The organism is Nocardia sp. NPDC058633 (genome assembly GCF_042717045.1).
Taxonomy (GTDB): domain Bacteria; phylum Actinomycetota; class Actinomycetes; order Mycobacteriales; family Mycobacteriaceae; genus Nocardia.
Window position 1 is genome coordinate 1 of the sequence record NZ_JBHXRA010000001.1, and the last position, 57,671, is coordinate 57,671.

General features: G+C 67.8%; 46 protein-coding genes (1 of these 46 running past the window's edge). 30 read left to right on the forward strand and 16 right to left on the reverse strand.

The features are described 5' to 3' along the window. Positions 1-165: 165 nt before the first annotated feature. Complete coding sequence (locus ACFWUR_RS00005; RefSeq protein ID WP_378899343.1) at positions 166-1,860, reverse strand: DEAD/DEAH box helicase; 1,695 nt, start codon at positions 1,858-1,860, stop codon at positions 166-168. Between the two features lie 469 nt (positions 1,861-2,329). Between ACFWUR_RS00005 and ACFWUR_RS00010 the strand changes: the two genes are divergently transcribed. The 3 genes from ACFWUR_RS00010 (at position 2,330) to ACFWUR_RS00020 (ending at position 5,671) form a co-directional block, all read left to right on the forward strand. After that, entirely contained in the window at positions 2,330-3,382 is a 1,053-nt protein-coding gene (locus ACFWUR_RS00010) for an alpha/beta fold hydrolase (protein WP_378899346.1), read from the forward strand. Positions 3,383-3,478: 96 nt separating this feature from the next. Then, complete coding sequence (locus ACFWUR_RS00015) at positions 3,479-4,909, forward strand: RNA-guided endonuclease TnpB family protein (RefSeq protein WP_378899349.1); 1,431 nt, start codon at positions 3,479-3,481, stop codon at positions 4,907-4,909. 72 nt (positions 4,910-4,981) lie between these two features. After that, positions 4,982-5,671 (forward strand): ferritin-like fold-containing protein, encoded by a 690-nt coding sequence (locus ACFWUR_RS00020; protein ID WP_378899351.1) that lies wholly within the window; start codon positions 4,982-4,984, stop codon positions 5,669-5,671. A 19-nt stretch (positions 5,672-5,690) separates the two neighbouring features. On the opposite strand, the gene ACFWUR_RS00025 is transcribed toward ACFWUR_RS00020, so the two are convergent. Then, complete coding sequence (locus ACFWUR_RS00025) at positions 5,691-6,563, reverse strand: helix-turn-helix transcriptional regulator (protein ID WP_378899354.1); 873 nt, start codon at positions 6,561-6,563, stop codon at positions 5,691-5,693. A 100-nt stretch (positions 6,564-6,663) separates the two neighbouring features. On the opposite strand from ACFWUR_RS00025, the gene ACFWUR_RS00030 reads away from it, so the two are divergent. Further along, the gene (locus ACFWUR_RS00030) at positions 6,664-7,197 is read left to right on the forward strand and encodes a YceI family protein (protein WP_378899357.1); all 534 of its coding nucleotides are present in this window, start codon (positions 6,664-6,666) and stop codon (positions 7,195-7,197) included. A 117-nt stretch (positions 7,198-7,314) separates the two neighbouring features. Continuing rightward, complete coding sequence (locus ACFWUR_RS00035; RefSeq protein ID WP_266292485.1) at positions 7,315-7,542, forward strand: DUF3107 domain-containing protein; 228 nt, start codon at positions 7,315-7,317, stop codon at positions 7,540-7,542. Positions 7,543-7,615: 73 nt separating this feature from the next. On the opposite strand, the gene ACFWUR_RS00040 is transcribed toward ACFWUR_RS00035, so the two are convergent. Beyond that, positions 7,616-8,299 (reverse strand): TetR/AcrR family transcriptional regulator, encoded by a 684-nt coding sequence (locus ACFWUR_RS00040; RefSeq protein ID WP_378899360.1) that lies wholly within the window; start codon positions 8,297-8,299, stop codon positions 7,616-7,618. A gap of 205 nt (positions 8,300-8,504) precedes the next feature. Here ACFWUR_RS00040 and ACFWUR_RS00045 point away from each other — a divergent pair, with 205 nt between their 5' ends. The 3 genes from ACFWUR_RS00045 to ACFWUR_RS00055 all read left to right on the forward strand — a co-directional run bounded on the left by ACFWUR_RS00045 (position 8,505) and on the right by ACFWUR_RS00055 (position 11,845). Continuing rightward, entirely contained in the window at positions 8,505-9,581 is a 1,077-nt protein-coding gene (locus ACFWUR_RS00045; protein ID WP_378900517.1) for a DUF3152 domain-containing protein, read from the forward strand. A 119-nt stretch (positions 9,582-9,700) separates the two neighbouring features. Beyond that, positions 9,701-10,882 (forward strand): adenylyltransferase/sulfurtransferase MoeZ, encoded by a 1,182-nt coding sequence (gene moeZ / locus ACFWUR_RS00050; protein ID WP_378899362.1) that lies wholly within the window; start codon positions 9,701-9,703, stop codon positions 10,880-10,882. Positions 10,883-10,993: 111 nt separating this feature from the next. Then, positions 10,994-11,845: a TIGR02569 family protein gene (locus ACFWUR_RS00055; RefSeq protein ID WP_378899365.1), complete on the forward strand. Its 852-nt coding sequence runs from the start codon at positions 10,994-10,996 to the stop codon at positions 11,843-11,845. A 68-nt stretch (positions 11,846-11,913) separates the two neighbouring features. Here ACFWUR_RS00055 and ACFWUR_RS00060 read toward each other — a convergent pair whose 3' ends face one another. Together ACFWUR_RS00060 and ACFWUR_RS00065 are read right to left on the reverse strand one after the other, a co-directional pair. Further along, complete coding sequence (locus tag ACFWUR_RS00060; protein ID WP_378899368.1) at positions 11,914-13,395, reverse strand: MFS transporter; 1,482 nt, start codon at positions 13,393-13,395, stop codon at positions 11,914-11,916. A 170-nt stretch (positions 13,396-13,565) separates the two neighbouring features. Then, positions 13,566-14,237 carry a FadR/GntR family transcriptional regulator gene (locus ACFWUR_RS00065; protein WP_378899371.1) on the reverse strand — a complete coding sequence of 224 codons (672 nt, stop codon included), beginning with the start codon at positions 14,235-14,237 and terminating at the stop codon, positions 13,566-13,568. A 275-nt stretch (positions 14,238-14,512) separates the two neighbouring features. Between ACFWUR_RS00065 and ACFWUR_RS00070 the strand changes: the two genes are divergently transcribed. From ACFWUR_RS00070 to ACFWUR_RS00120, 11 genes are all read left to right on the forward strand, one after another. Then, on the forward strand, positions 14,513-15,658 hold the full coding sequence (locus ACFWUR_RS00070) for an MFS transporter (protein WP_378900520.1): 1,146 nt from the start codon (positions 14,513-14,515) through the stop codon (positions 15,656-15,658). 329 nt (positions 15,659-15,987) lie between these two features. Next, positions 15,988-17,457, forward strand: a complete 1,470-nt coding sequence (locus ACFWUR_RS00075; RefSeq protein ID WP_378900523.1) for a nitrate/nitrite transporter — start codon at positions 15,988-15,990, stop codon at positions 17,455-17,457. A 30-nt stretch (positions 17,458-17,487) separates the two neighbouring features. After that, a complete protein-coding gene (gene nirB, locus ACFWUR_RS00080; protein ID WP_378899374.1) occupies positions 17,488-20,028 on the forward strand; it encodes a nitrite reductase large subunit NirB in 2,541 nt (846 codons plus the stop codon). A 147-nt stretch (positions 20,029-20,175) separates the two neighbouring features. Beyond that, on the forward strand, positions 20,176-20,556 hold the full coding sequence (nirD, locus tag ACFWUR_RS00085; RefSeq protein WP_378899377.1) for a nitrite reductase small subunit NirD: 381 nt from the start codon (positions 20,176-20,178) through the stop codon (positions 20,554-20,556). Beyond that, positions 20,553-21,797, forward strand: a complete 1,245-nt coding sequence (locus tag ACFWUR_RS00090; RefSeq protein ID WP_378899380.1) for a uroporphyrinogen-III synthase — start codon at positions 20,553-20,555, stop codon at positions 21,795-21,797. Before nirD ends, ACFWUR_RS00090 begins: the two co-directional genes overlap by 4 nt. After that, entirely contained in the window at positions 21,791-22,528 is a 738-nt protein-coding gene (locus tag ACFWUR_RS00095; protein ID WP_378899383.1) for a sirohydrochlorin chelatase, read from the forward strand. Before ACFWUR_RS00090 ends, ACFWUR_RS00095 begins: the two co-directional genes overlap by 7 nt. Before the next feature lie 79 nt (positions 22,529-22,607). Next, the gene (locus ACFWUR_RS00100) at positions 22,608-23,402 is read left to right on the forward strand and encodes a hypothetical protein (RefSeq protein ID WP_378899386.1); all 795 of its coding nucleotides are present in this window, start codon (positions 22,608-22,610) and stop codon (positions 23,400-23,402) included. Between the two features lie 235 nt (positions 23,403-23,637). Then, positions 23,638-28,191 (forward strand): amino acid adenylation domain-containing protein, encoded by a 4,554-nt coding sequence (locus tag ACFWUR_RS00105; RefSeq protein WP_378899389.1) that lies wholly within the window; start codon positions 23,638-23,640, stop codon positions 28,189-28,191. Beyond that, a complete protein-coding gene (locus ACFWUR_RS00110; RefSeq protein ID WP_378899391.1) occupies positions 28,188-28,865 on the forward strand; it encodes a DUF6875 domain-containing protein in 678 nt (225 codons plus the stop codon). Before ACFWUR_RS00105 ends, ACFWUR_RS00110 begins: the two co-directional genes overlap by 4 nt. Before the next feature lie 56 nt (positions 28,866-28,921). Next, positions 28,922-29,887 carry an alpha/beta hydrolase gene (locus ACFWUR_RS00115; protein ID WP_378899394.1) on the forward strand — a complete coding sequence of 322 codons (966 nt, stop codon included), beginning with the start codon at positions 28,922-28,924 and terminating at the stop codon, positions 29,885-29,887. A 34-nt stretch (positions 29,888-29,921) separates the two neighbouring features. Next, positions 29,922-30,254 carry a TfoX/Sxy family protein gene (locus ACFWUR_RS00120; RefSeq protein WP_378899397.1) on the forward strand — a complete coding sequence of 111 codons (333 nt, stop codon included), beginning with the start codon at positions 29,922-29,924 and terminating at the stop codon, positions 30,252-30,254. A 103-nt stretch (positions 30,255-30,357) separates the two neighbouring features. Here the strand turns inward: ACFWUR_RS00120 and ACFWUR_RS00125 are convergent, their stop codons facing one another. Continuing rightward, positions 30,358-30,786: a hypothetical protein gene (locus ACFWUR_RS00125; RefSeq protein ID WP_378899400.1), complete on the reverse strand. Its 429-nt coding sequence runs from the start codon at positions 30,784-30,786 to the stop codon at positions 30,358-30,360. Positions 30,787-30,961: 175 nt separating this feature from the next. On the opposite strand from ACFWUR_RS00125, the gene ACFWUR_RS00130 reads away from it, so the two are divergent. Together ACFWUR_RS00130 and ACFWUR_RS00135 are read left to right on the forward strand one after the other, a co-directional pair. Further along, positions 30,962-31,183, forward strand: a complete 222-nt coding sequence (locus tag ACFWUR_RS00130; protein WP_378899403.1) for a hypothetical protein — start codon at positions 30,962-30,964, stop codon at positions 31,181-31,183. A gap of 145 nt (positions 31,184-31,328) precedes the next feature. Further along, positions 31,329-33,926: a LuxR C-terminal-related transcriptional regulator gene (locus ACFWUR_RS00135; RefSeq protein WP_378899406.1), complete on the forward strand. Its 2,598-nt coding sequence runs from the start codon at positions 31,329-31,331 to the stop codon at positions 33,924-33,926. A 2-nt stretch (positions 33,927-33,928) separates the two neighbouring features. On the opposite strand, the gene ACFWUR_RS00140 is transcribed toward ACFWUR_RS00135, so the two are convergent. Continuing rightward, complete coding sequence (locus ACFWUR_RS00140) at positions 33,929-34,546, reverse strand: TetR/AcrR family transcriptional regulator (RefSeq protein WP_378899409.1); 618 nt, start codon at positions 34,544-34,546, stop codon at positions 33,929-33,931. Between the two features lie 117 nt (positions 34,547-34,663). Between ACFWUR_RS00140 and ACFWUR_RS00145 the strand changes: the two genes are divergently transcribed. The 6 genes from ACFWUR_RS00145 to ACFWUR_RS00170 are packed head-to-tail and all read left to right on the forward strand — an operon-like array spanning position 34,664 to position 42,160. Further along, positions 34,664-36,034, forward strand: a complete 1,371-nt coding sequence (locus ACFWUR_RS00145; protein ID WP_378899412.1) for a flavin-containing monooxygenase — start codon at positions 34,664-34,666, stop codon at positions 36,032-36,034. Continuing rightward, on the forward strand, positions 36,034-37,182 hold the full coding sequence (locus ACFWUR_RS00150) for a serine hydrolase domain-containing protein (protein ID WP_378899415.1): 1,149 nt from the start codon (positions 36,034-36,036) through the stop codon (positions 37,180-37,182). Before ACFWUR_RS00145 ends, ACFWUR_RS00150 begins: the two co-directional genes overlap by 1 nt. A gap of 2 nt (positions 37,183-37,184) precedes the next feature. After that, complete coding sequence (locus tag ACFWUR_RS00155) at positions 37,185-38,228, forward strand: NAD(P)-dependent alcohol dehydrogenase (protein WP_378900526.1); 1,044 nt, start codon at positions 37,185-37,187, stop codon at positions 38,226-38,228. An 11-nt stretch (positions 38,229-38,239) separates the two neighbouring features. After that, positions 38,240-39,892: a class I adenylate-forming enzyme family protein gene (locus tag ACFWUR_RS00160; RefSeq protein ID WP_378899418.1), complete on the forward strand. Its 1,653-nt coding sequence runs from the start codon at positions 38,240-38,242 to the stop codon at positions 39,890-39,892. An 11-nt stretch (positions 39,893-39,903) separates the two neighbouring features. Continuing rightward, positions 39,904-41,643, forward strand: coding sequence for an amidohydrolase family protein (locus tag ACFWUR_RS00165; protein WP_378899421.1), 1,740 nt, complete (start codon positions 39,904-39,906; stop codon positions 41,641-41,643). Positions 41,644-41,671: 28 nt separating this feature from the next. After that, positions 41,672-42,160 (forward strand): hypothetical protein, encoded by a 489-nt coding sequence (locus tag ACFWUR_RS00170; RefSeq protein ID WP_378899424.1) that lies wholly within the window; start codon positions 41,672-41,674, stop codon positions 42,158-42,160. A gap of 42 nt (positions 42,161-42,202) precedes the next feature. Here ACFWUR_RS00170 and ACFWUR_RS00175 read toward each other — a convergent pair whose 3' ends face one another. The 5 genes from ACFWUR_RS00175 to ACFWUR_RS00195 form a co-directional block, all read right to left on the reverse strand. Beyond that, complete coding sequence (locus ACFWUR_RS00175; RefSeq protein WP_378899427.1) at positions 42,203-43,366, reverse strand: NADH:flavin oxidoreductase; 1,164 nt, start codon at positions 43,364-43,366, stop codon at positions 42,203-42,205. Positions 43,367-43,486: 120 nt separating this feature from the next. Continuing rightward, the gene (gene narI, locus ACFWUR_RS00180; protein WP_378899430.1) at positions 43,487-44,242 is read right to left on the reverse strand and encodes a respiratory nitrate reductase subunit gamma; all 756 of its coding nucleotides are present in this window, start codon (positions 44,240-44,242) and stop codon (positions 43,487-43,489) included. Continuing rightward, positions 44,239-44,919, reverse strand: coding sequence for a nitrate reductase molybdenum cofactor assembly chaperone (gene narJ, locus ACFWUR_RS00185; RefSeq protein ID WP_378899433.1), 681 nt, complete (start codon positions 44,917-44,919; stop codon positions 44,239-44,241). The genes narI and narJ overlap by 4 nt, the downstream gene beginning before the upstream one ends. Beyond that, on the reverse strand, positions 44,916-46,601 hold the full coding sequence (narH, locus tag ACFWUR_RS00190) for a nitrate reductase subunit beta (protein WP_378899436.1): 1,686 nt from the start codon (positions 46,599-46,601) through the stop codon (positions 44,916-44,918). The genes narJ and narH overlap by 4 nt, the downstream gene beginning before the upstream one ends. An 11-nt stretch (positions 46,602-46,612) precedes the next feature. Beyond that, positions 46,613-50,323 carry a nitrate reductase subunit alpha gene (locus ACFWUR_RS00195; RefSeq protein ID WP_378899439.1) on the reverse strand — a complete coding sequence of 1,237 codons (3,711 nt, stop codon included), beginning with the start codon at positions 50,321-50,323 and terminating at the stop codon, positions 46,613-46,615. Positions 50,324-51,093: 770 nt separating this feature from the next. Between ACFWUR_RS00195 and ACFWUR_RS00200 the strand changes: the two genes are divergently transcribed. After that, entirely contained in the window at positions 51,094-51,822 is a 729-nt protein-coding gene (locus tag ACFWUR_RS00200; RefSeq protein ID WP_378899442.1) for a helix-turn-helix transcriptional regulator, read from the forward strand. Here ACFWUR_RS00200 and ACFWUR_RS00205 read toward each other — a convergent pair. After that, positions 51,819-52,652: an alpha/beta fold hydrolase gene (locus tag ACFWUR_RS00205; RefSeq protein ID WP_378900529.1), complete on the reverse strand. Its 834-nt coding sequence runs from the start codon at positions 52,650-52,652 to the stop codon at positions 51,819-51,821. The two genes, ACFWUR_RS00200 and ACFWUR_RS00205, sit on opposite strands and share 4 nt — an antisense overlap. 216 nt (positions 52,653-52,868) lie before the next feature. Here ACFWUR_RS00205 and ACFWUR_RS00210 point away from each other — a divergent pair, with 216 nt between their 5' ends. Together ACFWUR_RS00210 and ACFWUR_RS00215 are read left to right on the forward strand one after the other, a co-directional pair. Continuing rightward, the gene (locus ACFWUR_RS00210) at positions 52,869-53,777 is read left to right on the forward strand and encodes a hypothetical protein (RefSeq protein WP_378899445.1); all 909 of its coding nucleotides are present in this window, start codon (positions 52,869-52,871) and stop codon (positions 53,775-53,777) included. A gap of 119 nt (positions 53,778-53,896) precedes the next feature. After that, positions 53,897-55,441 carry an alanine/glycine:cation symporter family protein gene (locus ACFWUR_RS00215; protein WP_378899447.1) on the forward strand — a complete coding sequence of 515 codons (1,545 nt, stop codon included), beginning with the start codon at positions 53,897-53,899 and terminating at the stop codon, positions 55,439-55,441. Positions 55,442-55,556: 115 nt separating this feature from the next. Here the strand turns inward: ACFWUR_RS00215 and mtnC are convergent, their stop codons facing one another. The 3 genes in view from mtnC to mtnA are tightly spaced (each overlapping or abutting the next) and all read right to left on the reverse strand, a layout consistent with a single transcriptional unit that may run on beyond the window. Continuing rightward, positions 55,557-56,252 carry an acireductone synthase gene (gene mtnC, locus ACFWUR_RS00220; protein WP_378899449.1) on the reverse strand — a complete coding sequence of 232 codons (696 nt, stop codon included), beginning with the start codon at positions 56,250-56,252 and terminating at the stop codon, positions 55,557-55,559. Further along, entirely contained in the window at positions 56,249-56,818 is a 570-nt protein-coding gene (locus tag ACFWUR_RS00225; protein ID WP_378899453.1) for an acireductone dioxygenase, read from the reverse strand. Before ACFWUR_RS00225 ends, mtnC begins: the two co-directional genes overlap by 4 nt. Further along, positions 56,815-57,671 carry the 3' portion of an S-methyl-5-thioribose-1-phosphate isomerase gene (mtnA, locus tag ACFWUR_RS00230; RefSeq protein ID WP_378899456.1) on the reverse strand. Its footprint extends 1,153 nt past the window's final position, so the window shows 857 of its 2,010 coding nt (coding positions 1,154-2,010); its start codon lies beyond the right edge, outside the window — the gene reads right to left on this strand; the stop codon is at positions 56,815-56,817. The genes ACFWUR_RS00225 and mtnA overlap by 4 nt, the downstream gene beginning before the upstream one ends.

Consider the following 57,671-nt stretch of genomic DNA (forward strand, 5'->3'; position numbering starts at 1 on the left):
GGACCGGCGACCCGGCCGCGACCGGCCACTGCGTGGCCGCCGCTCCCTCGGGGTCGCGGGTGCGGGGTCGGCACCGCGGGGAGGTGCTGGTTTGCGTCCGCGGTGGCCGCTGCGTCGGATGTGCTGGTCAGGCGTCCGCGGTGGCCGCTGCGTCGGATGTGCTGGTCAGGCGTCCACGGTGGCCGCTGCGTCGGATGCGGTGGCTTCCGCGGGCTTGCGGCGGCGCCTGCGGCGGGCGGGCTTGGCGGCGTCGTCGCCCTCGGCGGGGGCCGATTCGGGGGCGTCGGCGGCTTGGCTGGTGCTCGACTCGGTGGTCGCTGCTTCGCCTGCCTCGGCGGGCTTGCGGCGGCGGCGCCTGCGGCGGGCCGGCTTGTCGCCGTCGGCCGCGTCGTCGGCGTTGCCCGCCGACTCGGTGGTCGTGGTCGACTCGGTGCCCTCGGTGATGGGGGTGCCCGCGCGGGTACGGCGACGGCTGCGCGAGGACTTGGGGCGCTCGGTGCGCTCCTCGACTACGGCGTCGTCGTCACGGGTGGGGGCCGCGGACTTGCGGATCACGCCGGTGATGCCCTCGGGGATGCCGAGTTCGCTGTAGAGGTGAGGGGAGCGGGAGTAGGTTTCGGCGGGGTCGGCCATGTTCAGGCCGAGCGCCTTGTTGATCGACTCCCAGCGGTGCAGCTCGTCCCAGTCGATGAGGGTGATCGCGACGCCGGTGCGGCCCGCGCGGCCGGTGCGGCCGATCCGGTGCACGTAGGTCTTCTCGTCCTCGGGGCACTGGTAGTTGATGACGTGGGTGACGTCGTCGATGTCGATACCGCGCGCGGCCACATCGGTGGCGACGAGCACGTCGATGCCACCCTTGCGGAACTTGGTCAGCGCCTTCTCCCGGGCGATCTGGCCGAGATCACCGTGGACGGCGCCGACACTGAACCCACGCTCGGCGAGATCGTCGGCCACCTTCTGCGCGGTGCGCTTGGTGCGGGTGAAGATCATCGTCGCGCCGCGGGATTCCGCCTGCAGCACGCGCGCGACCAGCTCGGCCTTGTCCATCGCATGGGCGCGGTAGACGAACTGCGCGGTGCGGTCGTGCACCGCGGAATCGTTGGCCAGCTCGGCGCGGATGTGCGTCGGCTTGGTCAGGAAGGTGCGGGCCAGGGTGATGATCGGGCCCGGCATGGTGGCCGAGAACAGCATCGTCTGACGCTTGTCGGGCACCATCGACAGGATGCGCTCGATATCGGGCAGGAAGCCCAGGTCGAGCATCTCGTCGGCCTCGTCGAGGACGAGCACGCCGATCTTGCCGAGGATCAGATGGTTCTGGTTCGCCAGATCCAGCAGGCGGCCGGGGGTGCCGACGACCACGTCGACGCCGTCACGCAGGGCGGCGATCTGGGTGTCGTAGGGGCGGCCACCGTAGATGGCGGCGACCTTGAGCGACCCCTGGTGGTTGGTCAGGTACTTGCTCGCGTTCTCCAGGTCCTTGGTGACCTGGATGCACAGCTCACGCGTCGGCACGATGATCAGCGCGCGCGGGGTGCCGTCGAGCGGGGTGGTGCCGTTGTCGGCGGTGGCGATGCGGTGCAGCAGCGGCACACCGAAGCCGAAGGTCTTGCCCATGCCGGTGCGGGCCTGGCCGATGAGGTCGTCGCCGGCCAGGGCCAGCGGCAGGGTGAGTTCCTGAATCGCGAAGGTGCGTTCGATCCCGATCTCACCGAGTGCGCGCACGATTTCCTCGCGCACGCCCAATTCGGCGAAACTCGGCGGGATGTGAGTGGTGTCCAGTTCGGCCGTCAGGAGCGTCTCGGCGACACCGGGTTCCTGTTCGACAGTGATCTTGCTCAGTGTTCGTGCCTTCCTCGTCATTGCATCTCGCACGCACGAGGTGGGGCGGGCCGGTCGGCCCGCGACGACCACATATCCGCCTGTGATACTCACCGGGGCCTGCGCCGGATAACCATCGCCGACCAGGCGTTACGCGTGGTCTGCTTCGACGGTGTCATCGGCGCGGCGCTGCGGTGATGCGGATTCGTTGCGCGCACATTTTCTCGGACGACGCCCGTCCGCCCGCGCGCTGCGCCGGTGGAGTGCTTCGCCCGCGGAGTATGTGCTCCGGCGTCGAAACTAGCGTTGTCCACGGAGATTGTAGCGTGATATTCTGCGCAATCCGAATTTCGACGTGGCCGAATGTTGCGCGAAATCGGGCTCGCCACAGTTCGCGTGCGCACGAGTGGTGTGTCGCAGCGCAATTCATGGGATACGGATTTTCGCACGGATCCAGAGGTGTAATCGAGCTCACTGGTACCGCCGGTACCACGTGTGAGACATTTTAGGCGTGAGTATCACCGACACCGTCACCACTGCCGCGCGCAACGCGTGGGCGCTGAGCTTCGGCGCAGGCATCGAGCCCGTCGAACCGGCGCCATCGACCGTGCTGTGGGACGAGCCGCATCGCCTGCTGCGTCGCTACGATACCGAATTCCAGTCCGCGGCAAGCGATTCCGCTGTGCTGTTGGTGCCGCCGCTGGCCGCGCCCGCCACCTGTTTCGACCTGCGCCGCGATCAGAGCCTGGCCCGCTATCTGGTGGAGACCGGCCGCGCGCCCTACCTGATCGACTACGGCGACATCTCCTTCGCCGACCGCCGGATGGGCTTCGAGGACTGGGTCACCGACATCCTGCCCGAGGCGATCCTGCGGGTGAGCGCCGATCGCGGCGGTGCGCCCGTCGACCTCATCGGGTGGTCCATCGGTGGCATGTTCTCGCTGCTCACCGCCGCCGCGAATCCGGAACTGCCGATCCGTTCGGTCACCGGGGTCGGCCCCCCACTGGACTACGACAAGATGCTCGGCATTCCGCAATTGCGCGCCGCCGCGAGCCTCACCGGCGGCTGGGGTGCCACCGCCCTGGTTCGGGCCGCGGGCGGCATTCCCGCCCCGCTCACCAAGTTCGCCTACCGCGTCGCCGCCTACGACCGTGAACTGGCGCGTCCCGGGTTCATCGCACGGAATATCACCAACACCGAAACCCTCGCCAAAATGGAGTCGATCGACCGATTCCAGGCCGCCATGCCCGGCTACCCCGGCCGCTTCTACAACCAGCTGTGGGGCCGGATGATGCTGGCCAACGACATCGGCAACGGCAAACTCGAACTGGCCGCCCGCACCATCGAACTCGCCGAGGTGCGCGTGCCGGTGCTGCTGATCGGCGGCGAGTCCGACGTGATCACCCCCAAGGCGGCCGTCGAGGCCGGATTGCGCACGCTGACGGGTTCGCCATCGGTGACCTACGAGGTCGTGCCGGGCAGCCACCTCGGCATTCTCACCGGCCCACAGGCCCGCGAAACCACCTGGGCGCACCTGGACAAATTCCTGGCCGAACGCGACTGATCCCCGATCGGACCAAGCTCGGAGGGAACCTGAGAACGCTGTCGGGTCGGTCCGCCGCCGATTCAGTGTCGGTGGTCTGTGTCACGCTTTCCGACGATGAGCCGCCATACGAGCTTCCGGTATCAACTCGACCCTACGGTCGAGCAAACCGTGGTGCTCGCTCGTCATGCTGGAGCTGCTCGGTTCGCGTTCAACTACAGCCTCGGTGTTGTCACAACTGCCCTCCGCTTCCGTAAGAGCTCACCGGACCATCGGGTGCCGTGGACTGGCTTCGATCTGATCAACGCGTTCAACACCTGGAAGAAGTCCGAAGCCGCCGGACGGGTGATCGCCGTCGACCGAGACGGAACAGCCGAGGTGGTGGTGACCGGTCTGGCGTGGCGGGCCGAGGTCTGTCAGCAGGTGTTCGAGGAAGCCGCTGTCGACTGCGGACATGCCCTGAAAGCGTTCTCGGACTCCAGGACCGGGAAACGTGCGGGTGTGCGGGTCGGGTTTCCTCGTTTCAAGAAAAAGGACAAGACCATCCCGTCGTTCCGGATTCGGAACAAGCACTCCAAGACCGGGCGAACGAAGATCCGGGTCGGCGACAACGGCAGTCCCAGGTCGGTGACATTGTCTGGAATCGGCGCGATCCGGGTGCGGGCAGATACTCGCCGGTTGCGGCGTCTGCTTAACAAAGATCGGGCAAGAATCCTGTACGCCACCGTGTCTTATCGGGCTGCGCGGTGGTGGATCAGCCTGACCTGCGAAGCGTCCGATCTACACCCGGCTCACCGTCATCAGCCGCGAGAACTGGGCGATCATGGTGGTTGGGTCGGGATAGACCGCGGGTTATGTGCGTTCGCTGTTGCCGCGACCGCCGATGGGGCCGAAGTCGCCCGCATCATCGCGCCCAAACCCTTGATCGCCGCCCTGGACAGGCAACGCCACCTGGCGAAGTCGGTGTCACGCAAACAGAAAGGTTCACATAACCACCGGCAAGCGACCGCCAGGCTGGCCCGCCATCATCACGGGGTTGCCAACATTCGTCGTCACTTCGCCCATCAGGTCGCCAACACGCTGGTCAAAACCCAAGACCGGCTCGTAATCGAAGACCTGTATGTGGCGGGGATGGTGCGAAACCGTCGTCTGGCGCGGGCGATCAGTGATGCCGGATGGGCGGATTTCGCCCGCTTGTTGACCTATAAACAGGCATGGCGTGGTGGCGTGGTCGCTATCGCCGATCGTTGGTTCCCATCGAGTAAACGATGCTCGGTCTGCACGACGATCAACTCGACCCTGACATTGGCGGATCGGGCGTTCGACTGCGAGTGCGGGTTTCGCGGCGATCGTGATCTCAACGCGGCGGTCAACCTCGCGCAATGGCCGATGATTCACCAAGACTTCTCACGATCCCCGGACCCCCGAGCAGGGGGCCGGGTCACCAAAGTCCGCCGACAGATCGGCTCTGACCGACGCTCTGTGAGTGTTGGTGAAACCAGCCTGGTTGACGCGGAAACCGCACCTCAAACCACGTCGGTGGCATGAGGTGAGGATGCCCGGGAAGGGCGGTGTCCGGACGCGATCAGAGCATTCGGACACGCTGTATTGTTGGTAGTCATGGGAGCCCAGATCTCTGCCGCGCCGGAATTCTTCTCGTCCTCACCGCTCGCCGCGGACCACGCGGGGGTGACGGAGCTGTTCGCGGTCCTCGCCTACGGTGAGCTGTCCGCGTTCTACCGGCTCGCCGAGGAAGCCGAGCAGGCGCCGTCGCTGCGTGGGCGCATCGGTGTCGCCAAGATGGCTGCCGCCGAACTCGCCCACTTCGAGACCCTCGAGGCGGCGCTCACCGCGCGCGGTGCCGACGCCGAGGCCGCGATGGCGCAGTACCAGGGCGCGCTGGACTCCTACCACGCCTCCACCGACCCCTCGACGTGGCTCGAGTCGATGGTGAAGTTCTACGTGGCCGACGGCTTGGCCGCCGACTTCTACACCGAGATCGCGGGGGCGCTGCCCGCCGAGGTCTCCGATGTGGTGCGCGATGTGCTCGCCGAGACCGGACACTCGCAGTTCGTGGTCGACGAGGTCCGCAGCGCGGTGGCGGCCAGCCGCTCCGAGCGCGACCGCCTCACCCTGTGGGGGCGCAGGCTGCTCGGCGAGGCGATCACGCAGGCGCAGTTCGTGATGGCCCAGCGCGACGAACTGGCCGAACTGGTCCTCGCCGCCACCGGCGACCTCAACGGCATCGCGACGTTGTTCGATCGCATGCAAGAACGTCATTCGGCTCGTATGGCCGAACTCGGCCTGTAGTTCTCGGTTCCGCGGGTCCTCACCCGCCTGCCGCGCGGACTTGCACCAAGCGGAGTTCCGGTGCGCGGGCGGCGGTTTCACGCGGCAGCCAGATGACGACCTGCTGGTCGTTGTCGGCGGACAGCGTTTGCACGGTGTAGGTGAGGGTTCCCCGGGTGGGGTGTTCGAAGCCGAGCAGGGTGGGGATGTCCTCGGCCAGTCGGTGGGGTTGCCAGCGGCGGGCGAATTCGAATTCTTCGCACAGGGTGGTGATGACGCCCGCGATGCGTTCGTCGTCGGGGCGTCGTAGGCGCGTTCTGGCGAGCTGGTCGGCGAGGTGATCGGCGAACTGGGGCCAGTCGGTGACCGTGGTGCGGGCCAGGGGATGACGGAAGGCCCACACGGCGAGGTTGACCATGTCCGGGTTGTCGAGCAGGCCGAGCGGGGTGGCCAGATCGGCCCATGCGCTGTTCCAGGCGAGCACATTGGCTCGGGGGCCGAGAGTGAATGCCGGGGTGGGGGCGAGTGCGTCGAGGACGCTGCGAAGCGCGGCGGGCACCTGGTCGAGGGCTGGATCGAAAGTGGTACTCGGGCACCGTGATTCGCTGCCCGTGGTCAAGGCCAGCCAGCCGAAATGGGCCCGCTCGGTGTCGTTGAACCGCAGCGCGGTGGCGAGGGCGTCGACGACAGCCATCGAGGGGTTGGTGTCGCGGCCCTGCTCGATGCGGGCCAGATAGTCCGCGCTGACACCGGCCAGTACCGCGACCTCTTCCCGGCGAAGGCCAGGGGTGCGGCGCCGACCGCCGCCGGGCAGGCCGACGTCTTCCGGTCGCAGCTCGGCCCGACGGGCGATGAGAAGTTGCGCGAAGGCCGACCGGCCGCCGGGGTGCTCGGTGGAACCTGCGCCTGTCATGTCTCGATCCTGCCTGGTCACGGAACTTTCAGCCACGCCCTACGGGGACCAGGATAACGGCGGTCTGGTTAGCGGACCGCAGTCCGGTCAGGGTGGAGCCATGACCTCCTCGACACAGACACAACCGCTGAAGACCGGATCCTGGGCCCTCGACGCCGCCCACTCGTCGGTCGCGTTCACCATCCGCCACCTCGGGATCGCCAAGGTTCGCGGCGGGTTCACCCGCTTCGAGACCGAGTTCGTCGTCGACGACACCGGCGCGGCCACTCTCGGCGCCACCATCGAACTCGACTCCTTCGACACCGGCAACGCCGACCGCGACGCCCACATCCGGCAGGCCGACTTCCTCGACGTCGCCAACCGCCCGACCCTGAGTTTCCGTGCCACCCAGCCGGTTCGGGTCGGCGAGACATTCACCGTCACCGGCGAGGCCACCCTGGGCGCGATCACCCGGCCGCTCACCCTCGACGTCGAATGGGGCGGCATCGCCGACTTCCCCGACGGCACCCGCCACGCGGGCTTCTCCGCCACCGGCGCCATCAAGCGCACCGACTTCGGCGTCGGCGTCGCCATGCCGGGCATGCTCTCCGACACGGTCAAGGTCGAACTCGAAATCGAACTGATCGAACCCTGATCGCCTGATTTCGCACGAGCCGTTCGCTCACAGCGCAGGCGGCTCCGACACCGCTGTCGGGCCGCTGCACTAGCCTGGAAGCTGACAACACAGGACTCTTACGTTCGGAGGTTGGCCGTGGAGGTCAAGATCGGTATCTCGGATAGCCCGCGAGAGCTCGTCATCAACAGTGCGCAGAGCCCTGACGAGATCGAGGCGCTGGTGTCCGATGCGCTGAGCGGCTCCGCCGGCGTCGTGTCGCTCACCGACGAGAAGGGCCGCAAGTTCCTGATCCAGGCCGCGAAGGTCGCCTACGTGGAAATCGGTTCCCCGGCCACCGGCCGCGTCGGCTTCGCCACCGTCTAGCTGTTCCGCTTCGGAAAAAATTACGGCCTGCCACCCTCTCGGATGGCAGGCCGTAATTCGTCTGGGGCGCTTGTCAGAGGTCCTGGGCGTGCGCGCGCTGGGCGGCGGTCAGGGGGACGTGCTTGAGGCCGCCCCAGGCGAGGGACACCGTGGTGTCGACTGCCTCGTCCTTGGGGACAGGACGATCGGCTTCGAGCCAGTAGCGCGCCGAGAACTGGCTCGCCCCCACGAGGCCGACGGCCAGGATTCGTGCCCGATACGGATCGAGACCCGAGTCGTGGGCGACCAGGTCGAACACCGCGTCGACGCAGGCCTCGGTGGCCTGCTCGACCCGACGCTGCACCTGCGGTTCGCTGGTGAGGTCGGATTCGAAGACGAGGCGGAAGCCCTGCATCTCGTTGTCGACGAAATCGAAGTACGCGGCGACCGCGGCCCGCACGCGCTGCTTGTTGTCGGTGGTGGAACGCAGCGCCTGACGCACGCTCGACACCAGGATGTCGACGTAGTTCTGCAGCACCGCCAGGTACAGCTCCAGCTTGCTGGCGAAGTGCTGGTACAGCACCGGCTTGCTGACCCCGGCCACCTGAGAGATCTCGTCCATGCCCGCCGCGTGGTAGCCGCGCTGGACGAAGACTTCGCTGGCGGCGAGCAGCAACTGCTGGCGGCGCTCGTCGCGAGGCAAGCGGGTGCCGCGTTTGGCCGGGACCGTCTCCGGCACCGATCGGCGCGAGGGCATGCGGTCCACGAGGTCAGTCATCTCGGCTCTCTTAGTAGTTTCCCCCGGCCGAGGTGTGCGGTCCGGGTATCCCACGAACGATACTCGCACGGTGTTCCCCCTGCGTCTCGCCCTGGAAATGTAGTACCAGTCCACACAGTTCGCCGGGCCGTAACCGCGCGATCTCCTCCGGCCGCCCGCACGGCGGATTTGCGCACTGTGAGAATCTGATGGGGTGACCGACCGGATGGATGACCGTGCCGACGGCGGGCGCGATGCCGCTCGCTCCACGCAACCCGCCGAGTCCGGTGCTGTCACGTCGGCGCCGGAGGGGCGGGAACTGCAGGTCTACGACCCGCTCGGGCTCTATCAGCCCGCCGACCGATCCCGCCAGCCCCTGCGGGCCCGCTGGAACCCCACCGACGGCGACAACGGCCGTCCGCGCAGCCCCCAGCGGGAAGCGAAGAAGCAGAGCGCGCTCGGCCGATTCGTCTCCGCCTATGGGTGGCGGGCCTACGCGTTGCCGGTGCTGCTGGCCATCACCGTGCTGGTCGTCGTCGACGCGGCCCGCACCGGCCCGATGCCGCCGCCCGACGATCCGGGCTTCGGCGCGCTGAGTCCCGCGGTGGCACAGTCCGGCATCATCGGCGCACCCCCCGGCGACGGTGAGTTCCCCGCCGATCTACCCCTGGGCGCGCTGCCGGAGGGCGGCGAGTACGCCGACCGCGCGGCAGGGACCTGGCATGTCGTGCCCGGCACCAGCGCCCAGGTCGGCGCGGGCACCGAGCGCGTGTTCCGCTACACCGTCGAAGTCGAGGACGGTATCGACACCACACCGTTCGGTGGCGACGCCGCCGTGGCGAAGATGGTGGAGACCACCCTGGCCAACCCGAAGAGCTGGACCCACGATCCCAAGTTCGGTTTCCAGCGCATCGACGCCGGTGACGCGGACTTCCGGCTTTCGCTCACCTCGCGCGAGAGCACCCGCGCCGCGTGCGGATTCGAGATCCCGATCGACTCGTCGTGCTACAACGCCGGCCTCGACCGCGTGGTGCTGTCGGAGGTTCGCTGGGTGCGCGGTGCCCTGGCCTTCGACGGTGACATCGGCTCCTACCGGCAGTACCTGATCAACCACGAGGTCGGCCACGCCATCGGCTATCACGGCCACCAGCCGTGCGAGACCGACGGCGGCCTCGCCCCGATCATGATGCAGCAGACCTTCGGTACCGAGAACAACGACATCGCCCTGCTCGACCCCCACGGCGTGGTGCCCGCCGACGGCAAGAGCTGCCGCTTCAACCCCTGGCCGTACCCGCGCGGGTAGCGACCTCGTCCATGCGGGAACATGAACGGGGAAGAACAGCGCGGCAGGTCTTGTTGTAGTCAGCAGAGCGGCCACCGGTTAACGGCCGCGCCCGCCGCCATAGATACAGGAGTTCTCACGTGTCTCTCCCTGGGACGTTGCCGCCGCTCGTCGAGCCGGCCGCGGAACTGACCAAAGACGAAATCGCTCGCTACAGCAGGCACCTGATCATTCCCGATCTCGGTGTCGACGGTCAGAAGCGGTTGAAGAACGCCAAGGTCCTGGTGATCGGTGCGGGCGGCCTCGGCTCGCCCGCCCTGTTGTACCTGGCCGCCGCCGGTGTCGGAACCCTGGGCATCGTCGAGTTCGACGAGGTCGACGCCTCCAACCTGCAGCGCCAGATCATCCACGGCGAATCCGATATCGGCCGGCCCAAGGCCGACAGCGCCCGTGATTCCATCCTCGAGATCAACTCCGGAATCGATGTGCGGCTGCACAAGATTCGCCTGGAGCCCGAGAACGCGGTCGAGCTGTTCGCCGAATACGACCTGATCGTCGACGGCACCGACAACTTCGCCACCCGCTACCTCGTCAACGACGCCGCCGTCCTCGCGGGCAAGCCCTATGTGTGGGGCTCGATCTACCGCTTCGAGGGCCAGGTCTCGGTGTTCTGGGAAGACGCACCGGACGGGCGCGGCATCAACTACCGCGATCTGTACCCGGAGGCCCCGCCGCCGGGAATGGTCCCGTCCTGCGCCGAGGGTGGCGTGCTCGGCGTGCTGTGCGCGTCGATCGGTTCGGTGATGGTGACCGAGGCGATCAAGCTGATCACCGGCATCGGTGAGACGCTGCTGGGCCGCCTGATGGTCTACGACGCGCTGGACATGAACTACCGCACCATCAAGCTGCGCCGCGACCCGCAACGCGAGCCGATCACCGAACTGATCGACTACGACGCGTTCTGCGGTGTGGTCTCGGAAGAGGGCACCGCCGCCGCGGCCGGGTCGACCATCACCGCCGCCGAACTCAAGGATCTTCTCGACGGCGACAAGGTCGAGTTGATCGACGTGCGCGAGCCGGTGGAGTGGGACATCGTCCACATCGCGGGGGCGACCCTGATCCCCAAGGACCGCATCCTGTCCGGTGAGGCGCTCGCCGAACTGCCGCAGAACAAGCCGATCGTGCTGCACTGCAAGACCGGCATCCGTTCGGCGGAGGCGCTGGCCGCGTTGAAGCGCGCCGGGTTCGCCGACGCGACGCATCTGCAGGGCGGCGTGGTGGCCTGGGCCAAGCAGGTCGATCCGTCACTTCCGGTCTACTGACCCGATAGCTACCGGTTCGCGACCTCGCCGTGTATTGCGGTGAGGTCGCGAAGTGGAGTATCACAGCGTGCCTTGGGACGACTCCGGTCATCGCGGGGTTACCGTACGGCCGTGACCTCAGTCGAACCTCCCGAGCATGTGCGAGCCACATTCGGGCTTCGCGAAGTGACACCGGTTTCCCTCGGAGACTGGGACGGTGGTTGGCGCCTGGGCGATGTGGTACTCAGCCCCGTCGCCGATCACGCGCGGGCCGCGTGGTCGGCGAAAGTGCGTGAACACCTCGCGGTCGACGGATTGCGGGTGGCTCGTCCCGTTCGCGCCACCGACGGCCGCTATGTCGTTTCCGGGTGGCGTGCCGACACCTACGTCGACGGCGCGCCCGAGCCCCGCCACGACGAGGTCGTGTCGGTTTCGCTGCGCCTGCACAAGGCGACCGCGGAACTGGAACGCCCCCGCTTCCTGGTTCAGCCTCCGGTCGCCCCGTGGGTCGACGTGGACGTGTTCGTCGCCGCCGACCGTGCCGCCTGGGAGTCGGTCCCGCTGCGCACCCTGCGCGCGGGCGGGGTGCCCGTCGCCACGACTCCGGACGGCCAGCGGTCCCTGGAGCTGATCGGCCAGCTCTCCACGCTGCGCAAACCGGTTCGTAGCCCGGACCAACTCGTGCACGGCGATCTCTTCGGCACGGTCCTGTTCACCGGCGCCCACACCCCCGCCCTCACCGACATCACCCCCTACTGGCGTCCCGCCACCTGGGCCGCCGGTGTCGTCGTCGTGGACGCACTGGCCTGGGGCGGTGGCGACGACGGTTTACTGGACCGCTGGGCGACCCTGCCCGAATGGCCCCAGATGTTGTTACGCGCCTTGATGTTCCGGCTGGCTGTCCATGCGCTCCACCCGCGCTCCACCCCCGAGGCCTTCCCCGGCCTGGCCCGCACCGCGGACATGGTCCGTCTGGCGCTCTAGGGCGTTGGTCGCACAGCGCAGAGCCACGCTCGGAAGAATCTCCGAGCGTGGCTTCGCGCAGACGGGTTTCACACGTTGGCGTAGGCCAGCGAGGGCATCTTCTCGGTGGCGAAGGAAGCACGCAGGTAGAACCACCAGGTGACCCCGGCCATCACCAGGAAGGCGCCGGCGTAGGCCCAGAAGGCGGGGGCCATGGAGCCGAAGTTGATGTTGGACAGGCGAAGTGCCTGCTGGAGGATGAACCCTCCGAAGGCGCCGACCGCACCGATCACCCCGATGGCGGCACCGGCTTGGCGGCGGGCCGAGGCCTGCGCCTCGGTGATCTCCATGCCGTGTTCGGCGGCGTACTTCTTGGCGGTGGCACCGAAGATCGAGGGGATCATGCGGTAGGTGGAGCCGTTGCCGAGGCCGGTCAGCACGAACAGCAGCAGGAACGCGGCGAGGTAGAGCGGGAAGCTCTTCATCGACAGCGCGGTCATGATCAGCGCGACGGCGATCGCCATTCCGCTGAAGACCGACACCGTGATGCGGGCCCCACCGACCTTGTCCGAGATCCACCCACCCACCGGACGGCTGAACGATCCCACGAACGCACCGAGGAAGGCGAGGTTACCGACCATGCTGATCCAGCCGATCTGGGCCAGATGCGGGAAATTGGCCTTGATCAGGGTCGGGAAGGCGAACGAGAAGCCGATGAACGAACCGAAGGTGCCGATGTAGAGAAACGACATGATCCAGGTGTGCGGATTGGTCAGCGCCAGCTTGTAGGACTTGCCGTCGGCCTTCGCGGAGACGATCGAGTCCATGTACCGCAGCGCGCCGAACGCGGCGACCAGGATGAACGGCACCCAGACCAGGATGGCCAGGGTGATGCCGAAGCGGTAGCCCGCGGCGTCCTTGGCCAGCAGATGCGTGCCAAGGGTGATGAGCAGGGGCGCGGCCAGTTGGGTTTGCGCGACTCCGAGGTTGCCGCCCGCGGCGTTGATGCCGAGCGCGGCGCCCTTCTTTCCCTCGGGGAAGAAGAACGAGATGTTGGCCATCGAGGACGAGAAGTTGCCACCGCCCACACCGGCGAGCGCGGCCAGCAGCACGAAGACCCACATCGGGGTGTCCGGCTGGTTGACGAACAACGCCATGCCAAGGGTCGGGATCAGCAGCATTCCCGCGCTGAAGACGGTGAAGGCCCGGCCACCGAACCGGGGGACCGCGAAGGTGTAGGGGATGCGCAAGGTCGCGCCGACCAGGGTGGGGACAGAGGTCAGCAGCAGTGCGTTGGCGACGGCGGTGGGGTTACCCTTGCCGAGTCCTTCCAGGAAGGTGAAGCCGGCGGCGCCCATCGCGGTGACGATCGAACCCCACAGCACCCAGACGCTGAAGCCCAGATTCTCGGCGAACACAGAGAACCACAGGTTCTTCTTGGCGGTCTTTTCCCCGCCCGATGCCCAGAACTTCGGATTGTCGGGTTCCCACTGGGTCAGCCAGCGACCCTTCTTCTGATATTCGAACGACGGAGATTCCGTCGCCTGGCCGGTGGCGGCGATTGCGGTCATCGGCTTCCTCTCGATCGTGCGCGTTGTGCGGTGTCGAGATAAAGCTAGGAGCCGGTTGTTGCGTGGCAATGGCCTCAGGTGACGTTCCGGCCAATTCGGGCTCACCGCCAGAATTCGGGGGAGGTGACAGCCTGGTTACCTGGATTCAGCAACGGCGACGACTCGGGAGTTCAGCGGTCCGGGTATTCCGCGATGAGCGACCCGAGGAAGCAGTTGGCCGCTCGCACGGCCCGTTCGGAGTCGCCGTCGATGACGGCCTGCACGAGCTCGGCGTGCTCGGTGTCGTAGGCGTCGTCGGATTTCGCGGTGCGCGCGTGGATCACCTGCTCGATGATCGGCAGCAGCGAATCGTAGAACTCCAGATACACCGCGTTGTGGCTGGCCACGACGATCGCGCGGTGCAGTTCGACGTCGGCGGCGATGGCCACCGGGTCGGCTTCGGCCCAGTTGCGGTTGCTGCGTTCGGCGAGCAAGCGCTGCAGGGAGGCGATGTCGGCGTCGTCGCGGCGGCGCGCGGCCAGGCCCGCGGCGGTGGTGTCGAGGGCTTGGCGTAGTTCGAGGATGTCGCGTTCGTGCGCGTCGGCGAAGTACTTGCCCAGGGTGCCGCCGACTTCGGAGGTGGCGATCACGTAGGTGCCCGAGCCTTGACGGCGTTCGAGCATGCCGGCGTGGACGAGCGCCTGGACGGCTTCGCGCACGGTATTTCGACCGGTCCCGGTGAGCTCGGTGAGCTCGGGTTCGGTGGGGATTCGTTGGCCTACGGGCCAACGGCCGGAACGGATCTCGGCCCGAAGCTGCTCGGTGACCTGAGCGATGAGGCTGGTTCGCCGGACGGGTTGCACGTGTGCAAGGGTACCGCCCATCACAAACCATTGCCCCTATCATCGGGTCATCCTATGATTTCTGCATGCCGCCCTTGCATCAAACCTTCACGCCGCTGCGCGAATCCGGGCCGAACTCGAGCGCCGGGTCGACTGGCGTGGGCGGCCGACCGGTGGCAGGCGACGCGGTGGGCTCGTCCTCGGTGAGTTATCCGAGTCCTCCCGAGACCGACGCTTCCGAGGTCGGTGTGCGGTCGCTGATCGAAGGCCGCCTGCTCGTGCTGGCGGCCATCGTCATGTCGGCGCTGACGCTGCGCGCCGCGGTGACCGCGTTCAGTCCGCTCGCCGAGCAGATCGGCGCCGAGGTGGGGTACGGGACGGGGATCGTCGGAGTCTTCGGCATGTTGCCGACCGCGATGTTCGGTCTCGCCGGGCTCATCACGCCGCTGATCGTGCGTCGCGTCGGCCTCGAACGAACCGTGTTCGTGGCGATGCTGCTGGCCGGCGCCGGGTCGCTGGCGCGAGTGTTCTCCACCGGGACCGGCGAACTGCTGGCGTTCTCCGGGGTGGCGCTGGTCGGCATGGGTATCGGCAATGTGGTGATTCCGCCGCTGGTGAAGCGCTATTTCGGCGATCACCTGGCCGCGATCAGCTCGCTCTACATCGTGATGGTGCAGCTCAGTACCGTGATCCCGGCCTTCGTCGCGGTGCCGGTGGCCGAGGCGCACGGGTGGCGGATCTCGATGGGGGTGTGGGCGCTGGTCGGCTTCGCGGCCGCGATCCCGTGGTTCGTCGTGCTGCGCGATCGGCGTGGTCGCGACACTGTCGACACCACCGCGCTGCCCACCGCGGCGCCCGAAACCGGCAAAGTCTGGCGTTCACCGGTGGCCTGGGGGATGGCGGGCATGTTCGGCATGACCTCGCTCACCACCTACGCGATGTTCGCGTGGCTGCCCAAGATCCTGTCCGACGCGGGCGCGAGCGCCGGCTTCGGCGGCAGCATGGTCGGCTTGTTCGCGCTGATGGGGCTGATTCCGGCGCTGGGTGCGCCGACCGTGGTCTCGCGGATGCGCAACCCGTTCCCGGTTGTCGTCGGCTGCATGGTCCTGTTCGTGACCGCTTTTCTCGGCCTGCTGGTGGCGCCGATGCATGCCCCGTTGCTGTGGGTCGTGCTGCTCGGACTCGGCCCGTCCACCTTCCCGATGGCGCTGACGCTGATCAACCTGCGCACCCGCACACCCCAGGGCTCGGCGGCGCTGTCCGGCTTCACCCAGGGCGTCGGCTACGCGGTCGCCTGCGTCGGCCCGCTGCTGTTCGGCATGCTGCACACCTGGACCGGCGGCTGGCTGGCACCGTTCGGCCTGCTGTTGGTCGCGATCGGGGTTCTGCTCGCGGGTGCCTGGCAGGCGTGCAAACCGCGCATGCTCGAGGACACCTGGTAGATGCCGACTGATTGACGAGTCGAACCCGCCGGGAACAGGCCGACGGATCGAATTTCTCACCGTCGGTCACCCGCCGAAGTGCGGTGCGCGTGACTCTGCCCTAAAATCCCGGAAAGCGGCACAGATCACACCCTCACCAGGGTTTCCGAAGATTTCTTGCCGCTTCCTTACGCGCGGAAATCGTTGCGTCACATGCCCGAAACAAAAGGGCTGATCTCACCTCCCTGATCGGGTGAAGGTGAGAAACCGTTGATTCGCGCGACATTTCCCGCAGCATTTCGGCAATACCCATTTCCTACCGTTGGGCCATCGCACTTTAGGGAGGCCCAATCTTGAGCACGCTGAAGCGGAACCACGACATCGACAACTGGGATGCCGAGGACGTCGCGGCCTGGGAGGCCGGTGGCAAGGACGTCGCCAAGCGCAATCTGATCTGGTCGGTGATCGCCGAGCACATCGGATTCTCGGTGTGGTCGATCTGGTCGGTGATGGTGCTGTTCATGCCCACCGACAAGTACGGCATCGACGCGGCGGGCAAGTTCTTCCTGGTCGCCATGCCCACCCTGGTCGGCGCGTTCCTCCGCATCCCCTACACCGTCGCCACCGCCCGTTTCGGCGGCCGCAACTGGACGATCTTCTCCGCGTTCCTGCTGCTCATCCCGCTGCTGCTGACGCTGTACTTCGTCAACCAGCCCGGCACTTCCTACACCACCTTCCTGGTCGTGGCCGCGTTCGCCGGCTTCGGTGGCGGCAACTTCGCCTCCTCGATGACCAACATCAACGCCTTCTACCCGCAGCGCCTCAAAGGCTGGGCGCTGGGCATGAACGCCGGCGGCGGCAATATCGGTGTCCCGGTGATCCAGCTGCTCGGCCTGCTGGTGCTGGTCACCCTCGGCGCCGACTACGCCACGGTGATCTGCGCGATCTACCTGGTCCTGGTCGGTTTCACCGCCGTCGGCGCCGCGCTCTACATGGACAACCTGACCAACCAGCAGGCCGACCTGTCCTACATGGTCAAGGCCCTGCGGGTGCCGCAGTCCTGGGCGATCGCCTTCCTCTACATCGGCACCTTCGGTTCGTTCATCGGCTACAGCTTCGCCTTCGCCCAGATCCTGCAGATCAGCTTCAAGGCCGGTGGCGACACCGCCACCCAGGCCGCCGTCCACGCCGCGTCGATCGCTTTCATCGGCCCGCTGCTCGGTTCGCTGGCCCGCCCCTACGGCGGCAAGATGGCCGATCGCATCGGTGGCAGCAAGGTCACCATCGCCACCTTCGGCGCCATGATGGCCGCCGCGCTGCTCGTGGTCACCGCCTCGACGATGGCCGACCGCAACAACGGCATCGCCACCGGCTCCACCATGACCCTGCTGGTCGCGGGCTTCATCGCCCTGTTCGTGCTGTCCGGTTTCGGCAACGGTGCCGTCACCAAGATCATCCCGTCGGTGTTCGAGGCCAAGTCCAAGAGCCTGCCGGTCTCGCGGGTCGAGCAGGCGGCCTGGTCGCAGAACACCTCCGGTGCGCTGATCGGCTTCGTCGGCGCCATCGGTGCCCTCGGCGGGGTCGGCATCAACATGGTGCTGCGCAGCTCCTACGCCAGCACCGCTTCGGCCACCACCGCGTTCTGGGTGTTCCTCGCCTTCTACGTGGTCTGCGCGGCCGTGACCTGGACGGTGTTCCTGCGCCGTCCGCGCCTTTCCTCCGGCTCCGCTGTGGTGGTCGAGGCCGAGTCCCTGGTCCTCGCGGCCGAATCCAACGCTTCGTCGGCCGCTGGGTCGTCGTCAAACGTGTCGGCTCGCTGACAACCGACCACTACCAAGGAGGTCACTCTCATGAACAGCACTCGCAAAACAGTCGTCGTGGTCGGCCACGGCATGGTCGGACACCGTTTCGTCGAAGCCCTTCGCTCGCGCGACGAGGCAGGCGTGTGGCAGGTCGTCATCCTGTCGGAGGAGAAGCTGCCCGCCTACGACCGCGTCGGCCTGTCCTACTACGTCGGCAACTGGAACGCCGACGACCTGGCCCTGCCCGGCAACATGTACAGCGGCGACGAGCTGGTCGACCTGCGACTGGGCCAGCGCGGCGAGTCCATCGACCTCGAAGCCAAGACCGTCACCAGCACCACCGGTGACGTCATCGCCTACGACGCGCTGGTCATGGCGACCGGTTCCTACCCGTTCGTGCCGCCCGTTCCGGGCCACGACCTGCCCGAGTGCTTCGTCTACCGCACCATCGACGACCTCGACGGCATCCGCGCCGCCGCCGAAGCGGCCGGTCCCGGCGCGCACGGTGTGGTCGTCGGCGGCGGTCTGCTCGGACTGGAGGCGGCCAACGCGCTGCGCCTGCTCGGGATGACCCCGCACGTCATCGAGTACAACGGTCGCCTGATGCCGGCCCAGGTCGACGCCGGTGGTGGCGCGATCCTGGAGAAGCTCGTCACCGATATCGGCCTCAACGTGCACACCGGTGTCGGCACCGCGAAAATCATCTCCATCGAGGAGGAGGGCCCCGACAACGTCACCGTGCATCTGTCCGACGATGCCGAGATCAAGGCCTCGCTGGTGGTGTTCTCCGCCGGTGTCCGCCCGCAGGACGCCCTCGCCAAGGCCTCGGGCCTCGAGATCGGTGCCCGCGGCGGCATCCTGACCGACCTCGCTTTGCAGACCTCCGACCCGAGCGTCTACGCGATCGGTGAGTGCGCCGCGATCGAGGGCATCTGCTACGGCCTCGTGGCCCCCGGTTACACCACCGCCGAGATCGTCGCCGACCGCCTGCTCGGCGGCGCGGGCGAGTTCCCCGGCGCCGATATGTCCACCAAGCTGAAGCTGATGGGCGTCGACGTGGCGTCCTTCGGTGACGCGCACGCCACCACCGAGGGTGCGCTCGAGGTCGTGCTGCACGACGCGGCCAAGGGCACCTACGCCAAGTTGGTCGTCTCCGACGACGCCCAGACCCTGCTCGGCGGCATCCTGGTCGGCGACGCCAGCCAGTACGCGGCCCTTCGCCCGCTGGTCGGACGTCCGCTGCCCGCCGACGCCGCCGCGCTGATCTCCCCGGCCGGCGCCGAACTCGGTGCCGACGCGCTGCCCGACGACGCCCAGATCTGCTCCTGCAACAACGTCAGCAAGGGCGACATCTGCGGCGCGATCGCCGAGGGCGCCTGCGACATCCCGGCCGTCAAGAGCTGCACCAACGCGGGCACCTCCTGCGGTGGTTGTGTGCCGATGATCAAGAAGCTGCTCGAGCAGTCCGGTGTCGCGGTGTCGAAGTCGCTGTGTGAGCACTTCTCGCAGTCGCGCGCCGAGCTGTACGACGTGGTCGCCGTCACCGGCATCCGCACCTTCTCCGAGCTGATCGCCAAGCACGGCAAGGGTTCCGGCTGCGACATCTGCAAGCCGACCGTCGCCTCCATCCTGGCCTCGACCTCGAGCGAGCACATCCTCGAGGGTGAGCAGGCCGCGCTGCAGGACACCAACGACCACTTCCTGGCCAACCTGCAGAAGAACGGCACCTACTCGGTCGTCCCGCGCATGCCCGGTGGTGAGGTCACCGCCGACCAGCTGATCACGATCGGCGAGGTCGCCAAGGAGTTCGGCCTCTACGTCAAGGTCACCGGTGGTCAGCGCATCGATTTGTTCGGTGCCCGCGTGGAGCAGCTGCCGCTGATCTGGAAGCGCCTGGTCGACGTCGGCATGGAGTCCGGTCACGCCTACGGCAAGTCGCTGCGCACCGTGAAGAGCTGCGTCGGTTCCACCTGGTGCCGCTACGGCCAGCAGGACTCGGTCGGCATGGCCGTGTTGCTGGAGAAGCGCTACCGCGGCCTGCGTTCGCCGCACAAGATCAAGCTGGCCGTGTCGGGTTGCGCGCGCGAGTGCGCCGAGGCCCGTGGCAAGGACGTCGGCGTGATCGCCACCGAGAACGGCTGGAACCTCTACGTCGGCGGCAACGGCGGCCTGACCCCCAAGCACGCGGTGCTGCTGGCCGGTGAGCTCGACGACGAAACCCTGATCAGCTACATCGACCGCTATCTGATGTTCTACATCCGCACCGCCGACCGCCTGCAGCGCACCGCGCCCTGGCAGGAGGCACTCGAGGGCGGTTTCGACTACCTCAAGGCCGTCGTCATCGACGACAGCCTCGGCATCGCCGGCGACCTCGAGGCCGCCATGGCCAAGCACGTCGACGGCTACAAGGACGAGTGGGCGGCGGTCCTCGAGGACGAGAACAAGCTCTCGCGCTTCGTCTCCTTCGTCAATGCCCCTGACGAGGCCGACCCGACGATCTCGTTCGACGACAGCGGCGAACGCAAGGTACCGGTGCTCCTCGGCGTTCCGGGAATGCCCGCAGGCGGCAGCGGACGCGCAACCACGTAGGGCCTGCCCGGAACGCCCGATGCGCGCAGCCTTCCCGGCATGCCCGTCGGTGTTGGTTCGGACACAGCACCGGCCGGGAAATAAGTACTTAACGCTGCGGAAACAGGGCGCCTGTACCAATAGGTAAGGCGTTCGGAGGAGGAACCGATGACCGTTATCGACACACCCACCATCACCACTGAGACCGCGACCTGGACCCAGGCTTGCCGGCTCGACTTCCTGATCCCGGGGCGCGGCGTAGCTGTCCTGTTGAAGGGCGGCCGTCAGGCGGCTCTGTTCCTACTCGCCGACGGCACGCTCGCCGCCGTCGGCAATATCGATCCGTTCGGCCGGGCCGCGGTGATGTCACGCGGCATCATCGGCGATCGTGGCGGCGTACCTGTCGTGGCTTCCCCGCTGCTCAAGCAAGCTTTCTCGCTGATCGACGGCCGCTGTCTCGACGACGACACCCAGTCCCTGCCGGTGTACGCGGTCCAACTCGACGGCGGCGTCGTCGCGGTCTCGAACGAGCCGGTGCAGACCCCATGACCTCTCCCACCGACAGTGGCCCTTGCCTTGCCGGCTTCACCATCGGCGTCACCGCGGCTCGCCGCGCCGAGGAATTCAGCACCCTGCTCACCCGCAGGGGCGCGACCGTCGCGTCCGCCCCGGCGATTCGCATCATCCCGCTGGCCGATGACACCGAGCTCGAACGTGTCACCGAACTGCTGATCGCCGATCCGCCGCAGATCACCGTCGCCACCACCGGCATCGGTTTCCGCGGCTGGATGGAAGCGGCCGAAGGCTGGGGTCTGGCCGAGGTCCTGCGTGACACCTTCGCCACCACCCGGATGCTGGCCCGCGGGCCCAAGGCCAAGGGCGCCATCCGGGCGGCCGAACTGCGTGAGGAATGGTCGCCCGCCTCGGAGTCCTCGGCCGAGGTGCTCGATCATCTGCTGGCCGAGGGCGTCGAAGGCGTGCGCATCGCGGTGCAGCTGCACGGCGCGACCACTGAATGGGAGCCGGTTCCCGACTTCTGCGAGGTGCTGCGCTGCGCGGGCGCCGACGTGGTCCCCGTTCCGGTGTACCGGTGGGAACCGCCGACCGACCGTGGGCCGATGGACACGATGATCGAGTCGATCATCTCCGGCAGCCTGGACTGCGTCACCTTCACCAGCGCGCCCGCCGTGGCATCGCTGCTGATGCGCGCCAAGGAAACCGGGCTCTTGGAGTCGGTGCTGCACGCGTTCCGTGGACGGGTGCTCGCCGCCTGTGTCGGGCCGATCACCGCGGCTCCGCTCGAAGAGCTCGGCGTGCCGACGACGATGCCGGGCCGGGCCCGGTTGGGTGCGCTGGCTCGCCATGTGGCCGAAGAACTTCCGCGTCGCGCCAGCCGGATCTACGCGGCCGGGCATCTGATCAGCGTGCGTGGTGGATGTGTGGTCGTCGACGGTGAGGTGCGTCAGCTCGCGCCCGCGCCGATGGCGTTGATGCGGTCGCTGGCCCGTCAGCCCGGTCGGGTTGTCTCGCGCGAAGACCTGCTGGCCGCGCTGCCGGGCGGTGGCGACGACACCCACGCGGTGGAGACGGCGATCGCGCGACTGCGGGCCGGTCTGGGGACACCCAAGGCGATTCAGACTGTGGTGAAGCGTGGGTACCGGCTCGCGTTGGACGCGGCCGACTGCTCCGATACTCCTCCCGCGCGAGCGGCTGTTCGCACACCGCATGCCGCGGGCATCGGCACGCCCGCTCGGTCGCCTCGGCCCGCCCAAGCGATCGGGGTGTGGTGAGCGCCGGGCAGCCGGGTGATCCGGCGCTGGTGTTGGTCGCACACGGGACTCGCAGTGCTCGTGGCGTGGAGATGATCGCCGCGCTGGCCGATGCGGTGGCCGCCGAACTCGGCGTCGCGGTGTCGTCGGCGCCGAATGCCTCGCTGCGGACCGCTTTCGTCGATGTGCTCGGGCCGTCGCCGTCGGAGGTTCTGCGCGATCTCGACGGACCCGCTGTGGTGGTCCCGGCGTTCCTCGCATCGGGTTATCACGTATATCAAGACGTTCCGCGTGAGGTGTCCGAGAGTGGGCATTGCGCGGTCGCCGTGACGGCGGCGATGGGGCCGGATCCGGCGTTGACGAGAATCATGGCGGTGCGCTTGCGTGCTGCCGGATGGAAGCCCGGCGACGCGGTGGTTTTCGCGGCTGCCGGTTCCTCGGATGCGCGTGCGCGCCAGGATGTTCGGCGGTCCGCGGGGATGCTCGCCGAGCAATTGGGTGCCCCGGTGAAGATCGCCTACGTGGCGACCGGCACGCCTCGGGTGCCCGAAGTTGTCGCCTCGCTTCGTGAGTCGGGATCGGAGCGGGTGTTCATCGCGTCCTATCTGTTGGCGCACGGTCTCTTTCATCAGCGGTTGCACGACGCGGGCGCCGATGGGGTGGCCGAGCCGATCGGTGTGCATCCCGGGGTTGTCCGGTTGATCGTCGATCGGTATCGGACCGCGGCTCGGGAGCTGGTCGGCGTTCGCTGACGCCGACTGCGCGCGGGCAGCCGGTGTCGGCGGCTGCGGCTAGAGTTGGCCCGACTTCACAACAAGGGGGCACAGCTCGATGTCAGATTCGTCCGCAGGCCAGGGTTATCCATCGCAGGACGACGGGCTGACGGCGTATCCGGATGAGGCGGCGGCGCGCGGGACCGCGAATCCGGCGGTTCCCGGGTCCTATCCGCAGGCGCCGAGCCAGGCCGTACCGCAGCCGCCGTATGGACCGGTGCCGGGTGCGATGGGGTCGCCGCCTCCCTATGGGTCGCCGCCTCAGCCCTATGGGCAGACGCCTCAGCCCTATGGGCAGAGCGCTCCGTATCCCGTGCCGAACAGCCCTTATCCGCCGGTGGACGCCGCGCCGCGGGTGGTGCCGCAGAGCGTGCAGATCGCGTTCTATGTGATGCTGGCCGGCGCGGTGGTCACGCTGCTCGCCATGGCCTACTCGCTCACCCAGCTCGACGCGGCGCGAAGTAACGCTCTCGACGCCTCGGGTGGGGTACTGCGGGGCGACGACCTCGATCTTGTCCTGTACGCGAGTATCGGTGGGGGCATCGCGAGTTCGCTGGTCACGGCGGGGCTGTGGGTGTGGATGGCCTTCGTCTGCCGGGCGGGCAAGAACTGGGGGCGGATCACGGGGACGGTGTTCTTCGGGCTCAACGCACTGTTCTATGCGTTCGGCACGGTGATGGCCCTTGTCACCTCGACGGCCGGTCTCGCGCTGGTGTTCAGCACGGTCACGCTGGGTATCGGACTCGCCGCGGTGATCCTGTTGTGGAACGGCATGTCCAGGCCCTTCTTCGCCCCGCGGGTGCCCCAGGGCTATCAGCCCTACCCCGGCTATCCGCCCAACGCGCCGTACTGAAGTTCGCGCGAGAGACACTGGCGCCGAACCGATCTCGATCTTGCTCCGGCTCGTTCGGTCCGCAGTTGCGGGAACTGACCCAGCCGGGAGCGTCGCGCAGAATCGACCGCGCGCCTTCCCGTATCGCGATACGCCGCCGACGCGGCCGACGCGGCCAACCGTGCCCGACGCGGGGTAGATGCCGTAGGTTTGCCGGGGAACCAGTCAACGGTTGTTCCGAATCTCGGGAGGCCCGGTGCGGCAAGGTGCGGGTGGTATCGGCACGGTAGATGCCGTGATGGCGGCCGGTGCTGCGCCGATTCCCTTGTCTCCCGGTCAATTGCGCTGGTGGGTAGCTCATCAACTCGCCCCCGACGTGCCCGGCACCATCGCCCTGTACCTGGATCTGCGTGGGCCACTGGACCTCGCGCGCCTCGACACGGCGATGCGAGCGGCGGCAGCGCGACTGCAATCACCCCATGTGCGGGTACGACTCGTCGACGGCAGACCCCACCAGTTCCTCGACCCGACCGCATTCGGCGAACTCACCGAGATCGACCTCACCAGCGCCACGGCGGAACCGGGCGTCGACGCTGATCGTTCGGCCGCCGGATCGCCGTCCGACGCGGGATCCGAGTGCCCCGATGCGCTCGCCGCGGAAGTGGGACTGGATCGATGCGCCGCGGTGGCCGAAGCGCTGTCGCGCATGGACGCCGATCGCCGGGCTCGGCTGGATCTGTGCGAAGACGCGATCACCGTCGCTGTGCTGTACCGAGTCGGTCCCGAACGACACTTTCTCTACCTGCGCAGCCATCACCTGGTGCTCGACGGTGTGGGTGCGGCGGCGCTGCTACGGCTCGCGGCCGACAACTACTCGCAGGCAACAGCTCTCGACCAGGGGGCGGTGCTGTCGATCGCGGACCTGGTGGATGCGGATCAACGCTATCGCCACTCCTCCCGTGCGGTCGCCGATCGGCAATTCTGGGCGAAAGAGGTGGCGGGGCTGCCTGATCCGATCGGCCTCGCCGGAATCGCGGCGCCCGCGTCGGCCGAACCGCATCGGGTGTCGGCCCGCCTCGACGAGCGGACCGCGAACCTGCTGGCCGCCGCTCGGCAGCGCTATGCGGCCAGCTTTCCGGAACTGACCGCGGCGGCCTTCGCCGCCTTCCTCGCGAGAATGTCGGGCGCCGACGAGGTCGTCCTGTCGCTGCCCGTGGCCGCGCGGCCCACCGCGGCCCTGCGCCGTTCGGCCGGGTCGGTCTCCAACGTCGTGCCCCTGCGCCTGCGCGAGCTCACCGCGTCGACAGTCGAAGACCTGATCGGCCAGGTGCGGCTGCGGGTGATCGGCGCGCTGCGCCACCAGTGCTACCGCTACGAGGACATCCAACGCGATCGCGGTGAAACCCACTTGGCCCGAGGCGGATTCGGCCCCGTGCTCAACCTGCTCGGCTTCACCGCGCCCCTCACCCTCGGCCCCACGACGGGCCACGCCCACCTCCTGAGCCTGGGCCCCGTCGAAGACCTGCTCGTCAACGGCTACCAACTCGGCCCCGACGACACCTCCGCGACCATCGACTTCCAAGCGAACCCGGCCCGCTACGACGCCGCCACCCTGGCCTGGTACCACCGCCTGTTCCTCGACTGGTTCGCCGCCTTCCTGGCCGCCGAACCAACCCACCCGATCCACGACCTGACCCCCGAAGCGACAGCACCCCACCCCCCGCGACCGACCACCGCCGACGTGGATGACGCCGCCGACGTGGATGACGCCGCCGACGTGGACGACGCCGCCGACGCGGACGACGCCGCCGACGTGGATGGCGCCGCCGACGCGGACGACGCCGCCGACGCGGACGACACCAGCGAGAACGCTGAGTCGGCCGACCGGAACGACGCCCGTGCGAGGCGCGCCATCACTGGCGCCCGCGACGGCCAGGCGCGCCGGGTGCGTGACTCTCCCGCGACACCTTCGACGTTGGGGGAGCTGTTCGGCCGATTCGACGACTCGGACAGGATCGCGCTGGTCGACGGCGGGCGCTCGATGACCTATCGGGAGCTGGGGGAGTCGGCGGCGCGGTGGGCCCGGATGCTCATCGCGCACGGAGCCGGAGCTGGGAGCCCGGTGTTGACCGCGATCCCCAGGTCGCTCGAGTCGGTGCTGGCGGTGCGTGCCGTCGCGGCGGCCGGTGCTTGTCTGACGCCGATCGATGTGGGTGACCCGAGCGAGCGGGTCGCCCGGATCGTCGACGGATCCGGTGCGGTGCTGGGGTTGACGACGCGGGCGGTGCACCCCGGGGGGTCCGATGCTGCTTCCGGGGTCACCTGGTTGATGCTCGACGACGCGAAAACCTTGGCGGGCGTCGCCGATCGGCCCTCGGGCCCGGTCACCGACGCGGACCGCGGCGGCGTGCTGACACCGGCGCACCCCGCCTACCTGATCCATACTTCGGGGACAACGGGGGCGCCCAAAGGCGTCGCGGTCACGCACCGCGGCCTCGCGCCGTTGACCGGCCACTTACTCGACAGGTATCGCACCACCCCGGAATCGGTGGTGCTGCACGCTCATTCACCAGCCTTCGACGCACATCTGCTCGAACTCCTCGCCGCGTTCGCGGCGGGTGCCCGACTGGTGGTCGAACCGCCCTCGGTCGTCTCGGGGGCCGAACTCACCGGTCTGATCACCGAGCATCGAGTCACCCATCTGCTCACCACGCCCGCCGTGTTGGCAACCCTGCGTCCCGAACAGGTGCCGAGTCTGGCGGTGGTGGTCGTCGGTGGTGAAGCCTGCCCGCCGGAACTGGTCGCCACCTGGGCCTCCCGAGTCCACTTGCACAACGGCTACGGCCCGACCGAGACCACGGTGATGGCCACCCAGTCGGCGCCGTTGAGAGCGGGGGAGCCCGTCACCATCGGCGCGCCGCTGCCGGAGGTGTCCGCGCTGCTGCTGGATTCACGACTCCGCCCGGTCCCGTCCGGTGCACGCGCCGAGCTGTATCTCGGTGGGCCCTGCGTGGCACAGGGCTACATCGGCGACCCCGCCGGTACCGCAACACGTTTCGTGGCGCACCCCGGCGGCGACCGTGTCTACCGCACCGGCGATCTCGTCGGCCCGCGCGCCGACGGCGGTTACGAGTTCCTCGGCCGTAGCGATGCCCAACTCGCCGTGCGAGGCCGCCGCATCGAACCGGCCGAGGTGGCGACAGCCCTCCTCGCCGACCCCACCATCGCCCACGCGGCCGTCGACATCGCCGACCCGGGCACCCCCGCCGCACGTCTCATCGGCTACATCGTCCCCGCCGGCGCCCGCCCCGCCACGGAACAGTCCTCCGGGCCGAACATGTCAGTCGATGACGCCGCTGCCGTTGCCCGCCCGGATTCGGCGCATCCCTACACGCCGAACACCCCCTTCGACAGCACCGCGTCCCTCGCCCGCCTGCGCACGATCCTGCCCGCGGCCCTGGTCCCCGCGGCATTGGTCACCCTCGACCGCCTCCCGCTGACCCCCAACGGAAAACTCGACCGCGCGGCACTTCCCGCCCCGCCTGTCGCCCCTTACCGCCCACCGCGGACCCCGCTCGAACGCCTGATCGCCACCGCCTTCGCCACCGCATGCCACCTCGACGCTGTCGGCGCCGACGACGACTTCTTCGCCATCGGCGGCAATTCCCTGACAGGCGTGAGCGTTTCGGCGGAACTGGCCGAGTCGACCAACCTCCCGATCACGGTGCGCTGGCTCTACACCGCTCCGACAGTCACCGCCATGGCCCATCGCATCGAGACCTTCCGCGCCGATGCCGACCCGGGCGCCGACGCCTTGGCCACGGTGCTGCCCTTGCGTACCGGCGGGACCCACCCACCGCTGTTCTGCGTCCACTCCGCAGTACCACTGGCCTGGTGTTACACCGGCCTGGCTCGTCATGTCACCGACCGCCCTGTGTACGGGCTGCAAGCACCGACCCTGTCGGCGGCACGTCCGGAGGGGGCAGGTCGGCACGCGTCTGCGCATCCCACCGGACCGGCAGACGGCACGCCGGCGAACGGTGCCGACCGGTCCGATGCGGCGAGGACCGATCTGCCGGTGCCCCCGGCAGCCCACCGATCCGGCGACGCGGGCGAGGCCGCAGCCCTCGGTAACGGGCTGCCCGACAACACATTCGGCGCTGTCTCGCAGGGCGACGCGCTGACCATCGACTTCCTCGCCGACACCTATGCCACCGAGATCGCCCGCCTCCAACCGGACGGCCCCATCCACCTGCTCGGTTGGTCCCTCGGCGGCCAGCTCGCCCACGCCACCGCGGTCCGGCTGCGAGCCGCGGGGCGCGATGTAGCCACCCTGGCCATGCTCGACAGCGTGGTCGTTCCCGATCACGCCGACCCACCCCCGCGTCCCCGCATGCGCGACCTCCTCACCCACCTGCTCGGCGACGAACCCGACGACGCCGATACCCTTCCCGAGCTGTCGGCCGACCAAGCTGCGGCCGAATTGGCGAGAGCCGGAGCGACTCTCGGCGCCGGCCTCGACGCCGAGCAACTGACAAGGCTGCACGAGGCCTACGCCGACGGAGTTCGCCTCTCCCACGGCTACCGCCCCGAACGGTTCGACGGCGACCTCCTGTACTTCTGCGCGACCCAGGGCATGACGGCTTTCCTCGACGCCCAGATGTGGCGCCCCTTCATCACGGGCCGCCTGATCGAATACCCCGTCGACACCACCCACGCTCAACTCACCAACGCCGACGTCGTCGCCCACATCGGCCCGATCCTCGACCGTCACCTGCGTGCAGTCGAAACCGCGACGGCCACCTCATGACCGTGCTGCGCTCGGCGAGAGGCCATCGCACCGCCGCCACCTGGTGGTGCGTCTACGACGACCCCGCCCGCTGGACCGCCGAACATCCTCGATCAGCCCCCCTGATCGACTGGTTCGCCGACACGCTGATGCGTCCTGACCCCGCCCAGGGCCGACCCGGACCCGTGTGTCCCTTCGTGAAACCCGCTGCCGCGCAACACGCCCTGTGGATCGCCGAAGTGACCGACACCGGTGCGATCGCCCGAGCCGTCGACGATGCCTTCGAGCTCTACCGAACCCTCGATCACACCCCGGCGGTGCTCACTGTCTTCCCCGATCTCGAGGACACCACGCTCATCGACGCCGCCCACGCCGCCCGCAAGACCGACATCGTCCGCGCGGGTGCCATGCTCGGCCAGTTCTATCCCGGCTGTCCGGTCGCGGGCCTGTGGAATCGCGACTACCGCCCGCTGCACGCGCCGCTGCCGATGTTGGTGATCCGGCCGATGATGAACACCGATTTCCCGTTCCTCGTCGGCGAACCGGCGTGGCTGTCGGCCTATCTCGCCCGGCACGCGCCCGGGCTGCCGCGCAAGCTGCGCGCCATGATTGCGGAGCGGATGCACGACTGCGACGCCGGGCCCGACTCGATCACCGATCTGCGCGCGCATTTTCTGGATGAACACGCACAATAGGGACACGTACCGCCCAATGCCGGACATTAGCGGGGTGATGCGGCACACTACCTCGCATGCGTCGGCTTGTGTGCTGCCTGCTCGTCCTGCTCGGCTGTGGTTTCGTCGTCTCGCCTGTGGCGTCGGCGCAATCAGGGATCCTCGATGTCCGCCCGCTCGGCGGCAGGCAATTCGAGGTGGTCGTGTATTCCGCGGCGATGAATCGCCCGATCACCCTCTGGATGTCGCATCCCGGGTCCGGCGCGCCCGCGCTGTATCTGCTGAACGCGGTCGATGGCGGCGAGAGCGGCGGGCCGTGGATGCGCCGCACCGATGTCGTCGACTTCTTCGCCGACAAGCCGGTGAACGTGATCGTCCCGATCGGCGGCCGCGCCAGCATGTACACCGACTGGCAGCGCGATGACGGTGCCCTCGGCCGCAACAAGTGGACCACCTTCCTGACCAACGAGCTTCCCCCGCTGCTCAACGATCGATTCGGCATGACCGGCGCCAACGGCATCGCGGGCCTGTCGATGTCGGCGACCTCGGCCTTGAACCTGGCGATCGCGGCGCCCGGGCTGTATCGCGCGGTCGGCGCCTTCAGCGGATGCACCCAGACCAGCAACCCGCTCGCCGAGACTCTGGTCCGATCCCAGCTGGCCACGTTCGGAGCCGACGCGACCAACATGTGGGGCGCCCCCGGCGACCCGGCGTGGGCGGCCAACGACCCGACCATGCACGCGGAACGGCTGCGCGGCACCGCCATCTACCTGTCCTCGGGCAATGGCGCCCCCGGCCCCCACGAGGCCTTGAACGACCCGAGTATCGGCGGAAATGTCGGCGTCCTGCTGGACCGCCTGCTGGTCGGCGGCACCATGGAAGCCGTCGTGGGCAGCTGCTCGAGTCCGCTCGCGGGTCGCCTGGCCCAGCTCGGCATTCCCGCCGACGTCCGTTTCCGCGCCGCGGGCACCCACGCCTGGCCCTACTGGCAGGACGACCTGCACGATTCCTGGCCCATGTTCGCCGCGGCCTTCGGCATCTGAGTGTGTTGTCGGTGGCCCGGCGCACACTGAGCCGATGGCATACGACGAGGAGCTCGCCGAGCGGATCCGGGAGATCGTCTACCCACGGTCCGATCTCGCCGAGCAGAAGATGTTCGGCGGTCTGGCCTTCCTGATCGGCGGGAATATGGCCGTGGCCGCCAGCGGCAAGGGCGGGTTGCTGGTGCGAGTCGCCCCGGCCGAAGGCGATGCGCTGCTCGACGGATCGACGATCACGCCGATGGTGATGGGCGGGCGCGAGCTGCACGGCTGGCTGCGGGTGGCCCCCGAAACGGTCGACGACGACACCGCATTGCGGGAGTGGGTCGAACGCGGGGTGCGGTTCGCCGAGACCTTGCCACGAAAATGAGTACGCGAGTCGGGCCGTGCGGGCTGTGGGTGGTGAGGTCGAGCGACGACACGAAACGGCCGCCGCGGGGAGAGGTTCGCGGCGGCCGTCGTGCGGGTGGGGGCTAGCCGGCCGAGCCCGACAGCAGCCCGCCCAGATCGGCGGAGCCGGTGCTCGTCCCACCACCGGGCGTGGTCGGCTTCGGCGCGACGGTGATCGTGACGGTCTTGGAGCTGATGAGCTCCTGCACTGCCTTGATCTCGTGCGTGCCGGTGGTCGTCGGCGTCCAGGTGATGGTGGCCTTGCCGTTCGACACCGAGACCGGCTCGCCGATCTTGACGCCGTTGTCGGTGAAGGTCACCTTGAACAGGAACGAGGTGGCCGTGACGTCGGCGGTCACGGTGTAGCTGGTATCCACGTAGTGCGTGCTGCCGCTGACCGCGATGCCCTGCACGAGCGCGGATGCCTGCGGTGCTGCCAGTACGGCGGCCGCGGCCACCGCGGTGAATGCCGTGAGTCCGAAACCGGCACGCCTGGCCTGGTAGATCTTCATGATGTTCTCCTGTTCGCGCTGTTGATGTGCGCGACATTAGCCAGCGGATCCGGCCCGCGTCCCGGAAACTGAAATAACTGTGTTTAAAAATATTGATCGGTTGCGTCGCAGGTGGCGAGCGAATTCACCCGGAGCGGATGAGGCAGTCGTGGCGACCGTCGGCGACACTGGGAGCATGTCGAGGTCCGGTCCGCTGCGCTACCAATTCGTCATCGAGGGCGAGCTGTCCGAGCGTGTCCTCGCGGCCTTTCCCGAACTGCGGCCCAGTTCGCATTCGCCGACCGGAACCACCACCCTCTTCGGCCTCGTCGCCGACAGCACGGCCATGCGCGGAGTGATGGCCCGGATCGACACGCTCGGTCTCACGTTGCTGAGTATGTCCCAGTTGCCCGACTGAGCGTTCGCCGACGAGTCGACGTCGATCTGATAACGAGCGGCCTCACTTCACCTCGCCGGCAACCGTACAGCCCTCGCTTCGCCTACCGTCGATCTCGGCGGAGGTCGGCCGCCACGCGGTGAACAGCGTGTTCAGGAGGGTGAAGATGGCTTCATCGTCGGGTTCTCTTGACTTCCACAGCGACGGCTCGTCGATAGCTGTAGCTGGTCCGTGTGCCGGCCTGCCGGAGTTGTCCTTCGCGCCTGTTCGCTGCGACGAGGCGTTCGCTCGTCTGGATCACGCGCAGGCGGCCGGCGGGCACACGGTGCTGCTGTGCGGCCCGGCGGGCAGCGGGAAGACCGTCGTGCTCGTCGATTGGGTGCGCCGCCGGTGCCCGGCTCGCCTGGCCTGGTTGACCGTGACCGAACACAGTGGGGCCGATCTGCTGGCCGTGGTCGCCCGGAATCTCGACCCCGCATCGGAGTTCGTGCCGACCGGCGTGCTGCACACGCCGATGGATCGCGCCGTGGATCTGCTCGCCGCGCTGGTCGATGTCGAACCGACCGTACTCGTGATCGACGACGCCCACCTGCTCACCGATCCGTTGCAACTCGCCGGGCTCGAATACCTGCTCACGCACCTGCCCGCCCAGGTCACCGTGCTGATCGCGAGCCGCTTCGATCCGCCGCTGCGCTGGCACGCGCTGGATCTGGCAGGCCGACTCGTCCGGATCGGCGTGCCCGAACTGGCGCTCCCCGCGCACCGGGTCGCCCAGGTGTTCGCCCAGCACGGGTGCCGTCTCGACGACGCCGAGCTCACCGTGGTGCAGAACCTGACCTGTGGCTGGTCCGCGCTGGTCCGCATCGCGGCGATCTGCCTGTCGGCCAACGCGACCGACCGCGGCACCGCCCTCGCCGCGTTGGCTCGCCCCTCGCACGCGGTCGCCGACTTCCTGGTCGCCGAACTGCTCGCCTCGCTTCCCGCGCCCACGCTCGAATTCCTGCTCGCCACAGCGGTGCCCACGCGATTCTGCCTGCCGATGGCCGAAGACCTGGTCGGTGACGACGCCGCCCGCATCCTCGACGAGCTGCTGCGCGCCAACTTCCCCTTGCACACGGTCGCCCATGCGGGCGAGCTCTGGCACACCTATCACCCGCTCTTGCGCGCGTATCTGCTCGCCGAGGCCGCCTACACCAGGCCGGACCGGCTCCCCGACTGTCATCGGCGGGTGGCGGCGTGGTTCATCGCGGCCGCGATGCCGAGGCCCGCGCTCGATCATGTCCTGGCCGAGCCCGGCGCACCCGGGCTGGCGCCGTTCCTGCGGGACTGGGGATTGCGCATGGTTCTGGAAGGAACGGGCCATGAACTCGTCGCCGCCGTCGAGAACCTGTCCGAACAAGACACATTCGTGCGCCTGCTGCGTGCGGCCGTCGCGGTGGAGTCGGGCGACATCGCCGCCGCCGAGGTGTATCTCGAAGCCGCTCACGTCGGAACGGATTCGGCGCCATCGTTGGTGCCCGCCGAATGGGTGGCCGCGCTCGATCACGCCGTGAGCGCGGGAGTCGCTGTGCTGGTGGGTGATTCGTCCTCGATGCGGTGGCCGCTGCCCCCGGCGACGGGACAGCCCGACCTCGACTGCTACGCCGCCCTGAACTGCGGAATCGCGGAGATCTGCGGTGGCGATATCGACAGCGGCGCGGCATCTGTGCGCCACGCGATCGTGCACTCCGAGCAGAGCGGGCTCGGCCGCGTCGCGGTCCGCGCCAGGACCGCGTCGGCCGTGGCGGCCGCGATGACCGACCGGATCGGCGAGCTGCGGGCGTTGGCGGCCCAGGCGATCGATCGCGCCGAAGGCTACGGATTGGCCGGTTCGGCCGATGCGGCGTCGGCCAGGTTGCTGGCCGCCTATGGCGCCTACCAGCAGGGCATGGATTTCGAGCGGCCGGTGCCGCGGCTGTCCCCGGCCACCGCCGATGAGACCGTGGTGCCCGCACCGGTGCGTCAGGCGGCGATCGTGACCGGGGTGCTGATGTTCGCCGACGCCGCTGATCGCTCGGCCGCCGCGGCCGCGCTGAGCAAGCAACTCCATCGCCTGCTCGACGACTCGCCGACGCTCCACGGCACGGGTGAACTGGTCACCGATGTGCTGTGGCTGTTGCTGCGCGTGCAGGGCAGGGCAGACGCGCAGCAGTTGATCGAGCACGCGACGCGAGTTCTCGGGCGAACCTCGGAGATGGCCGTCGCCGAAGCGGGACTCGCCCTGTACGCGCACCGTCCCGCCGTCGTGCTGACAGTGCTGGAACCGCTGCTCGCCGACCCGCGGTTGTCGGCGCGATCACTGGTGACGGGGTGGTTGCTGGTCGCGGTCGCCGCCGATCGACTCGCTCGCCCCCGCAAGGTCGACGAGGCGTGCGAGCAGGCACTGGCGCACGCGGCGAGCGAACAGCTGACCCGTCCGTTCCTCGACGTGCCGGGCGCGGCCGATCTGTTCGCCCGGATCGGCGCCCGCTTCGGGCACTACGCGGCGTTCGTCGACCGGATTCGCGACTACCGTGGCGCCACCGCTGGGGCACCGCAACTCACCGACACCGAACTGGTTGTGCTTCGCCAACTTCCGTCCGGGATGACCGCGGGCAACATCGCCGCCGACCTGGGTGTCTCGGTGAACACCGTCAAGACGCACCTGCGCGGCATCTATCAAAAACTCGCCGTCAACGCCCGCGCCGAGGCGATCGCCCAGGCCCGCGTGCTCGGCCTGCTCTGAGCTCAGTCCGGCGGTTGGAGGGCGGGAAACCAGACATCGGTGAGCACCGCCGCGGCCTGTGCGGCCGAGACATCGATGGTGCCCTGCATCGCCCAGCGGGTGAAGAAGCGCTCGAGCTGGGCCACGAGCAGTTCGATCCGCAGCCGGGCCTCGTCGCGGCGGGATGCGGGCCAGCGGGCGAGGTAGGCGGGCATGGAGTCGGCCAGGGTCATGATGCCCTCGCGCGCCACCGCACGGAATTCCGGTTCCAGTGCGGTGGCCTCGTCCCAGGCCGGGAGCATGTCCTTGTTGGTGAAGAACCAGTCGATCGCGCGAGACATCCAGTCCGCGAACGACTCCCGGGATCCGATGGTGAGCACCCGGTCGAGGTCGGCGTAGAAGTCGCGGACGCTGGCGAGGGTGCCTTCCTGCGCGATGGCCCGCAGGACCTCGCCTTTGCTCGCGAAGTGCAGGTAGAAGGTCGCCCGGCTGCAGCCGACGGCGGCGGCGATGTCGTCGACGCGGACATCGGAGTAGCCCTGCGTCTCGAAAAGAGTGCGCGCGGTCTCGACGATCCTGGCCTTCGTCAGGCGCTTCTGTTCCTCGCGTAACGATCCACGGCGGGCGGGTTCGGTCGTCATCGGCTCATCTTAGACGATCCGCTCATTCACTGGACATGATGTCCAGTGAGCCGCTATCCTGTGGTCCACGTCACCCGGCACGGTCGTCGATGACCGAGGCCGCTGGAGGAGTTGTGCATGGATACAGGTCAATTACCCAAGGTGTGCGTCATCGGCGCCGGACCGTCGGGGATCACCGTCGCCAAAAGGCTGGCCGAGAACGGGATTCCGTTCGACTGCTATGAAGCGTCCGACGAGGTCGGTGGCAACTGGTACTTCAAGAACCCCAACGGCATGTCGGCCTGCTATCAGAGCCTGCACATCGACACCTCGAAGTACCGCCTGCAATTCGAGGACTTCCCGGCACCGGCGGATTGGCCGCACTTCCCCCACCACTCCCAATTGCTGCAGTACTTCAAGGACTACGTCGATCACTTCGGGCTGCGGGACCGGATCCGGTTCAACAGCCTGGTCACCGCCGCCGAGCGTGACGACGCGGGGCTGTGGCGGGTCACCACGGCGACGGGCGAGACCGAGATCTACGACGCCCTGATCGTCTGCAACGGGCACCACTGGAACCCTCGATTCCCCGACTACCCGGGCGAATTCGACGGCGTGCTCATGCACAGCCACGCCTACAACGATCCGTTCGACCCGATCGACATGCGCGGCAAGCGGGTGGTGGTGGTCGGCATGGGTAACTCGGGCCTCGACATCGCCTCGGAGTTGTCGCAGCGCTTCCTCGCCTCGAAGCTGTTCGTCTCCGCCCGGCGCGGCGTGTGGGTGCTGCCCAAGTACGTGAACGGCCGAGTGGGCGACCGCGCGTCGATGCCGGCGTGGATCCCCGACAGGATCGCGCTCAAGCTCAAGCAGCGCTTCGTTCGCAAGAACCGAGGCGAGATGTCGACCTACGGGCTGCCGACACCCGACCACGAGCCGTTCGAGGCGCATCCGTCGGCGAGCGAGGAGTTCCTGCACCGGGCAGGCTGCGGTGACGTGGAGTGCAAGCCCGCGATCACCCGATTGGACGGCAAAACAGTGCATTTCGCTGATGGCAGCAGCGAACAGGTCGATGTGATCGTGTGTGCCACCGGCTACCACATCAGTTTCCCGTTCTTCACCGACGCACAGCTGATCCCCGACGCGGCCAACCGCTTGCCCCTGTTCCAGATGATGATGAAGCCCGGCGTGGACAATCTGTTCTATCTCGGTCTCGCGCAGCCGATGCCGACGCTGGTCAACTTCGCCGAGCAGCAGAGCAAGCTGGTCGTCGCCTATCTGACCGGGCGCTACCACCTGCCCCCACGCGCCCAGATCGACGAGGTGCTCGGTGCGCAGGAGACCAAACGCAGTGGGCGCTATTACGATTCGCCCCGCCACACCATCCAGACCGAATTCGAGCCGTATGTGCGCTCGATGACCAAGGAGCTCGAGCGCGGCGCGAAACGTGCCGCGTCGGCGGGCAACAGCCTGCCGGTGCCCGCTCGGGTGACGGCCGAGGTGGCGTGATGGGTGCTTGCTCCGGTTTCTGCCGTGACGAATTCGCCGGTGTGCGTGCGGCATTCGATGAACAACTCGCCTCCGGCGCCGAACTGGGGGCCGCCCTGTGCGTCACCGTCGACGGTGATCCGGTCCTCGACCTCTGGGGTGGCTACGCCGATCCGGAACAGACCACCGGGTGGGGCGCCGACACCTTGGTCAACGTCTTCTCGGTGACCAAGACGATGACGGCGCTGTGCGCTCTGTTGCTGGTCGACCGCGGCGAACTCGACGTGGATCAGCGGGTGGCCCACTATTGGCCGGAATTCGCGGCCAACGGCAAGGCCGACATCGAAGTCCGCCATCTGCTCTCGCACACCTCGGGGGTCTCGGGATGGGACAAGCCGATCGAACTGGCCGACATCTACGACACCGAGGCCGCCGCCGCCCGGCTGGCGACGCAGGCGCCCTGGTGGGAGCCCGGCACCGCCTCGGGCTATCACGCCATCAACTACGGCCATCTCATCGGCGAACTGGTGCGCCGCGTCACCGGCCGCTCGCTCGGGCGCTTCTTCGCCGACGAACTGGCCGGGCCCCTCGGCGCTGATTTCCACATCGGCACCGGCCCCGAGCACGCCGACCGGATCGCCACCCTGGTCCCGCCGCAGATGCCGGATTTCGACCTGTCGACCCTCGATCAGGACAGTGTGCTGATCAAGACGCTCACCAGCCCCTGGCTGGAGGTCTCCGAAACCGCGACCCCGGCGTGGCGCGCGGCCGAGATCGGCGGCACCAACGGGCACGGCAACGCCCGCTCGGTGGCCCGGATCCAGTCGCTGATCGCCAACGGCGGCGAGCTGAGCGGCAAGCGGTTCCTCTCACCCGCGACGATCGAGCTGATCTTCCGCGAGCAGGCCGACGGCATCGACCTGGCGCTGCTGGCCCCGCTGCGCTTCGGGATCGGCTACGGGCTGCCCCGACCGGAGACGTTCCCGCATATTCCCGACGGGCGGGTGTGCTGGTGGGCGGGGTACGGCGGTTCGATGGTGGTCAACGACCTCGATCACCGAGTCACCTTCGCCTACACCATGAATCGGATGGCCACGGGGTTGATCGGTTCCGATCGGTGCGACAGCTACCTGAAGGCCACCTTCGACGCGGTTGGAGTCGCCCGATGACCATGCGTGCGATACAGCTGACGGCGCCGGGCACCCTCGAGTTGCGCTCGGTGCCCGTGCCGGAACTCGGACCCGACGACCTGCTGCTACGGGTCGGCGCGGCCGGGATCTGCCATTCGGATTCGTTCGTGCTCGGCCTGCCGTTTCCGATCAGCGAGCAGCCGCTCACGTTGGGCCACGAGATCGCGGGCACGATCGAGGCGGTCGGCTCGGCCGTGGCCGGGCGCGGCGTCGGTGAGCGGGGCATCGTGTACCTGTGCTGGTCGTGCGGCGAATGCCGGGAGTGCGCACGGGGCAACGAGAACGTGTGCCTGGCCGCCGGTCGCACCGCGATGCCGCCCTGCCCTGGCCTCGGCCCCGACGGCGGCATGGCCGAGTACGTCCGCATCCCGATGCGGTCGTTCGTGCCGATCGCCGACGAACTGGACTTCGCCCACGCCGCACCCCTGGCCGACGCGGCGCTGACGCCGATGCACGCTATCCGTGGCGCCATGGATCAACTGTGGCCCGGCGCCACCGCGGTCGCCATCGGCATCGGCGGACTCGGCCACGTCGCGGTCCAACTGTTGAAGACTCTCACCGAGGCGACGGTGATCGCGGTCGACGTGGACGCCGACAAGCTCGCGCTGGCCACCGAATGCGGCGCCGACATCGTCTTGAAGGCCGACGAGAACACCGCGGCCGCCCTCTTGGATCTCACCGGTGGACGCGGGGCGCAGGCGGTGTTCGATTTCGTCGGTTCCGACTCCACCGCCACTCTCGCCGTACACACGGTGGCCCCGAACGGCGCCTATCGGATGGTCGGCCTCGCCGGGGGCGTCCCCGGCATCGACTCGGGACCGGCCGGAGGACCCGGCCTGCCGTGGGGTGCCACCGTTCGAAAGTCCTACGGCGGCACCAGAGCCGACCTCGTCGACGTGGTGGCGCTCGCCGCCGCGGGCAAGGTCCGCGCCACCGTCGAGCAGTTCGACCTGGTCGACGCCCGCACCGCCTTCGACCGACTCGACACCGGCGCGATTCGCGGCCGCGCCGTCCTCATTCCTTGATGGAGAAGAACATGACCAACGCAGTAGACCCGCAGGAATTCGTGGCCAAGGTCGCCGCGGGCCTCACCGCCGCAGGCGCGCCGTTCGAGATGACGGTCGAACCCGTTCTCGGCGTGCCGATTCCGGTGTTCGCGCAGCGCCGCGCCAGTTTGCGCGAGCTGCTCGAGCACTCACTGAAATGGGGCGAGCGCGACTACCTCGTCACCGAGGACCGCCGGATCTCCTTTGCCGAGCACGCGGCGGCAGCGGGCGCGGTGGCCACCGGGCTGGCCGCCAGGTACGGCGTGGGCAAGGGCGACCGCGTCGGCATTTCGGCCGCCAACGGCCCGGACTGGGTGATCGCGTTCTGGGCCGCGCAGTGCCTCGGTGCGATCCCGGTCGGCTACAACGCCTGGTGGGCTCCTCAGGAGATCGCCTACGGTTTGGAGCACACCACACCGACCGTGGTCATCGCCGACGCGAAGAGGGCGGCCCTGCTCGCGGACACGGGGACCGATATTCCCATCGTGACCATGGACGAGGACCTGCCCGCCTTGATCGCCGAGTTCGGCGGCGGCGAGATCCCCAGCACGCCGCTCGGCGAAGACGATCCGGCGGTCGTCCTCTACACCAGCGGCACCAGCGGCAGGCCCAAGGGCGTAGTCCATTCGCAGCGAAACATGGTGGCGATCAGCGACTATCACCGGTTCACCGATGCCATGCTCGCCGCCTTCCTGGGCCAGGAGCCCAGCGACGCACCGAGTGATCGCCGCTACCTGGTCACCGCGCCGCTGTTCCACATCGCCAGCCTGCACAACCTCGTCGTCCCGCGACTGCTCACCGGTGCGGCAGCGGTGTTCCCGCACGGCGCCTTCGACGTCGGCCGGGTACTGAACCTGGTCGAGCGCGAGAAGGTCACCAATTGGGCCGCGGTCCCGACGATGGCGTCGCGACTGTTGGATCACGATGTGGCCCAGCACGATCTGTCGTCACTGACCGCGCTGTCGCTGAACTCCGCACCGTCCTCACCCGCCTTGCTCGCCAGTCTGCGGGAGAAGGTCGCGGACCTGCAGTTCTCGCTCACCACCAGCTACGGGCTCACCGAGAGCGGCACGGCCGCGACGGTGGCCACCCCGCTCGACCTGGCCGCCGACGACGCCTCGGTCGGCAGACCGATCGTCGGGGTGGCGGTGGAGATTCGCGACGCCGACGGTAACGCGGTCGGCGACGGCGAAGAGGGCGAGATCTGTATCCGCAGCCCCTACGTGATGCTCGGCTATTGGAACGACGAGGCCGCCACCGCGGCGTCGATCGACAGCCGAAGGTGGTTGCGCTCCGGCGATTTCGGCACGATGCGCGAGGGCAGACTCACCGTGTCGGGCCGGCGCACCGACCTGATCCTGCGCGGCGGCGAGAACGTGTACCCCACCGAGATCGAGAACGTGCTCGTCGAACACCCGGCCGTCAGCGAGTGCGCGGTCTTCGGCGTGAGCCACCCCGATCTCGGCCAGGAAGTGGCGGCCGTCGTGGTCGCCGAACCGGGGGCGGTGGACCCCGAGGAACTGCGCGCCTACCTGGCCGACCGCCTCGCCTATTTCAAGGTTCCCGCCCGCTGGCGGATCACTTCGGACGCGCTGCCGCGCAACGCGACCGGTAAAGTCACCAGGCGCGAGCTCGCGATCTGAAGGGGTCAGAAATGTTCGACACCATCATCAAAGGTGCCCGTTGGTTCGACGGCACCGGTGCCCCGTCCGCGATCCGTCACCTCGGCTTCACCGATGGCAAGGTCGCCGAGATCTCGGCGACCCCGCTCGACGAGACCGGCTGCTCCCGAGTCGTCGACGCGACCGGCAAGTGGGTCGTGCCCGGCATGATCGATATCCACACCCACTACGACGTGGAGGTCCTGCTCGACCCGTCGCTGTCGGAATCGGTGCGCCACGGCATCACCACCGTGCTGCTGGGTTCGTGTTCGCTCTCGACCGTGCACGTCGACGGTGAGACCGCCGGTGACCTCTTCGGCCGGGTCGAGGCCATCCCGCGGCAGTACGTGGTGGGCGCGATGAACGAGGTCAAGACCTGGAATACCGCGAGCGAATACATCGACGCGCTCGAACAGTTGCCGCTCGGCCCGAACCTGGCCGGTTTCATCGGTCACTCCGATATCCGTTCGGCGGTCATGGGTCTGGACCGCTCCACGCGCAAAGAAGTGAAGCCGTCCAAGCAAGAGCTGGCCGAGATCGAGCGCATGCTCGTCGACGCGCTCGACGCCGGTTTCGTCGGAATGTCTTCGCAGCAGCTGCTTTTCGACAAGCTCGACGGGCAAACCTGCCGGTCGCGGACGCTGCCGTCCACCTATGCCAAGAGCAAGGAGCGACACCGGCTCAACACGATCCTGCGCACGCGTGGTCGCGCGTTGCAGGGCGGCCCCGACATCGCCAACCCCAAGAGCCTGGTGTCGATGGCGGTGTCGAGCATCGGCCTGTGGCGCGACCCGCTCAAGGTGAGCCTGCTGTCGGCGGCGGATGTGAAGGCGGTGCCCGGCGCGTCCAAGATGTTCCCCGCCGTAGGCAAGATCATCAACGGCCTCGACGGCAACTTCCGCTGGCAGCATCTGCCGGTGCCGTTCGAGGTGTACTCCGACGGCATCTCGCTGCCGGTGTTCGAGGAGTTCGGTTCCGGTGCGGCGGCTTTGCACCTGGCCGATCACATCGACGAGCAGCGCCACCTCATGCAGGACGAGCAGTACCGCCGCGCGTTCCGCAAGGACTACGACAACAAGTACGGCCCCCGCGCGTGGCACCGCGACTTCTTCGACGCCGATATCGTCGAATGCCCCGACGAGACCGTCATCGGCAAGACCTTCGGTGAGGTGGGCGTCGACCGCGGCGGCCTGCACCCGGTCGACGCGTTCCTCGATCTCGTCGTCGAGCACGGCGACAAATTGCGCTGGCGCACCACCATTTCCAACCACCGCCCCGAGGTGGCCGACGTCCTGGCCGCCGATCCGTCGGTCCAGCTCGGCTTCTCCGACGCGGGCGCGCATCTGCGTAACATGGCCTTCTACAACTTCGGCCTGCGCCTGCTCCGCCGGGTCAACGACGCCGCGACCACCGAGAAGCCGTTCATGACCGTGGAGCACGCGGTACACCGGCTCACCGGCGAACTCGCCGACTGGTACGGCCTCGACGCCGGGCATCTGCGCGTGGGTGACCGCGCCGACGCCGTCGTGATCGACCCCGCTCATCTCGACGAAACCCTCGACGCCTACGCCGAGGACCCGATCGCGGTGTTCGGCAACCTCTCGCGGATGGTCAACCGCAACGACGAGACCGTCACCGCGGTCTTCGTCAACGGCCGCTATGTCTTCGGCGAGGGCCGAGCCGATCCCGCGCTCGGCACCGAACGAGTGGGGGCGTTCCTGCGCGCCGGATAGGACGGTCGCCGGGTCCTCGGTGCCCGATGTGACATCCGAATACGCTCGCTGCCGACTCGTCGCGCACCGCAACCCGGTGCGCGACGACCGCGCCCCGATCTGCGACGCTCACCTGATGACCGGGCGGCGGTCGGCCGAACCCGGTGGCCGCACATCAGCGAGAGGACTGGACATGTCGGACGCGAAACGGATCACCTGGGGCACACCCCGCCAACCCACCGACGCCGACCGCGACGCCCTCCGCGTCGACCTGGTCGCCAAGGCCCGCGCCGTGCGCGGCGGCGGCTGGGCCGACCATCGCAGCGAGTGGTCGGCCGGTGAGGTCGCCGTGGTCGCCTATGTCCTCGACGACGCCGACGTTCTCGCGGAACTGGAAGAGAACGAGGGCACCGTCCTGAGCCGCTTCGCCGCGGATCTGTTCGGCTTCGTCGGCGGCCGCAAGGACAACGAAAAGGGCCTCGTCGACACCCAAGCCTGGTTCGACACTGTCCGGAAAGCCCTCGGTAGCGCCTCGTAGCCAGGAGCCGAGACAGCCCTCACCGGAGGACCGCCCGGTGGGCTAGGTGGTGCGCAGCACGCACTCGGTACGTGAGTAGATGGTCGGGACGCACTCGTTGCAGTGCGTGCACAGGGAACGGGTGTTCGTGTCGGTGTGCCAGCGGCGGATCAGGTCCGGTTCGCGGAGCAGGGCGCGGCCCATGGCGACGAAGTCGAAGCCGTCGTCGATGGCCTGCTGCGCGGTCGGCCGGTCGGTGATGCCGCCGAGCAGGATGATCGGCAGGGTCAGCTCCTCGCGGAAGCGGCGTGCCTTGTCGGCGAGATAGGCGGGGCGGTAAGGATATTCGCGCAGGAAACCCTTGCCGACGAGCTGGAATCCCCACCGGGTCGGCACCGGCAGTGTCTTCGCGAAGTTCTTGCGCGGCGCGTCACCGCGGAAGATCGCCATCGGATTCAGCAGGGAGCTGCCCGCGGTGAGTTCGAGGGCGTCGATCGCGCCGTCGTCCTGGAGCCAGGTCGCCACCTGCAGGGAATCCTCGATCGAGAAGCCGCCCCGTACACCGTCTTCCATGGTGAGCTTGGCTGTCACGGCCATGGTCTCGCCGACGGCGTCGCGCACGGCCTCGACCAGTTCCCTGGCCACGCGCGCCCGATTGACCAGCGACCCGCCGTAATCGTCCTTGCGGCGGTTGAGCATCGGACTCAGGAACGCGCTCGCCAGATAGTTGTGCCCGAGATGCACCTCGACAGCGTCGAACCCGGACTCGCGCGCCAGTCGCGCCGCTCGCGCGTGCGCCGCGACGACCTCGGCGATCCCGAGCGCGTCGGGCACCTTCGTGAACCGCATCCCGAGTGGGTTGAACATCCGGCTCGGAGCCAGCGCGGGTGCCTGATTCGACTTGGCGTTGGCGACCGGCCCGGCGTGTCCCAGTTGCGCGCTCACCGCCGCACCTTCGGCGTGCACCGCGTCGGTGAGTCGGCGCAGGCCCGGCACCGCCTCCTCGCGCATCCAGATCTGATGCCGGTCCGTGCGCCCGCCGGGCGCGACCGCGCAGTAGGCGACCGTCGTCATCCCCACCCCGCCCTCGGCGACCTCCCGGTGGAACTCCACCAGGTCGTCGGTGGCGAGTGCGTCCGGCGTTCGCCCCTCGAACGTGGCCGCCTTGATCACCCGATTACGCAGGGTGAGCGGACCGAGAGTGGCAGGTGCGAGGACATCGCTCATGCGCAAAAGTGAAACACGTTACAGTCCTGCGGGCAATGGGGGATCTCCCGCTGAGTGGGCCGAAACGACGACGCCCGCCTGCGTCGGGTACAGGCGGGCGTCGAGAACGAGCGTGCGAAATTACCAGCGGTCGGGCGTGACCGGTGCGTCCCATGCCTTCGAGAACCGCGTCTTGTCCTTGGTGTCCACTTCCTTGCGGCGGTAGACGATGTACGGGCGGGTGAGGTAGCCGATGGGGGCGCTGAACATATGGACCAGGCGGGTGTACGGCCAGGCCGCCACCAGGGCGAGCACAGCCAGGCCGTGCAGCTGGAAGGTCCAGGGGACGCCGACCATCAGGCCCGGTTCGGGGTCGATGGAGAAGAGGCTGCGGAACCAGGGGGAAACGGTGGTGCGGTAGTTGTAGGTGCCCCACAGGAGGTTGGAGCCCCAGGTGTTGAGCAGGCCGGTGACCAGGGCCAGGGTCAGCAGCGTGTACATCATGACGTCGTTGCGGCTGGTGTTCTTGCGCACGGCGGGGATGACGATGCGCCGGTAGCACAGGATCGCCACGCCCGCGACGACCATCAGGCCGGCGATCGAGCCCGCGCCGACCGCGACGAGGTGATAGGCGTGCTCGGAGATGCCGACCGCGGCGGTCCACGACTCGGGAATCAGCAGACCCATGACATGGCCGAAGAACACCCCGAGCATGCCGAAGTGGAACAGCGGACTGCCCAGTTGCAGCAGCTTGGACTCGTAGATCTGCGAGGAACGGGTGGTCCAGCCGAACTGGTCGAAGCGGTAGCGCCAGATATGGCCCAGCACGAAAGACGTCGCCGCGACGTAGGGCAGGATCAGCCACAGGCCTTCCGGCAGGGGGATGGTGGCGTTCATCGGCGGCCTTCCGTGGCTTCGAAGAGGGCGGGGTCCATGGCGAAGGGCTCGAGGCCGACCTCTTCCTCGGGCGGACCCTGGGCGGCGAGTTCGGCGATGCGACGGCGGTCGGCGGTGGTGACCGGCGGCAAGGTGGTGAGGACCGCGCCGAGGACGCCGCTGTAGGGAGAGTTGTTGTCGCTCAGCGACAGTCGCAGCAGCTCCATCACCGGCACGTGCTCGCCGAGCAGGCGTTCGCCGCCGATCGGGTCGATGGTGGCGGCGAACTCCAGCAGCACCGGCAGGTGGTCGGGCAGTTCCTCGTCGCCCAGTTCCACCCCCGCCTGCCGGTAGGCGTGCTTGAACCGCAGCAGGGCCATCCCGCGCTTGCGGGTGTCGCCGAAGGCATAGAACGTCAGGTGCAGGCTGGCGCGGCGGCGCATGTCGAAGGTCTCGACGTAGCTCTGAGCCACTTCGATCGCCGGGGTGTCGCGCAGGTAGGTGAATATCTCGGCGAAGTGTGCCTGCACCTCTTCGGGCAATCGCGCTGCGGCTTCGGACAATTGGTCGAGCATGGCCAGGGTCTGCTCGCCGGGGTAGTCGAGCAGCAACGCCGCCAGCCGCCACACGACGAGGCGGTCGTGCTCGGCCATCTCGGTAACCGGTTGGGGCCGTTTACGAATCGACAGCAGACTCATGGCGCGACTCCGCTCGCGGGGGAGTCGGCGACGGCAGCGCCGTTGCTGCCGTTGCCGTTACCGGCGCCGTTGCCGGTCTTGCCGTTACCTGCGCCGTTCGCGCTCGGCAGGAGTCCGCTGGTGCTGCGCCCGTCCCAGTTGAGCAGGTTGATCCGGCCCGACTTCTCCTCCGGCGCGGCCTGATTGACATCGGAGAGCGAGAACTTCTCGACGACCTGATCGAACGCGGTCATACCCGGTCCGCCGTCGGTGTCGAGACTGCACCCGGTGGCCAGCGAATCCAGCTCGTGCGCCTTGGACGTGGCGCCCATCGGGATCACGTACCGGTGCTCGTACTTGGCGATGGCCAGCAGCCGGTACATGGCCTCGATCTCCTCGGGCTCGAGACCGATCGACGGCGCGATCTCGGCATCGGGTTCCTCGCCGAGGTTCACCGAGCGCATGAACGCCCGCATCCCGGCCAACCGCTGCAGCGAGGAGCGCACCGGGCCGATCTCACCGGCCGTGAACAGCTCGGCCAGGTATTCGATCGGGATCCGCAGCGCGTCGATCGCACCGAACAGGTTGCGCGCGTCCTCGCCGTCGTGACCGGTCTCGGTGAGCACATCCACGACCGGCGACAGCGGCGGCACGTACCAGACCATCGGCATCGTGCGGTATTCCGGATGCAGCGGCAGGGCCAACTGGTAGTCGACGATCAGCTTGTAGACCGGCGAATCCTGGGCGGCTTGAATCCACTCCGGCGAGATGCCCGCCTTCTCCGCCTCGGCGATCACGCGCTCGTCGTGCGGGTTGAGGAACACACCGAGCTGGGAGGTGTAGAGGTCCTGCGGATCGGTCACCTGGGCCGCTTCGAGCACCGCATCGGCGTCGTAGAGCATCACGCCGATGTAGCGCAACCGCCCGACGCAGGTCTCCGAGCACACGGTGGGGATGCCGACTTCCACGCGCGGGTAGCAGAAAGTACATTTCTCCGCCTTGCCCGTCTTGTGGTTGAAGTAGATCTTCTTGTACGGGCAGCCGGTGATGCACTGCCGCCAGCCACGGCACTTGTCCTGGTCGACGAGCACGATGCCGTCTTCCTCGCGCTTGTAGATCGCCCCGGAGGGGCACGAGGCGGCGCACGAGGGATTCAAGCAGTGCTCGCAGATGCGCGGCAGGTAGAACATGAAGGTCTCTTCGAACTCCAGTTTCACCTTGCTCTCGAGCTTGCCGAGCAGGGGGTCCTTGCCGACCTGCTCGGGACCCGAACCCAGGTCGTCGTCCCAGTTCGCACCCCAGGTGACCTTGGTGTCCTCGCCGGTGATCAGCGACTTGGGCCGCGCCACCGGGGTGGTGTCCATCGGCGGCGACGACAGCAGGTTGTCGTAGTCGTAGCTCCACGGCTCGTAGTAGTCGGCGACCGTGGGCAGGTCGGGGTTGGCGAAGATGTTCATCAGGCGCTTGAATCGCGAGCCGGACTTGAGGGTCAGCTTGCCGCGCTTGTTGAGCGTCCAGCCGCCCTTCCACTTCTCCTGATCCTCGTACTGGCGCGGATAGCCCTGCCCCGGCCGGGTTTCCACGTTGTTGAACCAGACGTACTCGGTGCCGCCACGGTTGGTCCACGCCTGCTTGCAGGTCACCGAGCAGGTGTGACAGCCGATGCACTTGTCCAGGTTCATGACCATGGCAAGTTGAGCCATTACGCGCATGGTTAGTACTCCACGTTCTGGTTGCGGCGACGGATCGTCGTTACCTCGTCACGCTGGTTTCCGGTGGGGCCGTGGTAGTTCAGGGCGAAGGACTGCTGGGCGTAGCCGCCGATCAGGTGCGAGGGCTTGATCAGCACCCGGGTGAGCGCGTTGTGGATACCGCCGCGCTTGCCCTTGGCTTCGGCGGTGGTGTTCTCGGCGCCCTCGATGCGCGGCACGTCGACCGCGCGGTCCTGGGCGTGGTACATGAAGACCGTGCCCTCGGGCATCCGGTGCGAGACGATCGCGCGGGCCACGACCACGCCGTTGCGGTTGATCGCCTCGATCCAATCGTTGTCGGCCACACCGATCTTCACCGCGTCGCGGTCCGACATCCAGATCGTCTGCCCGCCGCGCGAGAGCGTCAGCATGTGCAGGTTGTCCTGGTATGCCGAGTGGATCGACCACTTGGAGTGCGGCGTCAGGTAGCGCACGGTCAGGCCGTTGCCGCTCACCTTGCCGATGCTCGGCTCCGCGAACAGCGCCGACATGTCCAGCGGCGGACGGAAGATCGGCAGTTGCTCGCCGAGTTCGATCATCCAGTCGTGGTCGAGATAGAAGTGCTGGCGACCGGTGAGGGTGTGCCACGGCTTGAGCCGCTCGACATTGATGGTGAACGGGGAGTACCGGCGGCCACCGGATTCCGAGCCCGACCATTCGGCGGAGGTGATCACCGGGACCGGACGGGCCTGGGTGTCGGCGAACGTGATCCGTTTGCCTTCGGCCTCTTTCGCGAGGTCGACCAGTTCGGTGCCGGTCCGCCGCTCCAGCGCCTCGAACCCCTCGACCGCCAGGCGGCCGTTGGTGGTGCCCGACAGCGACAGAATGGCCTCGGCGGCGTGGGTGTCCTTGGCCAGCGAGGGTCGACCCGCGGCGATGCCGGAGACGATGGTGCCGTTCTGTCCGGCCAGGTACGCCACTTCTTCCTCGGGGAAGGTGGTGACGCCCTTGGTCGTCAGGCCCAGCTTCTCCACCAGCGGGCCGAGCGCGGCCAGCTTCTCGGCGATCTTGGTGTAGTCGCGTTCGATCTCCACGATCTTGGGCATCGTCTTGCCCGGAATCGGTTCGCACTCACCGGCTTTCCAGTCCAGCACCTTGCCGCCGGCCTGCGCGAGCGCATCGGGCGAGTCGTGCTGCAACGGCACGGCGACGATGTCCTTGCGGGTGCCGAGGTGCTTTTCGGCCAGCCAGGAGAAGCCGCGCGCGATGCGGTGGAACGCCTCGAAGTCGGTCTTGGCCTCCCACGGAGGGGAGATGGCGGGGGAGAACGCGTGCACGAAGGGGTGCATGTCGGTGGAGGACAGGTCGTGCTTCTCGTACCAGGTGGCGGCGGGCAGCACGATGTCGGCGAACAACGTGGTGCTGGTCATCCGGAAGTCCAGTGCGAGAAGCAGATCGAGCTTGCCTTCGGCGCCTTCCTCGCGCCATTCCAGTTCCTGTGGGCGTACACCCGTGGCATCGGTGGTCTGCAGGTTGGAGCCGCAGCCGAGCAGATGCTTCTGGAAGTACTCGTTGCCCTTGCCCGAGGAACCGAGCAGGTTCGCGCGCCACACGGTCAGCACGCGCGGAAAGTTCTCGGGGGCGTCCGGGTCTTCGCAGGCGAACCGCAGGTCGCCGGACTTCAAACCGTCGACGACGTGCTCGGCGGGGGTCTTTCCGGCCTCGGCGGCCTCGTCGGCCAGATCAAGGGGGTTGCGGTTGAACGTCGGGTAGCTGGGCATCCAGCCGAGACGACTCGCCAGGGCGATGTTGTCGGCGGCGGTGCGACCGGCGAACTTGCCCTTGCCCAGCGGCGACGCGAACGAGTCCGAGGTGAACGGGTCGTAGCGCCACTGGTCGTTGGTGAGGTACCAGAACACGGTGCCCTGCATCTGGCGCGGTGGGCGCTGCCAGTCACTCGCCGAAGCCAATGTGGCCCAACCGGTGACGGGACGGCACTTCTCCTGGCCGACGTAATGGGCCCAGCCGCCGCCGTTCTTGCCCTGGCAGCCGGTGAGCAGCGTCAAGGTGAAGAAGGCGCGGTAGATCTGATCGGAGTGGAACCAGTGATTGGTGCCCGCGCCCATCAGGATCATCGAGCGGCCACCGGAACGTTCGGCGTTGTCGGCGAATTCGCGTCCGATGCGCGCCGCCTGAACGGCCGGAACACCGGTGATGGCTTCCTGCCAGGCGGGGGTGTACGGCGACTCCGCGTCGTCGTAGCCCTTGGCCCACTCGCCCGGCAGACCGTCGCGGCCGACGCCGTACTGCGCGAGCAACAGGTCGAAGACCGTGGTAACCCGCTTGCCCGCGACGATTTTCGTCGGGACACCACGGATGATCGACCCGGCGACATCGGTGTCGAAACGCGGCAGCGCGATGGTGGCGGGCGCGTCGCCGGAATGTCCGAGCAGGGTGAGCAGCGGGTCGACGCCTTCGAGGTCGAGGTTCCACTTGCCCGCGCCCTCGTCGCCGAAGCGGTGGCCCAGCGAACCGTTCGGTACGACCGGGTTGCCCGCCTGGTCCAGCAGTACCGGCTTGTGCTCGACGCCCTCGCCGGTGTGGCCCAGATCGGCGGCGGTGAGGAACTTGCCGGGAAGGGCGCCGTCCTGATCCGCCGCCTCGTCGAGGCAGATCAGGTACGGCAGGTCGGTGTAGGACTTGATGTAGTCGGTGAACATCGGAGTCTGCTTCTCGATGAAGAACTCCTTGAGCACGACATGGCCCATCGACATCGCCAGCGCGGCATCGGTACCCGGCCGCGCGGCCACCCACTCGTCGGCGAACTTGGTGTTGTCGGCGTAGTCGGGGGAGACCACCACCACCTTCTGGCCGCGGTAGCGGGCCTCGGTCATGTAGTGCGCGTCGGGGGTGCGGGTCACCGGGACGTTGGAGCCCCACATGATGAGATAGCCCGCGTCGAACCAGTCGGCGGACTCCGGCACGTCGGTCTGGTCGCCGAACACCTGCGGCGAGGCCACCGGCAGGTCGGCGTACCAGTCGTAGAACGACAGCATGTAGCCACCGATCAGCGACACGAAACGCGCGCCGGTGGCATGGCTCACCATCGACATCGCGGGAATCGGCGAGAAGCCGGCCACGCGGTCGGGCCCGTACTGCTTGATCGTGTAAACGTGGGCGGCGGCGGCGATCTCGGCGGCTTCCCACCATTCGGCGCGCACGAACCCACCCTTGCCGCGCGCGTTCTTGTAGGCCTTGGCCTTGACCGGGTCCTCGACGAGGGACTCCCAGGCCAGCACCGGGTCCTTGAGCTCGGCTTTGGCCTTGCGGTACAGGTCGAGCAGGGTGCCACGCACGTACGGGTAACGCACCCGGGCGGGGGAGTAGGTGTACCAGGAGAAGGAGGCGCCACGCGGGCAGCCGCGCGGCTCGTACTCGGGCTTGTCCGAGCCCACCGACGGGTAGTCGGTCTGCTGGGATTCCCAGGTGATCACGCCGTCCTTGACGTAGATCTTCCAGGAGCACGAGCCGGTGCAGTTCACGCCGTGGGTGGAGCGCACCACCTTGTCGTGCGACCAGCGGTCCCGGTAGAACTCGTCGGCATCACGGCCGCCGACCTTGTACACCGACCGGTTGTCGGGCGAGACCTCGCCCCGCTGGAAATACTTACCGAGGTTCAGCAATGTGTCGCCGAAATCGGTGGGCGACGGACCTTGCGTGCGCGAATTAACCACGACGCCCCCTTCAAGTGCGTGAAATCGGGCTGTTGGGAGAAACTGTAAGGAGGCGGGGTGCTTCGGCAAAACGAACTTTTCACATCCGGAGTCGGGCCGCGGTGAGCTGTGAGGTCGGCGAAATGTCGTGGTCACGGGGGAGGTCGACGACGGCACCGCTGACCGAGAGCTCACCTGGGTGAATGAGTCACGAGCTGGCCGAACACGGTGATCGGGGGGCGCGCCGGAGGGGCGACGGTGATGCTTCGGAAACGGCTGGTTCTCCCGCGGTTTACATTTGTTTACACAACCGCTGTGCTCGCTGAACAGCGCTGATGTGACGCCCCACACAACTGCGGTCGGGTCGCGCCGGTGTGCGACACGATGATCGCCTCGGTCGGTGCGGCCCCGCGGACCCGACGATCGGCGCGCTCGGCGGGAAGGGTCCGTGGGCGCTCGCTGCGCGGCCGGGCTGGGTGAGCGGGCAGGGGTCGCGACGACCACGGGTTGCGCGGCGCGAATCTTATAGCATTGCTGAACGGAAAGATTTCGAATCCTTTTAATTCGGTTCAGCGCACCACATTTCGCACCCGCGAACATGATTGCCGAGCGTTAACTATCCAAATGGCACGGCGCCAATATAAAGAAACGGCATCTTTTCCGGTCGGCAGTCGGTTGGAGGTTGAACAGTCATCCAGGATGGGCCCGTGCAGACAGGAAGGGTTGGGGTGCTACCGAAACCATCGTTCGACGGAGCCGACGGGTCACCGAAACCGCCGACACTCGGCGGGTTGCTGCGGCGACTTCGCGATGATCGTCGGATTTCCCGGGAGAAGCTCGCCTTCGCGGCGGGGGTCAGCGCGAGTTACATCACGCATTTGGAGAGTGGGGACCGGGACCGACCGACACGTGCGGTGATCGAGGCGCTAGTGCGCTACCTGAACCGGATCGCACCGGTGACCGATATCGAGCGAAGACATCTTTTCGATCTGGCCGGGCTCGCCCCTGTCGACAATCCGACAGTCGAGGATCTGCGCGCCGAGATCACTGTCGAGATGCGCCGAACATTGGCGCTGCAGGAACCCGATCTCGCCGCCTACGTCGATACCCGCTGGAACGTGCTCGCGGGCAATGAATCGTACGACCGCGCGTTCCCCGGGTTGGTCGAGGACGTCAATATTCTTCGATGGTTCTTCGGTAACCCGCTCTCGCGGACGGTAATGGTGGAATGGGAGAAGGAATCCACGCTCACCGTGCACTGGCTACGCGGCCTGATCGGCCAGCAGGGCGGCGGAGACTGGGCTACCGAGCTGCTCGACGAATTGGCGCGGTATCGCGACTTCCGCCGCATCTGGGACGACGGCGACACCGTATACGGCCGCGATCACACCGCGATGCGGCTGTGCGATCTGCAGACCGGCGAGAACTACACCGTCGACGTCCAACTGTTCCGGCTCGACTCCGTCGCCTATCCCGGCCGCATCCAGTACTACCTGGGTGTACGCGGTCCCGACCACTAGATACCGGCGACCGCCACCGGTTTCACCGAGTCCGGGGCGCAGGCGGTGACCAGCGCCGCCAGCGCGGCCGCCACCTGTTCGGGGTGGGTCAGCGCGCAGCCGTGACCCGCACCCGCCACTGTGCGCACGCCTCTCGCTCCCGGCAGGCCCGCCGCCAACCGCGCGCATTTGTCCACGGTGCTGGTGGCGTCGTGTTCGCCGCGCAGCACGAGAGCGGGCGCGCTGATCTCACCGAGGCGCCCGGCAATAGAATCGCGCCCGATCAGCGTGCGCGCCGCCGGTCGGATCGCGGTGCGATCGGTGGCGAGCCAACGGGTGATCCAGATACGCCAGATCTCGGGATCGGTTCCGCCGATCAATCGCGGCGCGAGGTCTTCGGCCAATCGCGGCAATGCGCCCACACCGCACCATTCGTCGAAGAAGTTCTCGTAATAGATTCGCTCGTCCCTGGTGCACGCGTCGGCCTCGGTATCGAGCAACGCCAATCCGGTGACGCGTTCAGGAGCGAGCAGAGCCATCCGCAGCGCGGCATAACCGCCTTGGCTCACACCACCGACAATCGCGTGCTCCACGCCGAGAGCATCGAGCACCCGCAGACCGTCGGTGGCCAGGTCCCAGTAGTCGAAGTGGGGGCCGACACCGTATCCGGTGCGGCCGTGACCGCGGGCATCCCAGGTGACGACATTGATATCGGTGTGCGCCAGTACCTTCCGAATCGGGTCGAACATGGATTCGTCCATGAGGAATCCATGGGCGAGCAGCAGTGTCGGACCGTGGACGGCATCGGTGCGGAAATGGATGTTGACAGATTCGGAGTGCACGAAGGGCATGGTCGAAACATACAAGCGACGCGAGAGATTTCGCCGGTTGCGGACCGAATGCGGCTTCGCCTGTTCGGTGTAGCGCCGGTGCGGTGAATTCACCGGCGAGTGTATGTACCTTGCTGGGGCCGGTAATTTGTGCGCGCCCTGTGGACATGTTCGTTCATGACGGATTGGATAGGGGGCGTACCGATATTCGGCTCGAATCGGAAAACGGGGACAGCGATGAGGGTGACCGAGCAGGGGCTGGACGCGCACATAAGTCTGGCCGCCGCAGGCGACAGTGTGTCGGCGACATTCGCGGTCTGCGACGCGGAGGGCAGGGCGATCTGGTACGGCCCGTTCATCGACGCCGACACCGACCATCCGCGCGGAGATCAACTCGCTGCCGCGATGGGGGCCGCGGGCCGCGCGATCTGGCTCGCGGGCCGAGCCCGCGAGGACACCGGGGCCGAGCAGGTCACCTTGCACCTGGCGGTCAGCGAGGAGGGACTCGACGCCGTCACCCTGGCCTGTACCGCGTCGATGGCCGGGCTGGCACTGGAACTGGTTGTCACCGAGGACAATCCGGCCCTGGACTGGTGCCAGGCGTTCGGCAGGCTCGACTGGACGTCGGGCCCGTTGACCGGCCTCGTCGATCCGGAGCCACCACAGACCATTCCGGCGCTCCGGGCGATCACCGGCGGCGGTCTCGACCAGCAGTCCGAACCACAGGAAAGGCTCGACATGCACGATCTGGCCCCCGATCCCTCGATGGAACTGCGTTCGGCACTGGAAAGCCTGCTGTTGCACGACGCCGTCGGCATGGACGCCACGATGCGCCACGCGATCGCGGCCGTCGTCCATCTCACCGTGGACGCACCGCTCGGACCGCCGGCGGACGCCGAGGAATTCCTCGGTCGATTCGATGCCTCGTGGTTGGTGGCGTCGTGGTTGGGCCACGACACCGAGCTGTCGCTGATCGCCACGCTGTGCGCGGGCGATGTTCCGCCGCTGTCGTGGTGCGAGCTGATGTTCACCACGACCCTGGCGCCGTGGTCGTCCGGCCCGGTGGCGGTACACGCGCGGCGCGTGTTTCGCGAGGGCGCGGGGCAGGCGGGCAGCGCGGCGGAGTTACGGGCGGTGGGACGGTGAATCGCGCCCGCCCAATACTGTTACTTTTGCTCACAAGAATGTAACCGGTTCAGTTACTCGGCGGTTATCCGACGTGCAATCATGGCTCCCGACCTCGACATCGTTAGGGAGCAAATCAAGTGTCCGAGTTCTTGACCACGATCAACGGGTATATCTGGAGCGACTCGCTGATCTACCTGTGCTTGGCCGCAGGTGTTTATTTCTCGATCAGGACCAGGTTCGTCCAGGTTCGCCAGATCCCGGAGATGATCCGGCTGCTGATGCACGGGGAGAAGTCGGCATCGGGCGTCTCCTCGTTCCAGGCGCTGGCGATGTCGCTGTCGGGGCGTGTCGGCACCGGCAATATCGCGGGTGTCGCCACGGCGATCGCCTTCGGTGGACCCGGCGCGCTGTTCTGGATGTGGATGGTCGCCTTCCTCGGCGCGTCGACGTCCTTCGTCGAGTGCACCCTCGGCCAGATCTACAAAACCCGCGACCCGCTGACCGGTGAGTACCGGGGTGGTCCCGCGTACTACTTCAGCAGGGTGCTCGCCCACACCAAGGCCGCTCCGCTGTTCAAGGTCTATGGCGTGATCTTCGCCGCGGTCACGGTGCTGGCGTGCGGTTTGCTGATGCCCAGCGTGCAGTCCAATTCGATGGCCGCCGCGATGAACCAGGCCTGGGGTGTCTCGGAATGGGCGGTCGCGGTCGGCACGGTGATCGTGCTCGCCTTCGTGATCATCGGCGGTGTCAAGCGCATCGCGGCGTTCGCCTCGGTGGTCGTGCCGTTCATGGCGGTGGCCTACATTCTGCTCGCCCTGGTGATCGTCTTCGCCAACGCCGGACAGATCCCCGAGATCCTGTCGCTGATCTTCCGCAGCGCGCTCGGCCTCGACTCCGCATTCGGCGCGATCGTCGGCTCGGCGGTCATGTGGGGCGTCAAGCGCGGTGTGTACTCCAATGAAGCGGGGCAGGGCACCGGACCACATGCCGCCGCTGCCGCCGAGGTCTCCCATCCCGCGAAGCAGGGGCTGGTCCAGGCGTTCGCCGTCTACATCGACACCCTGTTCATCTGCACCGCGACCGGATTCCTGATCCTCTCGACCGGTGCCTACCGGGTCTTCGAAGGGGAGTCGGCCGACGGCGCCGTCCTGCACGACGGTGGCGCCCTGCCCTCCGATATCGCCGTGGGCCCCGCGTACGCGCAGCACGCGGTCGACACGCTCTGGGGCGGATTCGGTTCCACCTTCGTCGCGGTCTCGCTGGCCTTCTTCTGCCTGACCACGATCATCGCCTACTACTACATGGCCGATACGAACGTCCGATTCCTGGTCGGCAAGCACGCGGCGAAGCCGGTTCCGATCATCCGCGGCACCATCGGTAGCAACACGACCCTGGTGCTGCAGGCTCTCATCCTGGTGTCCGTCGCCGCAGGCGCGGTCTCGACCGCCAGTGAGGCGTGGACACTCGGCGACATCGGCGTCGGCCTGATGGCCTGGCTCAACATCGTCGGCATCATCATCATCCAGCAGCCCGCGTTCAAGGCGCTGCGCGATTACGAGCGCCAGAAGAAGGCAGGCAAGGACCCGGTCTTCGACCCGAAAGAACTCGACATCCCCAACGCCACCTTCTGGGAGACCTACGAGCCGCAGGCGGACCGCGACAAGGTCTCGATCCCGTCGTGACCCGCACTCGTCGAGGTCGGTGATCCACCGACCTCGACGAGTGTCTGCTCGGCGTCGGACGACGGTGATGCCGAGCGTGACGAATCGACCGCTCGGCGATGTTGCTTCCGGTGCCTCAACGGGTGCGTCGGTCGACCTCGACATCGGCGAAGGAGCTCACCCAACGGTGAGGCGGGCGTGGGGGATTGGGTTCGCCGGGGCGGTGTACGCCGACGACCTGCCAGCCCGCGGTTTCGGCGGCGTCGAGTTCGTCCGGGTGGTCGGAGAGGAACAGGATCTCCGCCGGGGGGACGGCGATGCGATCGGCGATGCAGGTGTAGGACGCCGCCTCGCGTTTGGGGCCTGTATTCACCAGGTCGAAGTGGTCGATGATGAGGTCGGACAAGTCGCCCGCGTCGGCGAAGGTGAACCAATCTCGTTGGTTGCGTTCGGACCCCGAGGAATAGACGTACAGCCCGAAGCCGCCGGCGTGCCAGGCTTTCAGCGCGGGGGCCACATCGTCGAAGAAGCGGCCGCGCAGCGCGCCCGCGCGGAACCCTTGGGCGCAGATCGCGCCCTGAGCCGTCTTGAGCGGCTCGGCTTTGACATCGGATGCCAGCCAGCCACGCAGGATCTCGGCGATGCGGTCGGGCCCCGCGTCGGGTTCACCGGCCAGCTCGCGGGTGGCGGTGATCACCGAATCCGCTGTGCCGTCGGTGTTCTCGGACAACCAGGCGGGTAGGTGGGCGGCGGTGTACCCGTAGAGGTCGGTGCGGACCGCGTCGGTAGGGCTGGTGGTGCCCTCGATATCGAGGACGATCGCGCGGGTCACGCGAGCAGGTCGTCGAGCGTCGGGAAGTTCGCGCTGATCTTGTCGCCGGTGAAGTCGCCGACCCAGCCGTCGGCCTCCTCGAAGAAGCGGATGGCGATGAAGTCGGGGGTGGTGCCCATATCGAACCAGTGCAGGGTGCCCGCGGGCACCGAGAGCAGGTCGCCCGCTTCGCAGACCGTCGCGAGCACGGCGTCGCCCACATGCAGGTAGAAGCAGCCGCGGCCCGCGGCGAAGAAGCGCACCTCGTCTTCGGCGTGGCGGTGCTCGTCGAGGAACTTCGCGCGCGCACCGGCGGCGGTGGCGGGCCACTGCGGGTCGTCGGCGTCGGGGTGGATGCGGGCCACGTCGATGTGCTCGTAGCGGCCCGAGGCATTGAGTTCGGCGATCTGCGGGCCGTAGTGGGCGAGCAGGGTGTCGGAGTCGGTGACGGCGGCGTCGGCGCGGACGTCCCAGTGCGAGTAGGCGATACCGTGCTGTGCCAGCTCGGCGGCGATCTCGGTGGGATCGGTGGTACGCACGCGGACGTCGGCGGCATTGTCGGCGGCCATCACTTGCAGCAGGGTCATGTCGGTCCGATCTCGAGAGACGTGGCGTCGGTGCGTCCGGTACGGGCGATCAACTCGCACAGGGCTTCCAGGCACTCGGCGCGATCACGCGCCTGGGCGAGAGTGTCACCCCAGGTGGTGATCCCGTGCGCGGCGATGAACAGAATCGGTGGGGCATCAGGGTTTTCGCCGAGGTAGTTTTCGATGTCGGCGCCGATCCGTGCCACCTCCGGCCAGTTCGGGAAAACCGGGATCGACACCGTCGACGGGTCTGCCAGGCCGAATCCCTTGAGCAGTTCGAAACCACTGATCCGCACCGAGGTGACCGTGTCGCCGGGCCGCGCGGCGGTGGTTGCCAACGCGGTGGCGAACGGAGAGTGCACGTGCACTACCGCGCCGGCGCAGCGGGTGCGATAGACGGCGGTGTGAATGCTGGTCTCCGCGGACGGTTTCCGGCTCTGGCCCGGGCGCGGCGTGGCGTCGGCGATCGTGACGAGAACCGAATCGTCGGCGCTCAGTTCACCTTTGGACAACCCGCTGGCGGTGATGAGGGCATCGCGGCCGGTTTCGGCGGAGTCGATCCGCACCGAGATATTGCCGGCCGTGCCCGGCATCCACCCGCGCTCATAGAGCTGACGGGCGATGGCGGCGATCGCCAGACCTTGTTCGGCCACATCCGGGGACTCACCGGGCGGTGCGAAATGACCCTGTGCGCGATACTCGCGCGCCTCGTCGGAATTCGCGGCAGGGCCCTGGGCGTCGAAGGAATTGCGGTAGACCACACCGTTTTCGGTGACTACCGCGGTGACCAGGTCGGTAGGTGTCACGTCGAACGCCGGGTTGAACACCGCGGTGTCCGCCGGTGCCGTCGCGA

What these genes read in the sequence shown, in the direction of transcription:
- ACFWUR_RS00005 (WP_378899343.1), bottom strand. Translation starts at nt 1,860, where the DNA reads ATGACGAGGAAGGCACGAACACTGAGCAAGATCACTGTCGAACAGGAA.
- ACFWUR_RS00015 (WP_378899349.1), top strand. Translation starts at nt 3,479, where the DNA reads ATGAGCCGCCATACGAGCTTCCGGTATCAACTCGACCCTACGGTCGAG.
- ACFWUR_RS00020 (WP_378899351.1), top strand. Translation starts at nt 4,982, where the DNA reads ATGGGAGCCCAGATCTCTGCCGCGCCGGAATTCTTCTCGTCCTCACCG.
- ACFWUR_RS00025 (WP_378899354.1), bottom strand. Translation starts at nt 6,563, where the DNA reads ATGACAGGCGCAGGTTCCACCGAGCACCCCGGCGGCCGGTCGGCCTTC.
- ACFWUR_RS00030 (WP_378899357.1), top strand. Translation starts at nt 6,664, where the DNA reads ATGACCTCCTCGACACAGACACAACCGCTGAAGACCGGATCCTGGGCC.
- ACFWUR_RS00040 (WP_378899360.1), bottom strand. Translation starts at nt 8,299, where the DNA reads ATGACTGACCTCGTGGACCGCATGCCCTCGCGCCGATCGGTGCCGGAG.
- ACFWUR_RS00045 (WP_378900517.1), top strand. Translation starts at nt 8,505, where the DNA reads ATGGATGACCGTGCCGACGGCGGGCGCGATGCCGCTCGCTCCACGCAA.
- ACFWUR_RS00060 (WP_378899368.1), bottom strand. Translation starts at nt 13,395, where the DNA reads ATGACCGCAATCGCCGCCACCGGCCAGGCGACGGAATCTCCGTCGTTC.
- ACFWUR_RS00070 (WP_378900520.1), top strand. Translation starts at nt 14,513, where the DNA reads ATGTCGGCGCTGACGCTGCGCGCCGCGGTGACCGCGTTCAGTCCGCTC.
- nirB (WP_378899374.1), top strand. Translation starts at nt 17,488, where the DNA reads ATGAACAGCACTCGCAAAACAGTCGTCGTGGTCGGCCACGGCATGGTC.
- nirD (WP_378899377.1), top strand. Translation starts at nt 20,176, where the DNA reads ATGACCGTTATCGACACACCCACCATCACCACTGAGACCGCGACCTGG.
- ACFWUR_RS00090 (WP_378899380.1), top strand. Translation starts at nt 20,553, where the DNA reads ATGACCTCTCCCACCGACAGTGGCCCTTGCCTTGCCGGCTTCACCATC.
- ACFWUR_RS00100 (WP_378899386.1), top strand. Translation starts at nt 22,608, where the DNA reads ATGTCAGATTCGTCCGCAGGCCAGGGTTATCCATCGCAGGACGACGGG.
- ACFWUR_RS00110 (WP_378899391.1), top strand. Translation starts at nt 28,188, where the DNA reads ATGACCGTGCTGCGCTCGGCGAGAGGCCATCGCACCGCCGCCACCTGG.
- ACFWUR_RS00115 (WP_378899394.1), top strand. Translation starts at nt 28,922, where the DNA reads ATGCGTCGGCTTGTGTGCTGCCTGCTCGTCCTGCTCGGCTGTGGTTTC.
- ACFWUR_RS00120 (WP_378899397.1), top strand. Translation starts at nt 29,922, where the DNA reads ATGGCATACGACGAGGAGCTCGCCGAGCGGATCCGGGAGATCGTCTAC.
- ACFWUR_RS00125 (WP_378899400.1), bottom strand. Translation starts at nt 30,786, where the DNA reads ATGAAGATCTACCAGGCCAGGCGTGCCGGTTTCGGACTCACGGCATTC.
- ACFWUR_RS00130 (WP_378899403.1), top strand. Translation starts at nt 30,962, where the DNA reads ATGTCGAGGTCCGGTCCGCTGCGCTACCAATTCGTCATCGAGGGCGAG.
- ACFWUR_RS00135 (WP_378899406.1), top strand. Translation starts at nt 31,329, where the DNA reads ATGGCTTCATCGTCGGGTTCTCTTGACTTCCACAGCGACGGCTCGTCG.
- ACFWUR_RS00140 (WP_378899409.1), bottom strand. Translation starts at nt 34,546, where the DNA reads ATGACGACCGAACCCGCCCGCCGTGGATCGTTACGCGAGGAACAGAAG.
- ACFWUR_RS00145 (WP_378899412.1), top strand. Translation starts at nt 34,664, where the DNA reads ATGGATACAGGTCAATTACCCAAGGTGTGCGTCATCGGCGCCGGACCG.
- ACFWUR_RS00150 (WP_378899415.1), top strand. Translation starts at nt 36,034, where the DNA reads ATGGGTGCTTGCTCCGGTTTCTGCCGTGACGAATTCGCCGGTGTGCGT.
- ACFWUR_RS00155 (WP_378900526.1), top strand. Translation starts at nt 37,185, where the DNA reads ATGCGTGCGATACAGCTGACGGCGCCGGGCACCCTCGAGTTGCGCTCG.
- ACFWUR_RS00160 (WP_378899418.1), top strand. Translation starts at nt 38,240, where the DNA reads ATGACCAACGCAGTAGACCCGCAGGAATTCGTGGCCAAGGTCGCCGCG.
- ACFWUR_RS00165 (WP_378899421.1), top strand. Translation starts at nt 39,904, where the DNA reads ATGTTCGACACCATCATCAAAGGTGCCCGTTGGTTCGACGGCACCGGT.
- ACFWUR_RS00175 (WP_378899427.1), bottom strand. Translation starts at nt 43,366, where the DNA reads ATGAGCGATGTCCTCGCACCTGCCACTCTCGGTCCGCTCACCCTGCGT.
- narI (WP_378899430.1), bottom strand. Translation starts at nt 44,242, where the DNA reads ATGAACGCCACCATCCCCCTGCCGGAAGGCCTGTGGCTGATCCTGCCC.
- narJ (WP_378899433.1), bottom strand. Translation starts at nt 44,919, where the DNA reads ATGAGTCTGCTGTCGATTCGTAAACGGCCCCAACCGGTTACCGAGATG.
- narH (WP_378899436.1), bottom strand. Translation starts at nt 46,601, where the DNA reads ATGGCTCAACTTGCCATGGTCATGAACCTGGACAAGTGCATCGGCTGT.
- ACFWUR_RS00205 (WP_378900529.1), bottom strand. Translation starts at nt 52,652, where the DNA reads ATGCCCTTCGTGCACTCCGAATCTGTCAACATCCATTTCCGCACCGAT.
- ACFWUR_RS00210 (WP_378899445.1), top strand. Translation starts at nt 52,869, where the DNA reads ATGAGGGTGACCGAGCAGGGGCTGGACGCGCACATAAGTCTGGCCGCC.
- ACFWUR_RS00225 (WP_378899453.1), bottom strand. Translation starts at nt 56,818, where the DNA reads ATGACCCTGCTGCAAGTGATGGCCGCCGACAATGCCGCCGACGTCCGC.